This is a genomic window from Indibacter alkaliphilus LW1 (assembly GCF_000295935.2).
Lineage (GTDB): Bacteria > Bacteroidota > Bacteroidia > Cytophagales > Cyclobacteriaceae > Indibacter > Indibacter alkaliphilus.
This window is the reverse complement of record NZ_ALWO02000045.1, coordinates 115,344-173,014: the sequence shown is the minus strand read 5'-3', so window position 1 is coordinate 173,014 and position 57,671 is coordinate 115,344. Positions and strand designations below refer to the sequence as shown.

53 protein-coding genes (1 of these 53 only partly in view) are annotated in these 57,671 nt (G+C 39.5%); 26 read left to right on the top strand and 27 right to left on the bottom strand.

Going from position 1 to position 57,671, the window contains the following annotated elements; genetic code table 11:
* Positions 1-77: 77 nt before the first annotated feature.
* The 4 genes from A33Q_RS16560 to A33Q_RS16545 all read right to left on the bottom strand — a co-directional run bounded on the left by A33Q_RS16560 (position 78) and on the right by A33Q_RS16545 (position 3,767).
* Entirely contained in the window at positions 78-590 is a 513-nt protein-coding gene (locus A33Q_RS16560) for a hypothetical protein (protein WP_009033705.1), read from the bottom strand.
* A gap of 158 nt (positions 591-748) precedes the next feature.
* Positions 749-1,399, bottom strand: coding sequence for a ribulose-phosphate 3-epimerase (rpe, locus tag A33Q_RS16555; RefSeq protein ID WP_009033706.1), 651 nt, complete (start codon positions 1,397-1,399; stop codon positions 749-751).
* A gap of 54 nt (positions 1,400-1,453) precedes the next feature.
* Positions 1,454-3,103, bottom strand: coding sequence for a S8 family serine peptidase (locus A33Q_RS16550; protein ID WP_009033707.1), 1,650 nt, complete (start codon positions 3,101-3,103; stop codon positions 1,454-1,456).
* Positions 3,093-3,767 carry a hypothetical protein gene (locus A33Q_RS16545; protein WP_009033708.1) on the bottom strand — a complete coding sequence of 225 codons (675 nt, stop codon included), beginning with the start codon at positions 3,765-3,767 and terminating at the stop codon, positions 3,093-3,095. Before A33Q_RS16545 ends, A33Q_RS16550 begins: the two co-directional genes overlap by 11 nt.
* Before the next feature lie 83 nt (positions 3,768-3,850).
* On the opposite strand from A33Q_RS16545, the gene trpF reads away from it, so the two are divergent.
* From trpF to A33Q_RS16495, 10 genes are all read left to right on the top strand, one after another.
* On the top strand, positions 3,851-4,477 hold the full coding sequence (gene trpF / locus A33Q_RS16540; protein ID WP_009033709.1) for a phosphoribosylanthranilate isomerase: 627 nt from the start codon (positions 3,851-3,853) through the stop codon (positions 4,475-4,477).
* Positions 4,478-4,519: 42 nt separating this feature from the next.
* The gene (hemF, locus tag A33Q_RS16535; RefSeq protein WP_009033710.1) at positions 4,520-5,416 is read left to right on the top strand and encodes an oxygen-dependent coproporphyrinogen oxidase; all 897 of its coding nucleotides are present in this window, start codon (positions 4,520-4,522) and stop codon (positions 5,414-5,416) included.
* A gap of 3 nt (positions 5,417-5,419) precedes the next feature.
* Entirely contained in the window at positions 5,420-5,986 is a 567-nt protein-coding gene (locus A33Q_RS16530; protein ID WP_009033711.1) for a phosphatase PAP2 family protein, read from the top strand.
* 329 nt (positions 5,987-6,315) lie between these two features.
* Positions 6,316-6,648: an arsenosugar biosynthesis-associated peroxidase-like protein gene (locus A33Q_RS16525; RefSeq protein WP_009033712.1), complete on the top strand. Its 333-nt coding sequence runs from the start codon at positions 6,316-6,318 to the stop codon at positions 6,646-6,648.
* Complete coding sequence (arsS, locus tag A33Q_RS16520) at positions 6,648-7,691, top strand: arsenosugar biosynthesis radical SAM (seleno)protein ArsS (protein ID WP_009033713.1); 1,044 nt, start codon at positions 6,648-6,650, stop codon at positions 7,689-7,691. The genes A33Q_RS16525 and arsS overlap by 1 nt, the downstream gene beginning before the upstream one ends.
* The gene (locus tag A33Q_RS16515; protein ID WP_235062813.1) at positions 7,642-8,322 is read left to right on the top strand and encodes a TIGR04282 family arsenosugar biosynthesis glycosyltransferase; all 681 of its coding nucleotides are present in this window, start codon (positions 7,642-7,644) and stop codon (positions 8,320-8,322) included. Before arsS ends, A33Q_RS16515 begins: the two co-directional genes overlap by 50 nt.
* The gene (gene arsM, locus A33Q_RS16510) at positions 8,306-9,277 is read left to right on the top strand and encodes an arsenosugar biosynthesis arsenite methyltransferase ArsM (protein ID WP_009033715.1); all 972 of its coding nucleotides are present in this window, start codon (positions 8,306-8,308) and stop codon (positions 9,275-9,277) included. Before A33Q_RS16515 ends, arsM begins: the two co-directional genes overlap by 17 nt.
* Before the next feature lie 11 nt (positions 9,278-9,288).
* The gene (locus A33Q_RS16505; protein ID WP_009033716.1) at positions 9,289-9,879 is read left to right on the top strand and encodes a DUF6134 family protein; all 591 of its coding nucleotides are present in this window, start codon (positions 9,289-9,291) and stop codon (positions 9,877-9,879) included.
* A 6-nt stretch (positions 9,880-9,885) separates the two neighbouring features.
* Positions 9,886-10,575 carry a TIGR04283 family arsenosugar biosynthesis glycosyltransferase gene (locus A33Q_RS16500; protein WP_009033717.1) on the top strand — a complete coding sequence of 230 codons (690 nt, stop codon included), beginning with the start codon at positions 9,886-9,888 and terminating at the stop codon, positions 10,573-10,575.
* Positions 10,576-10,581: 6 nt separating this feature from the next.
* Positions 10,582-11,673 carry a VOC family protein gene (locus tag A33Q_RS16495; RefSeq protein WP_009033718.1) on the top strand — a complete coding sequence of 364 codons (1,092 nt, stop codon included), beginning with the start codon at positions 10,582-10,584 and terminating at the stop codon, positions 11,671-11,673.
* An 85-nt stretch (positions 11,674-11,758) separates the two neighbouring features.
* Here the strand turns inward: A33Q_RS16495 and A33Q_RS16490 are convergent, their stop codons facing one another.
* From A33Q_RS16490 to A33Q_RS16470, 5 genes are all read right to left on the bottom strand, one after another.
* A complete protein-coding gene (locus A33Q_RS16490) occupies positions 11,759-13,027 on the bottom strand; it encodes a transcriptional regulator (RefSeq protein ID WP_152527425.1) in 1,269 nt (422 codons plus the stop codon).
* A gap of 492 nt (positions 13,028-13,519) precedes the next feature.
* Complete coding sequence (locus A33Q_RS16485) at positions 13,520-16,297, bottom strand: CHAT domain-containing protein (protein ID WP_009033720.1); 2,778 nt, start codon at positions 16,295-16,297, stop codon at positions 13,520-13,522.
* A gap of 236 nt (positions 16,298-16,533) precedes the next feature.
* Positions 16,534-17,022, bottom strand: coding sequence for a hypothetical protein (locus A33Q_RS16480; protein ID WP_040490579.1), 489 nt, complete (start codon positions 17,020-17,022; stop codon positions 16,534-16,536).
* A gap of 460 nt (positions 17,023-17,482) precedes the next feature.
* Complete coding sequence (locus A33Q_RS16475) at positions 17,483-18,271, bottom strand: tetratricopeptide repeat protein (protein ID WP_009033722.1); 789 nt, start codon at positions 18,269-18,271, stop codon at positions 17,483-17,485.
* A gap of 4 nt (positions 18,272-18,275) precedes the next feature.
* On the bottom strand, positions 18,276-18,848 hold the full coding sequence (locus tag A33Q_RS16470; RefSeq protein ID WP_009033723.1) for an RNA polymerase sigma factor: 573 nt from the start codon (positions 18,846-18,848) through the stop codon (positions 18,276-18,278).
* Positions 18,849-19,076: 228 nt separating this feature from the next.
* Here A33Q_RS16470 and A33Q_RS16465 point away from each other — a divergent pair, with 228 nt between their 5' ends.
* Positions 19,077-19,466, top strand: coding sequence for a DUF302 domain-containing protein (locus A33Q_RS16465; protein WP_009033724.1), 390 nt, complete (start codon positions 19,077-19,079; stop codon positions 19,464-19,466).
* A 188-nt stretch (positions 19,467-19,654) separates the two neighbouring features.
* Positions 19,655-21,013, top strand: coding sequence for a hypothetical protein (locus tag A33Q_RS16460; RefSeq protein WP_009033725.1), 1,359 nt, complete (start codon positions 19,655-19,657; stop codon positions 21,011-21,013).
* A gap of 14 nt (positions 21,014-21,027) precedes the next feature.
* Here the strand turns inward: A33Q_RS16460 and A33Q_RS16455 are convergent, their stop codons facing one another.
* The 4 genes from A33Q_RS16455 to A33Q_RS16440 form a co-directional block, all read right to left on the bottom strand.
* A complete protein-coding gene (locus tag A33Q_RS16455; protein ID WP_009033726.1) occupies positions 21,028-21,450 on the bottom strand; it encodes a D-alanyl-D-alanine carboxypeptidase in 423 nt (140 codons plus the stop codon).
* A 63-nt stretch (positions 21,451-21,513) separates the two neighbouring features.
* Positions 21,514-23,607: a S9 family peptidase gene (locus A33Q_RS16450; RefSeq protein ID WP_009033727.1), complete on the bottom strand. Its 2,094-nt coding sequence runs from the start codon at positions 23,605-23,607 to the stop codon at positions 21,514-21,516.
* Between the two features lie 170 nt (positions 23,608-23,777).
* Complete coding sequence (locus A33Q_RS16445; protein WP_009033728.1) at positions 23,778-25,487, bottom strand: GMC oxidoreductase; 1,710 nt, start codon at positions 25,485-25,487, stop codon at positions 23,778-23,780.
* 3 nt (positions 25,488-25,490) lie between these two features.
* Entirely contained in the window at positions 25,491-26,030 is a 540-nt protein-coding gene (locus tag A33Q_RS16440) for a gluconate 2-dehydrogenase subunit 3 family protein (RefSeq protein ID WP_009033729.1), read from the bottom strand.
* Positions 26,031-26,372: 342 nt separating this feature from the next.
* Here A33Q_RS16440 and nrfH point away from each other — a divergent pair, with 342 nt between their 5' ends.
* The 8 genes from nrfH (at position 26,373) to A33Q_RS16400 (ending at position 37,813) form a co-directional block, all read left to right on the top strand.
* Positions 26,373-26,984 (top strand): cytochrome c nitrite reductase small subunit, encoded by a 612-nt coding sequence (gene nrfH / locus A33Q_RS16435; RefSeq protein WP_316929419.1) that lies wholly within the window; start codon positions 26,373-26,375, stop codon positions 26,982-26,984.
* A 26-nt stretch (positions 26,985-27,010) separates the two neighbouring features.
* Positions 27,011-28,504, top strand: a complete 1,494-nt coding sequence (gene nrfA / locus A33Q_RS16430) for an ammonia-forming cytochrome c nitrite reductase (RefSeq protein WP_009033731.1) — start codon at positions 27,011-27,013, stop codon at positions 28,502-28,504.
* Between the two features lie 11 nt (positions 28,505-28,515).
* A complete protein-coding gene (locus tag A33Q_RS16425) occupies positions 28,516-29,847 on the top strand; it encodes an alginate export family protein (RefSeq protein WP_009033732.1) in 1,332 nt (443 codons plus the stop codon).
* 2 nt (positions 29,848-29,849) lie between these two features.
* Positions 29,850-33,029 carry a cytochrome c biogenesis protein gene (ccsA, locus tag A33Q_RS16420; protein WP_009033733.1) on the top strand — a complete coding sequence of 1,060 codons (3,180 nt, stop codon included), beginning with the start codon at positions 29,850-29,852 and terminating at the stop codon, positions 33,027-33,029.
* 256 nt (positions 33,030-33,285) lie between these two features.
* A complete protein-coding gene (locus A33Q_RS16415; RefSeq protein WP_009033734.1) occupies positions 33,286-34,659 on the top strand; it encodes a hypothetical protein in 1,374 nt (457 codons plus the stop codon).
* A gap of 232 nt (positions 34,660-34,891) precedes the next feature.
* Complete coding sequence (locus tag A33Q_RS16410) at positions 34,892-36,184, top strand: CitMHS family transporter (protein ID WP_009033735.1); 1,293 nt, start codon at positions 34,892-34,894, stop codon at positions 36,182-36,184.
* A gap of 1 nt (position 36,185) precedes the next feature.
* Entirely contained in the window at positions 36,186-37,511 is a 1,326-nt protein-coding gene (locus A33Q_RS16405) for an acyclic terpene utilization AtuA family protein (protein WP_009033736.1), read from the top strand.
* Positions 37,508-37,813, top strand: coding sequence for an AtuA-related protein (locus A33Q_RS16400; protein WP_009033737.1), 306 nt, complete (start codon positions 37,508-37,510; stop codon positions 37,811-37,813). Before A33Q_RS16405 ends, A33Q_RS16400 begins: the two co-directional genes overlap by 4 nt.
* Before the next feature lie 11 nt (positions 37,814-37,824).
* On the opposite strand, the gene A33Q_RS16395 is transcribed toward A33Q_RS16400, so the two are convergent.
* Entirely contained in the window at positions 37,825-38,733 is a 909-nt protein-coding gene (locus A33Q_RS16395) for a carbon-nitrogen hydrolase family protein (protein WP_009033738.1), read from the bottom strand.
* Between the two features lie 312 nt (positions 38,734-39,045).
* Between A33Q_RS16395 and A33Q_RS16390 the strand changes: the two genes are divergently transcribed.
* Positions 39,046-40,425 (top strand): MBL fold metallo-hydrolase, encoded by a 1,380-nt coding sequence (locus tag A33Q_RS16390; RefSeq protein ID WP_009033739.1) that lies wholly within the window; start codon positions 39,046-39,048, stop codon positions 40,423-40,425.
* A 44-nt stretch (positions 40,426-40,469) separates the two neighbouring features.
* On the opposite strand, the gene A33Q_RS16385 is transcribed toward A33Q_RS16390, so the two are convergent.
* From A33Q_RS16385 to A33Q_RS16365, 5 genes are all read right to left on the bottom strand, one after another.
* Positions 40,470-41,513, bottom strand: coding sequence for a maleylacetate reductase (locus A33Q_RS16385; protein ID WP_009033740.1), 1,044 nt, complete (start codon positions 41,511-41,513; stop codon positions 40,470-40,472).
* Between the two features lie 79 nt (positions 41,514-41,592).
* Positions 41,593-42,570, bottom strand: coding sequence for a VOC family protein (locus A33Q_RS16380; protein ID WP_009033741.1), 978 nt, complete (start codon positions 42,568-42,570; stop codon positions 41,593-41,595).
* Between the two features lie 119 nt (positions 42,571-42,689).
* Complete coding sequence (locus tag A33Q_RS16375) at positions 42,690-43,310, bottom strand: Crp/Fnr family transcriptional regulator (protein ID WP_009033742.1); 621 nt, start codon at positions 43,308-43,310, stop codon at positions 42,690-42,692.
* Positions 43,311-43,352: 42 nt separating this feature from the next.
* Complete coding sequence (locus tag A33Q_RS16370; protein ID WP_009033743.1) at positions 43,353-44,744, bottom strand: MATE family efflux transporter; 1,392 nt, start codon at positions 44,742-44,744, stop codon at positions 43,353-43,355.
* A 174-nt stretch (positions 44,745-44,918) separates the two neighbouring features.
* Positions 44,919-45,512: a riboflavin synthase gene (locus A33Q_RS16365; RefSeq protein WP_009033744.1), complete on the bottom strand. Its 594-nt coding sequence runs from the start codon at positions 45,510-45,512 to the stop codon at positions 44,919-44,921.
* A 125-nt stretch (positions 45,513-45,637) separates the two neighbouring features.
* On the opposite strand from A33Q_RS16365, the gene A33Q_RS16360 reads away from it, so the two are divergent.
* From A33Q_RS16360 to A33Q_RS16340, 5 genes are all read left to right on the top strand, one after another.
* Positions 45,638-46,294 carry a protein-L-isoaspartate(D-aspartate) O-methyltransferase gene (locus A33Q_RS16360; RefSeq protein WP_009033745.1) on the top strand — a complete coding sequence of 219 codons (657 nt, stop codon included), beginning with the start codon at positions 45,638-45,640 and terminating at the stop codon, positions 46,292-46,294.
* A gap of 81 nt (positions 46,295-46,375) precedes the next feature.
* Positions 46,376-46,912 (top strand): acyl-CoA thioesterase, encoded by a 537-nt coding sequence (locus A33Q_RS16355; RefSeq protein ID WP_009033746.1) that lies wholly within the window; start codon positions 46,376-46,378, stop codon positions 46,910-46,912.
* A gap of 102 nt (positions 46,913-47,014) precedes the next feature.
* Entirely contained in the window at positions 47,015-47,557 is a 543-nt protein-coding gene (locus tag A33Q_RS16350) for a hypothetical protein (RefSeq protein WP_009033747.1), read from the top strand.
* Between the two features lies 1 nt (position 47,558).
* On the top strand, positions 47,559-47,882 hold the full coding sequence (locus A33Q_RS16345; protein ID WP_009033748.1) for a DUF3817 domain-containing protein: 324 nt from the start codon (positions 47,559-47,561) through the stop codon (positions 47,880-47,882).
* A 4-nt stretch (positions 47,883-47,886) separates the two neighbouring features.
* Positions 47,887-48,909 carry a hypothetical protein gene (locus A33Q_RS16340; protein ID WP_009033749.1) on the top strand — a complete coding sequence of 341 codons (1,023 nt, stop codon included), beginning with the start codon at positions 47,887-47,889 and terminating at the stop codon, positions 48,907-48,909.
* A 4-nt stretch (positions 48,910-48,913) separates the two neighbouring features.
* On the opposite strand, the gene A33Q_RS22225 is transcribed toward A33Q_RS16340, so the two are convergent.
* The 8 genes from A33Q_RS22225 to alaS all read right to left on the bottom strand — a co-directional run.
* Positions 48,914-49,618: a hypothetical protein gene (locus A33Q_RS22225; protein ID WP_160169355.1), complete on the bottom strand. Its 705-nt coding sequence runs from the start codon at positions 49,616-49,618 to the stop codon at positions 48,914-48,916.
* 421 nt (positions 49,619-50,039) lie between these two features.
* Positions 50,040-52,493 (bottom strand): leucine-rich repeat domain-containing protein, encoded by a 2,454-nt coding sequence (locus A33Q_RS16330; protein WP_009033751.1) that lies wholly within the window; start codon positions 52,491-52,493, stop codon positions 50,040-50,042.
* On the bottom strand, positions 52,480-53,319 hold the full coding sequence (locus tag A33Q_RS16325) for a hypothetical protein (RefSeq protein ID WP_009033752.1): 840 nt from the start codon (positions 53,317-53,319) through the stop codon (positions 52,480-52,482). Before A33Q_RS16325 ends, A33Q_RS16330 begins: the two co-directional genes overlap by 14 nt.
* Entirely contained in the window at positions 53,316-53,894 is a 579-nt protein-coding gene (locus A33Q_RS16320) for a hypothetical protein (RefSeq protein WP_009033753.1), read from the bottom strand. Before A33Q_RS16320 ends, A33Q_RS16325 begins: the two co-directional genes overlap by 4 nt.
* A gap of 22 nt (positions 53,895-53,916) precedes the next feature.
* Positions 53,917-54,387 (bottom strand): hypothetical protein, encoded by a 471-nt coding sequence (locus tag A33Q_RS16315; protein ID WP_040490596.1) that lies wholly within the window; start codon positions 54,385-54,387, stop codon positions 53,917-53,919.
* A gap of 275 nt (positions 54,388-54,662) precedes the next feature.
* On the bottom strand, positions 54,663-55,778 hold the full coding sequence (locus A33Q_RS16310; protein WP_009033755.1) for a redoxin domain-containing protein: 1,116 nt from the start codon (positions 55,776-55,778) through the stop codon (positions 54,663-54,665).
* A gap of 4 nt (positions 55,779-55,782) precedes the next feature.
* Positions 55,783-57,243, bottom strand: a complete 1,461-nt coding sequence (gene gatB, locus A33Q_RS16305) for an Asp-tRNA(Asn)/Glu-tRNA(Gln) amidotransferase subunit GatB (RefSeq protein WP_009033756.1) — start codon at positions 57,241-57,243, stop codon at positions 55,783-55,785.
* 93 nt (positions 57,244-57,336) lie between these two features.
* Positions 57,337-57,671 carry the final stretch of an alanine--tRNA ligase gene (gene alaS / locus A33Q_RS16300; protein ID WP_009033757.1) on the bottom strand. The gene runs 2,293 nt beyond the window's last position, so the window shows 335 of its 2,628 coding nt (coding positions 2,294-2,628); its start codon lies off the right edge, out of view; its stop codon occupies positions 57,337-57,339.

Below are 57,671 nucleotides of genomic sequence, written 5' to 3'. Positions count from 1 at the left end.
TAAAAATTATATAGGTACAAAAAACAAAATGGCTGCCAAAATTGACAGCCATCTTTATAAATAAAATATTTTATTGCTTAGTCGGTTTCGTCACCTTCACTGCTATCTTCTTCTTCACCGTTTTCTTTGAGTTCGGCAATAAGGTTGTCGATTTGCTCTTTCACTGATGGATCAGCACTCATGGCTCTTCTTACTTTATTATAAGTAGCAGCACCCAATACTTCAGCATCCATAATCAGGCCTGTCATATATTCTTTTACTTCATCTCCAATGGAATCAATATATTCCTGAATTTCGGCAAAAGCTTCTTTCTCTTCTTCAGTAGCTTCGATTTCAGCCAACTTTTCTTCGTTGCCCCAAGCACCTTTCAACTCATTGTATCTAGCACCTCCGCCCAAGGTTTCATTTTCCTTGATCATTGTTTCCATGGTAGTTTGTTTCTCCTGAATGTAATTCTGGACTTTTACCTCCATAGCGGCATACTTTTTCATTTCTTCTTCAGTTACTTCATCTTCGCTCTCTTCTTGAGCAAAGGTTTGAACACTGAAAACTCCGAACATTAGAAGCGCCAAAAGGAATATTCTTTTCATTGCAATAATTGGTTTTAATTGATAATGTGAATCTTGATTAATTTACAATAAAGTAATTTAAGCCCAATATCACAAGAAACTCAATAATAAAAAGGGCTTAAAATTTGTTAAATGGCAAATACTACACACCAAAGGAATACAGTCTATCTACCTGATTTCTAAAGCTTTTTAAGGTCTTGGATAGTCTTATGAGGATTTGAAGAAGAAAACACAAAGCTTCCTGCAACCAGAATATCCGCACCTGCATCCATCAAAAGTGACGCATTGTTTTTATTTACACCACCGTCAATTTCTATGAGTGTATCGGCTCCCTTGTGCGATATCAGTTTCTTAAGCTTCTCTACCTTTTGATAAGTATTTTCTATAAATTTTTGACCTCCAAAACCGGGGTTAACTGACATGATGCATACCAAGTCTATATCTTTGATCACATCTTCCAATAAGTCTACAGAAGTATGTGGATTGATGGCAACTCCTGCTTTGGCTCCAAGCTGTTTGATTGCTTGTAAAGTTCTATGCAAGTGGTCACAGGCCTCATAATGTACGGAAATAATTTCTGCACCCGCATTTCTAAATGCCTCCAGGTAATTATCAGGATTGACTATCATCAAATGTACATCCAGTGGTTTTCGGGCATGCTTGTGAATAGCTTGTGTCACTGGAATACCAAATGAAATATTTGGAACAAAAACACCATCCATAATATCCACATGAATATAATCGGCTTCAGAGGTATTGAGCATTTCAACTTCTCTTTGAATATTGGCAAAGTCACAGGCCAATACAGAGGGGGCAATTTGAACGGGCATAATCTGGGCTTTTAAAAGATAATCTGCAAAACAAGCAAAAAACAGCTTCCCTAACTATTTTTTCAACAATTTTGTCCTCCTCACATCCTTTCCAGAGTGCATCTCTACTATATACATGCCATTATTCAAAGTGGGAATCTGAATTTGAAAGGGTTCTTGAAGCGAATCCCTGCTAACGGTCAATTGCTGAAGAACTTTTCCATGCATATCAAACAAGGAAAATTCCCCTTGGTATAGGTCTCCAAAGTTGACAAATAATGAATTGCCGCTGATTGGATTAGGGAAAATTTTCCAGGATTTTTCCTCTTCTACAGTAATGATATTGAGTATTTCTCCCAAATAGGCTTTGGTAAAATTAGGAATGCCATAACCCAAGAAGTTATCAGGGTCTTCAAAATTACTTGCACTTCTATATAGGGCTTCTAAGAGTTGATCCTTGTTCCAATCCGGCTTTGCTTCCCATAGGCCTGCTGCCAATGCCGCAATTTGCGGTGCTGAGAAAGATGTCCCATTTGCTCTTCCTAGATTTCCATTAGACCTCATCAGCCAGACTTGTTCACCATTTGTAGTCAATTCGGGCTTGAACCGACCATCTGAGGTAGGTCCCTGTGAACTGAATCCTGAACGGTCAAGATTGCCATTAACAGAGCCTATAGACAACACTCCTTTGCCATCTGCCGGTGCGGTCAAAGAAGAGAGGCCTCTACTCCCATAGTTTCCTACAGAAGTCACAACCAAAATACCTTTTTCAGAAGCAATATTAGCGCCTTTTGTAATCAAGGCTGTTTCCCCATCCAAGTCTTCAAAGGTGTAATCCATCTCTTTGTCATCGAAGTCCAGATAACCCAAAGAACTATTGATGATGTCTACACCTAGACTATCTGCATATTCGGCAGCTTTCACCCAATTATATTCCTCAATCCTATATTCGGTAGGAACTTCCTCTGTGATACAAAGGATGAAATTGGCATCAGGAGCACCTGCCACTAAGGTCTCTGGATCATTTGAGGCAATCAATGACAAAACATTTGATCCATGCTGGTTATACTTGAAAATATCTTTATCCCAAGGATGAACAAAGTTTTTGCCTCCAAGCAATTTCCCATTTTCTACAATATGGGATAAAGTGGGAATAGTATTGACCCCTGGAAAGCCTGCATCAAAAACAGCTACGGTAACCCCTTTCCCTCTAAAGCCTTCCTCATGCATTTCTTGTATTCCAAGAAGCTGGTTTTGAAATTCAAACGGAGCCTCTGTAGACTTTGAATTTTTGGTTTTCAGGTGAATGTTGAAACCTGCTTTTTCATTGCTTTTTGAACCTACCCTACCTTGAGGGACAAAGCCAGGGGCCGCCAAAATCACATCTTCGACGATATCAAGGTCCATCACCTGCTCTATCATCTCAGGGTTAGCAATAACCAAGGAGGCATTTAGCCAATGAGAATGATAAAGAATTTCCACAACAAAAGGCTTGATCGTTTCTATATACTTTTCTGATACGGGAAGATCCAAACTATCCAATTCTACTGAAAACCGGGCTTTTCTCTCTACAGCCATCGGACTTAAAAAATCCGCAGGATTAGCCAAAGAAAATTTTTCCTGTGGTTTGTATTTAAAATGTACAGCATATCTGTTTTGAGCTTGTCCCCAAAGCCCAAAGCACAATAAAAATAAAAAAGTCATGTAAAGTTTTTTAACCTCCATATTCTATAATTTTTAGGTGGGTTTGCCTACCTGAATTCAATATCATTTCTCCAAGACAATCATTCCTTGAACAATAGGTAAAAACCTCAGAATATTGCTCAATCATACCAACTCCTCTTGAATATACTTCATAACGCTTGTCTCTAAAGGTAATTTCATCATCTTCCATTTCCTGAAGAACCCTTACGGATCTTTGAAAAGTCTGTTCTCCCAAAGTAACATTCCCCCTGAAGTCTACCTCATACATATCTGTAACTGAAGCATTATAGGCCATTGCGTCCCAAGTTCTACCAAGCTCCGGAGGAAAAACCAAAGGCACGGTAATTTGGTTTTCAAATTGACGAACTAATGTATTTCTGCGAATTAGTAAAGAGTAATTCCCTTCACCCATCCAAGAGTTTAAATCAGTGGAAGTTTCTCTTTTTAAAACGAAAACCACTTCATCTTCAGCATTCCTGTAACTGTATTGGACTACATCCCTTATAAAAAAATCGCGTTCCTCTGCATCTCCTTCACCAAAAACTATTGTCTCGCTTACTTGGTAAACCCAAAACTTACCTACTGCCAATGGCTGATAGTCCTGACCAAAGTCTGTAAGCGGATTCTCCGTTTCCACACAGGAAATCAAAGCAAAAATAAAGAGTATATAAACCTTCTTCAACATAGGGAGCTTTAAGCACGTGCTAAAAATACATTTTTCGCATGAAATCTTTTACCTTAGCGTCACAATTAACAAGATAATTAGAAATGGCATTAAAAACTTTTGTGAAAATATCCTCAGTCAATAACCTTTCAGACGCACGCTATTGTGCAGGAATGCAGGTCAACCTGATGGGTTTCAACTTGGAAGAAAACAGTAAAAATTTTATCTCGCCCGAAAAATTCAAAGAAATCACCGACTGGCTTTCAGGTCTGGAATATGTGGCTGAGTTTGAACATACGCATCCAGAAAGAATTCTCACCCATCTCAAAGAATACCAAGGCATTCATCATATTCAAATCCAGGAAGAAATTCACCTCAAAATGCTGGTAAATACTGGCTTTGGGATTATTCTTCATCAAAAACTCGAAGACATAACAGATTTAGATGAGCTGATCAAAAAATCTCGTTCCTATGACGAACATCATGTAACGCTCCTATTGACCTCTGAGCAATTGGCTCTCAATGCATCTGTAATCGAAAAAATCAGAATTTTAGCAGAAGGATGTCAGGTATTGTTGGGCTTTGGTTTGGAGGCCTCCAACATTGAAAAAACGGTAGATCAAACAAATATCAAAGGCATCTCCTTAGAAGGCGGAGATGAAATCAAACCTGGGCTCAAAGATTTTGACGAGCTTGCTGAGATTTTGGAAACACTTGAAATAGAGGATTGATTTTTTGAATTTCAGTATCCAAAATTACATCAAACCAAGACAATGGATAAATTGAGCATAACAGAAGATTTCAGAAATATTCAGGACCATATCTGCCAGGAATTGGAACTGGAAGATGGCCAAGGAAAATTCAAGGAAGACCTTTGGAAAAGACCTGAAGGAGGTGGTGGAAGGACAAGAATATTCCAAGGTGGCAAAATCATAGAAAAAGGCGGTGTTGCATTTTCGGCGGTGGAAGGCCCTACTCCGGAAAAAATCCTCAAGAAGCTAAAACTTGATAAATCTGATTTTTATGCAACAGGTGTATCTATAGTGCTTCACCCGGAAAACCCAATGGTCCCCATCATTCACATGAACATCAGATACTTCGAAATGAGCAATGGCGTGAAATGGTTTGGTGGTGGTATAGACCTTACCCCACATTATGTGGATAAAGATGACGCAAGGTTTTTTCATCAAGAAGTAAAGAACACCTGCGACCGATTCAATCCGGATTATTACCCCAAGTTCAAAAAATGGGCAGATGATTATTTTTTCATCAAACACAGAAATGAAACCCGTGGAATTGGTGGAATTTTCTTCGATAGATTAAGCAGCTCTAAGCCTGAGGAAATGGAGGGAATCTTTTCATTTGTAAAGGAAGTAGGGTACCTTTTCCCTAATGTCTATCGGTATTTTATGGGTAAAAATCATCAAATGGCTTTTGGCCCTGAGCACAAGAAATGGCAGGCTTTAAGAAGAGGGCGGTATGTTGAATTCAACTTGGTTTGGGATGCCGGAACCAAATTTGGATTAGACACCAACGGCAGGACTGAAAGTATCTTGATGAGTATGCCTCCTGCTGCCAATTGGGAGTATATGCACCAAGCTAAACCCGGATCGGCAGAAATGGAAACACTATCATTGCTGAAAAAGGATATTGACTGGATAAATATATAATAGATGCTGGAATTACTTTTGGAGTTGGATCATCAACTGTTTATTTACCTAAATGGATTTCATACTGATTTTTTAGATCCTATCATGTATTTCCTGACCCAGACGAAGCCATGGATTCCTATGTATGCATTTCTCTGTTTTTTGATCTGGAAAGCTCATGGAAAATCCGGGTGGTGGATAGCTATAGCCATTGGTCTGACAATTTTATTTGCAGATCAGTTTACTTCATCCTTTATGAAACCATTTTTTGAAAGGATGCGCCCTTGTTACGATCCCGAATTCAAGGATATTATTCATCATTATGGCAATTGCAGCAGTAAATATGGTTTCGCTTCTTCCCATGCCGCAAATAGTTTTGCTATCGCAACTATAATGAGTTTGACCCTAAGTTTTAGGTACCCAGCCATAAACTGGCTATTCCTCTGGGCAGCGATATTTTCATACACCAGGATTTATTTAGGTGTTCATTTTCCAGGAGATGTTTTAGTCGGAGCCGTTGTGGGTGTTGTCAGTGCCCTTTTAGCATATATGATCTCCAAAAAAACCAAAACCTTAATTTCAGGGGTGTGAGGAAAAACCATTACAAGAAATTCAAAATCCCCTCTTTGATGGTTTTGTGAAGTTTCTTTATAGATTGGTCAATGAATATATTTTTCTAAACTTTATCCAATCAAATATACTTTTACCCAAAAGATTAATAAATTGTCTGTACCATGACATTTTAAAATCTAATAAATCCATTTATTCTAACTTGTTCGTAATTATTTAGGATCAACTTTAATTCATTTGAAGCTCAATCAAAAATCACACTTATGGTTTTTAACATACGCTAATTGTGATCCTATTGAAAACCAGCTTCTTTCAGATAAAACCACGTAAAAATCTAATTTAAAAATCGCATGAAAACTTACTACAATCCTGAAGACCTTAAAAAATTTGGTAACATTGGAGATTTTCAAAAATCCATGGCTGACAAATTTTTCGATTATTACGGAGAAGTGTTCAAAGAAGGAGCACTTACTGCAAGAGAAAAATCACTCATTGCCCTGGCCGTAGCCCATGCTGTACAGTGCCCTTATTGCATTGATGCTTATACTGTAGACAGTATGGAAAAAGGCTGCGACGAGGAGCAAATGATGGAAGCTGTACACGTTGCTGCAGCCATAAGAGGAGGCGCATCTCTCGTGCACAGCACCCAAATGATGAATAAAGTCAAAGAAATATCCATGTAATGAAGTCACTCAAAGCACAGAATCATCCATTATCCAGCTCCAAATATGAAATTGAATTACTCGAGTCCACTGATTTCGGAGGAACCTTCGAAAGCAAACTGGAAGAGTCAGGGCTTTTTCCCTTAAAACCCACCCAGATCGAAATTCTTCAAATTAACATGGGTAAAATGTGCAATCAGGTATGTAAGCATTGCCATGTGGACGCAGGCCCTGACCGAAAGGAAATCATGGAAAGGGAGGTCATGAACCATTGCCTGAAAGTGATCCGGGAAAACAAAATCAGAACGGTAGACTTGACCGGAGGAGCACCTGAAATGAATCCTCATTTCCGCTGGTTCGTATCCGAAATCCGGGCTATAGATTCCGAGATCAATATCATTGTAAGGTGTAACCTGACTATTATACTTGCCAACCCCAAGTACCATGACCTTCCTGAGTTTTACAAAGAAAACAAAATTGAAGTAGTGTCCTCACTGCCTTATTTCAATGCAGCCAAGACAGATGCTCAAAGAGGTGACGGGGTTTTTGAAAAGTCAATCAAGGCCTTACGCATGCTCAATGAAATCGGTTATGGAATTCCTGGGACAGGTTTGGTCCTAAATCTTGTTTATAATCCTTCCGGTGCATTTTTACCGGGTTCACAAGAAGGACTTGAGGCGGAATTCAAAAAGAAATTGAGTAACCAGTATGCTGTAGAATTCAATTCACTGTTTACTATTACCAATATTCCCATTAGCAGATTTTTGGAGTATCTACAGAGAAGCGGCAATTATGAAGCTTACATGGAAAAATTGATTTCGTCCTATAACCCTTCCGCAGCTTCCAATGTCATGTGCAGAAGTACAGTTTCCGTTGGTTGGGATGGCTATCTTTATGATTGTGACTTTAATCAAATGCTTGAACTGAAAGTAAACAGCCCCGGTTCCCAACACATCAAAGATTGGAAACAAAATGCTTTGAAAGAGAGGGAAATTGTTGTGAACCAACATTGTTTTGGCTGCACTGCCGGAGCAGGGTCCAGTTGTGGAGGAGCTACAGCATAATATGATTACAAAAACCAAAAATGCAGTCATTGTTTTTCAAAAAAACCTTGTCGCGGGAAGAGTTAAAACCCGTCTAGCCAAGACTTTGGGAAATGATGAAGCTCTGGAAATATACAAAAGTCTTATCAAGACTACTTACCTGGAAATTGGTCAGTTAAAAGATGTGGATATTTTTATTTATCTCTCAGACTATGTTGAAGAACTGCCTTTTGACATCAAAGGAAAAAGTTATCAGATCCTTGCACAAGAAGGAAAAGATTTGGGAGAAAGAATGAAAAATGCGTTTAGGGACTGTTTTGGAAAAGGATACCAAAAATGTATCATCATAGGAACCGATTGTCCTGAAATATCCACAAAGGACATGCAACTGGCCTTCGATAAGCTTTCTTATAAGGATATTATCATTGGACCTGCAGAAGATGGAGGATATTACCTCCTGGGGCTAAAAAAGGAGACCCCTGCCCTATTTGAATCTATCAATTGGTCCACAGCGGAAGTTTTGTCCAGCACAACTCATAGAGCTGAAGGACAAAATTTAAGTTTTGAAAAACTCAGAACACTCAATGATATTGATACGGAAAAAGATTGGAAACTTTATAATTTAAAAATTAAGAATGAGCAATTACCTTGATACCACAGCGAATGTATACAAAGAAGCCGCACTAAAACCCGATGTGGGTCTTTGTTGTACTACTACTCCGATCTGGCAATTGCCTGGACTGAGCATTCCTAAAATCATGCAGGAAATGAACTATGGCTGTGGCAGTACTGTACACCCTAGAGACTTGGTCAACAATCCTAAAATACTCTATGTAGGTGTTGGGGGCGGAATGGAAGTTTTGCAGTTTGCATATTTTTCCAGACAGGCAGAGGGAGTAATCGGTATCGATATCGTTGATGAAATGCTCAAAGCTTGTGATGACAACCTTGTAACTGCGGAGGAGCAAAACCCTTGGTTCAGCAAAGACTTTGTTTCCTTGAGAAAAGGAACCGCTCTTAGCCTACCTGTAGCCGATAGCTCAATAGACGTAGCCGCCCAAAACTGTCTTTTCAATATATTTACCAAAGAGGACTTGAAAATGGCTTTGGCAGAAATGTACCGAGTACTCAAGCCTCATGGTAGATTGGTCCTTAGCGACCCCATTACAGAGCATGAAATGCCTGATTCCTTGAAAAACGACCAAAGGCTGAGAGCCCTATGCCTGAGTGGATCTCTCCCGCTACAGGAATATTTGGATATGATCACAGAAGCTGGTTTTGGAACTGTAGAAGTCCGGGCCAAAAGGCCATACAGAATTCTAGCTCCAGGGCAGTATGACACCAAAGAGTTGATTATGCTCGAAAGCGTGGAAGTCTGTGCCATCAAAGACCCTATGCCCGAAGATGGACCTTGTATTTTCACTGGTAAAGCCGCTATTTATTATGGAAATGAAGCATTCTTTGATGATAAAAAGGGACATGTTTTGATGCCAAATCAACCATTGTCTGTTTGTGATAAAACAGCAAAAGCACTGGCTCAATTGCGTGGAGAAGATATCTTTATTTCAGAATCTACCTATTTCTATGATGGAGGAGGTTGTTGCTAAGACATAAAATCATGTTGGGTAAACCTTTTTTGTTTTTGCTTCTGGGGGTTTTATGGATGAATAAGGCATTAGCCCAAGAAACTATCAGCTTTGATATCACGGTAGCAGGCATTAAAATAGGTGAAATGGAAGCTGAAAAGAAGGTTTATCCTACCATTGAAAACTACGAGATTAAAAGCAAGGTTAAATTCTGGTTTTTTACATGGGTAGAAGTGGTGTTTGAAGCATATACGCAATATGACAAGGGAATTTTACTGGAAGCAAAATCCCATACTACATCCAACAAAGGTGATTTTTCCAGTCAGATTCTATTGGTCAATCAGCAATATCTTGTAAATGCTAACAGCTATAAATTTGAGAATACTAATTCAGTAAAAGCTCCGATCTATTTGAGTACTTCTAAATTATATTTTGAAGAGCCTATTGACAATTCTCTCTTCTTAGCTGAAAATTTTGGGCTTTTAAGTCATGTCAGAAAGAAAGGGGTTTATTATGAAGTTGAGGTCAACGGGAATAAGAACAGGTTCTATTATGAAAATGGCAAATTTGTTAAAGCTGTGATGCAAAGTCCAATCAAAAACTACGTGGTTAGCAGAAAGTAAAATTCTATGGTCAGTATCATCATACCCGTACTCAATGAAGCAGAAAACCTCAAAGAGCTCCTCCCCTTCTTTTCCACACATCAGCGCAGGTGTGAATTTGAGCTGATTATTGTTGATGGTGGAAGCAGCGATCAAACGGAAAAAATTCTAAGCAATTCCAATTTCACATTCTTAAAATCCCCCAAAAAAGGACGTGCTTGCCAAATGAATTACGGGGCATCACATGCCAAAGGAGATATTTTTTATTTTGTCCATGCGGACACTAGAATACCTGTTTCCTTTCTTGAGGATATTCAGGAGGTATTGAAAAAGGGAGGCCATGCTGGTTGCTATGCCTATACTTTTGATTCAGACTCAAAGTTACTGCGTATCAATTCGTGGTTTACGAAGTTTGACGGTCTCCTTTCAGGAGGAGGAGATCAGACTTTATTTATCAAAAAAAGTGCATTTCAAGAATTGGAAGGTTTTGATGAATACTACTGTATTATGGAAGACTTTGATATTGTCAGAAGAATCAGAAAAAAATTCAAATTCAAAGTTATTCCTAGACAGATCAAGGTGTCAGCAAGAAAATATGAAACCAATTCCTGGCTTAGAGTACAGTTGGTAAATCTCTTGGTATTCCTCTTGTTTTTCATGAAAATTTCGCCTGAAAAGCTCAAAAATATTTATTGTAATCTTTTGGACTATAGATAAGGAAATATGGATCAACAGTCGAGTCATGGCAAAAAGGTCCCCATCATCAGCGGGATTCAGCAAGTAGGTATAGGAGTCGCGGATGCAAAAGCTGCTTGGAAATGGTACAGGAAATATTTTGGAATGGATGTTCCTATTTTCGAAGATGCGGCCCAAGCCAAGCTGATGACAAAGTATACCGCTGGCAAAGTAGAAGAGCGCTATGCTATTTTAGCCATGAATATGCAAGGTGGCGGCGGATTTGAAATCTGGCAATACACCAGTAAATCACCCTTAGCACCAAAAGATTTGCCAAAACTCGGAGATTTAGGAATATTTTGTGTAAAAATCCGCACGAGAAATATCGAAAAGACCTATCAATATTTCAAATCTGAAAACCTGGTAATTCTTGGTGATATCAAAAAGTCTCCTGACGGACGGGACCATTTCTTTGTAAGAGATCCTTATGGCAATCTTTTTCAAATGGTAGAAAGTGAGTCTTGGTTTCTTGAAAACGATGGATATACAGGGGGGGTAGCCGGATGCATCATCGGCGTGACTAATCTAAAGAGAGCAAGTGCACTGTATGGAGATCTGTTGGAATACACAGAGCAATACCAAACGCAACCAAAACAGCAAGACGACCTGAAAGCTCTTCCAGGAGGGGAAGGAGATTTTGCCAGAAAATTACTGCTTTCATCACCTTTCCGCTACGGCGCATTCAGTGAGCTGCTTTGTCAAACAGAAATTGAACTCATACAAAGATTAGACATTTTTCCTTCCAAAATATTCCAGGACAGGTATTGGGGTGATTTGGGTTTTATTCATATCTGCTTTGATATTAGAGGAATGAAAGCGTTGGAAATTAAAGCCAAAGCATTAGGGTTTCAATTCACCGTCAACAGTGCTGACAGTTTTGATATGGGGAAGGCTGCTGGTCAATTTGCCTACTGTGAAGATCCTGATGGTACTCTGATTGAATTCGTAGAAACGCATAAGATTCCAATTTTTGAAAAACTGGGGCTATTCCTAAACCTAAGAAATAGAAACCCACATAAAGCACTTCCGAAATGGATGCTCAGAATGCTTTCATTAAATAGAAAAAAGGACAAAGCTTGAGCATCATAACATTCTGTATAAAAAAACCCGCCGGAACCACTCGGCGGGCAATAAAAAATTAGCCTGAGATTTTAACTAGGTCAGATTAAAACCGCTCCTCTCCTGAGATCATTCTTCCTGAAAACACCCCTGCCAACTCTGAGAAAATACAGGAAGACACAATGTTTAAGACATATTTATCTTCAAGATCAAAAACTTTGGTTGCATCCATTTGAAGTAAAATAACAAACAATAAATGATCTGATTTTCTTCCGCAAATACCTAAAATTGATTTTCCGAATCCAGAAACAGAGCTTTCCAACATTCCTATATTAGCTAGGGCATTTGACCTGAGGCTAAAGGGCTCATTGCGAATAGGCTGCTGATCCTGATCAAAAAGATACTGTAAATTCAATCTATGCGCATGGAAACCCTGATCGTATAAGAATTCACTTTGATGCCCTAATTTTTCATCTAAGGAAAGATCCTTTACCCAAATAAGTCCGTTGTGCGCATCAGAATGGCTCAGCATAAAGGAGAGACTTTTCTTGAGAATTTCTCTCACCTCCAACAATTCAAAATTCTGTTTTTGAAATTTCAGGCAATCCTCCATTAACATGGACTTTTTGACCAGATCCTTTCTCATCTTTTTCACTTCTGTGGTAGAAGAGAATATTGCCATTACGTGGTTTTTGATTGAAATCAAGCTGGCAGTATAATAAACAGTTTCATTATCCCTGATCAGTTTGAGGTCCAATGAATTTTCCTTTCCCCGAAGCACTTGTGCCATGACTTCTGAGACATTAATTTCTGAAAAAACCTCAAAAACTTCAGTGATCAGTTTATTTTTCTTATGTAATGGAAACACAGAATTTACAAAAGCTTCATTGATGGCTTTAATTTTACCCTCTTGGTTTAGGACAGCCACGGGCAATGGGTGATTTTCAAATAAATATTCTGCATCAGTTCCTTCAAAAATACCGGAAGCATTCCTTCTTTCTGATGAAACTAGGCCGCCTTGATTGACAAAAGAAACCTGATGAAGAATATGTTCGACTTCCCCGGATTCTCCTAACAAGGGCGTATTGATTATCCCGACTTGATTCTCATTGAGGTCAACATATTCCAAAACTTCTTTGACAGTATTTTTTTCATGAACCACTTTCAAAAGAGCGGCTTTAATATCATTCCCCTTTAAATAAGGTAATTTCTTAAGCTTGATTACCTGATTCAGGGAAAGGCCTAAAAGTTCTTCATTTTGAATTTCAAAATTTCTTCCGCCCCATTCCAAAAATTCACGGGAGACAAACAAAATCTTAAATCCGTTCTGTTTGACTTTAAACAAAAGCGAAACTCCAGTGAGTTCGCTACACATTTGAGTCAATAAATTTTTTGTCAGCATTACCTTCTAGGGCTTAAAATATTGAGATCCTGATGGGAAAACCTTCCATATCAGACACCAAGACAAGTACAAATAATCAAAAAAAATTCTATTTTTTTGATCTGTTTAACGTAATATTTTTACTTCAAATATTACAATACAAAAAATGAATAAGGAATAACTTTTTTTAGTATTTAAAAATAAAAAGTATCCATCTCAAATTAATTATGGGCTCTAATTTCAAAATTTCTATCATTGAAACAGGAATTACCAAAAAAGAAATATGAATTGCTAAAATAGACAGACAAAATTTTAAGAAAAAAATGGCACTTGAAATAATCCTATTTTAGTATTTTTCATTAAAAAGGATGAAATTCAATTTATCTACAATTAACAACACAATAATTTAGTTTTGTTTATAAGCATCCTCATTTTAGGAAGTTTTTTTCATGAAAATGAAATCAGTGTGATTTTTCTAAATATAATTCAACTTGGCCACTTAATTTTTCTCCTGTCAATCAAAATGTAGAGAATGAAAAATATCACCAGCGCAATAATCAAATTCGGCCATGTAAACCAATACTCGGCGGGATTGAAAGTATTGGATTTGCCAATCAAAACCGGTCCCGCCCAATAAAAAGGATGGGCTTTTTCTGCTTGGAATTTGTTAAGAAAGCTGATCTTGGCTTGCTGCAATGCTTCATCAGTGGTATAGCCTTGGCTGAGGTACTTATAAAACTCCTCCAATACTTCAACCGAATAGTCTTCATTGACATCCCAAAGATCAACAATACTACTTGGAATACTGGAAGATGCCAGAGCACGTGCCAAACTAAAAGCGGCTTTTCCCCTCTTTTGATTATTGCCTGTAGATCCACCCCCTGTCAAAACCAACAATTGAGTGTATACTTTAGGCATCTTTTGTAATTCTGAAATTAAAATTGGCTCATCTGCAAAGAATATTGACAGCTCATCATCCGCTTCTCCCAGTGTATGGTGTGCGTATATATGGACCAGTGAATAATCTGAAATATTATTCACAAAAGTTCTTTTTGTTGCTTTTGTAAATGTATAAGTACTGGTCTTTGGATAATACTTTTCAAGCTTTTTTAAAGATTGATCCGAACCTTCCAGGGTTCTCAATCCACAATTATCTTCAAATTCTACTGGAGCAAAACTTAAAATCCCATGCTCTTCCATAAAATTGACCTTGCTTACCCTAGATAAGAAGCTGGCCGAGTACGTATAGCTAAAAGCGTGTTTTTTGACCAAAAGTGACTTTGCATCATTGGGATCTTCAATCAATACCTCGAATGGCAAAATTTCAGTCCCAGGAGAAATCATAATCCTTTTGGTCTGGATTTCGAGCGGAGCAAAAACCAACTGATAAAACTCATGGGAAAATGAAACTAATGCGGCCTCTTCTTCCTGACTTGAAGGTTTTGTGTTTACTGATTCGAGAAGTTTTTGATAGACTGGGACAATCTTGTCGATTTCAACCTTTTTCAAAGAACTTTGGTCTCTTTCAGTTTTGAAAATATATACTTCCTCTTCTCCAAAAAAGAAGGAAACAAAGGTCTGATCTTCATTCAAATAAGCTCTTTTAAAATCATCCAATCTCAGAACTCCAGTATCAAACTTGTATTGATAATAGAGTGGATATTTTTCTTCCAACACCCTAATAAAACCTTCATACCCACGCCAAGATTCGGAATAAGCTCTACTGACATTCCTGTACTCACTCTCTCCTTCATTCAAGGAAGCTAATTTCCTCTCCATCTCGATCAGGTCTCTTTTATATTTTCTTTCTTTTTCGAGATCACCCCTTTCAATGTATTCCAACTTTCCCAGTTCAGAAATTTTGTCATTCAAAAAAACAGCCCTACTCTTTTCAAAAAAGTAAAAAACATCATCTAAATTTTCTCTCTGTCTTGCCACCTCTATTCCAAGGCTATAAAGAGGAGCTGTCATTCTTTCCCAAGAATGACCGGAAAGTCCTTCAATCTGCACCCAGCGCATATGATCTATCATCCTATCGGCTAATTTGACCGTTTCCAATGCCAAACCCAATGCAACTGCATCATCTACTTTATTTGCCCTGCCAAGCAGAGATCTAGCTTTATGGCTGAGTAGGAAAAAAAGTGATTTTTCATTGATAGAACGTCTCAGTTGATAAACTGCGGGATTCAATTCCCAGTTGAATTCCTCAAATCCGCTAATCAAATGGATAATCCCCTGCTGATACTGTTTAAGGGCAGATTCAAAATCTCCCCTTCTGAAGTAAAATTGTCCAGTTTCCAGAAGGGCGGACACTTGGACTTCTTTTTTCTGAGATCTTTCGGCTATCAGGTTTGCCTGCAAAAACATTTCCTCTGCTTTACCCATTTCATCCAGCCTTTCGAATGTTTCAGCCAACTGAATATAAGTCATTGCAGAGGTTACAAAGTCTCTTTGATTGATAGTTGTTGAAATAGCTGTTTGAAAATAGTTGACTGCCAACTCACTATTTCCGGTCTCCAAGGAAACCTTAGCAAGCGTGATATATAGCTTGCCTCTGGTTTTTGCCTCAATCCTAAAATCCTTTGCAAAATTCAGCAAAGCCGGAATCTGTTTTTGGGCATCATCTATTTCTTTCAAAAAAAGTAAAGCTTCAGTTTTTGCACTCAGGGCCTCGGCCAACATTCCGGATGGCAGAGCCGTTCCCATTGCCAAAACATTCTCTGACAATTCCAGGCTTTTTGAATATTTTTCTAAAACAGAATTTAAAATAGCCCTTTCTACATTTACTTTGGCGAGAATCAATTCATTTTTTCCTTCAAAAGCAGCTCTTGCTGCTGAATCCAAGTAGCTTAGAGCTTTACGGTTTTCTTCGAGGAATTGGTAGTAGGTTCCTTGCCTAAAATAGTACTCCGCGAGCTTGGGTCTTCTTCCGACTTCCTTTTTTTTGATTGCAATGGCTTCTGCATTGAGCAATATAGCCCTTTCATACTTTAAATCATCCGCATAAGCAATCGCAAGCCTGTGAGTGATATTGGCGAAAATAGTGTCTCTTTTGCCAACTGATCTTCTGTAATCGGCCCTGAGCATTTCAAGATTTCTCGTTCTGTTCTCCACTGTCCTTGTTGGATCCTGTATGATCTCCGCCAATTCTTTGGTCCAATCCCTACTCGGAAGGATATCACTAAAGGACTGTGCAAACAAGGGGCAATATGACAGGAAGATGAAAATCAAAAAAATCAACCTGTTTATTCTTATTGGAATCATTGATGCTTTGGATTAATTTGAATGTGGGTTTTCTGCCTGATTGTCAAAAGTCCATCCCTACATCTCCGGCCTAAAAGATTATCAGTTCCTTCGGCCTGCTTACAAGCTATTGCAAATCTATACACAATTACGCAAAAGCATGCTGTAATGGGAAGTCTTTGGGTGAATTTCACAAAAAAAAATAAACCGTCAGCCCTTGACGGTTTATATTATAAGTCTATATGGGATGAAATTGTTCAGTTCCTGACCATGACAATCACTTTGTCATATTTCTCTCCCTGACCACCGCTAACAGAAATTTCAAACCCGGCATCTGGCTCACCACCACCTGGAAGCAACCAGAACACATTGTATGAAGATTCATCATTGTAACCTCTTCCCGGAATTTTGTACATCACTTCTTCACCTCTCTCCATTCTGACAAGGACTACTTCAAGTCTGTCGCCACTCTGCTGGGTATAACCCCGCAGCCTGTAGGTTTTATTTCTCTCTACTGAAAAATCATGGCCGTCCATTTCAAAGAATGTTCTAACAGGTAAGTCCGGTACGACTTCATCCGTTTCTTCTTCATCTACTGCTGTTTCTTCCGTTACTTCAGTCTGAGCTGGTGGAGTCCTGTCGATTGGAGTAAAATCTTCTTCTGGACCAGTACAGGCCGCGCTTAATACGACCATCATGACCAATAACATGATCAATTTGCTGACGTTAATTGTTTGTTTTTTCATGATAATAAAAATTTGGTTAAACTTGATTTTAAAATGATTTGCAGCCAATCTGCTTTTTTGCCTGCTTCAACCCTATATCCTTATAGCTATAATCTTGTTACCACTTGACTAGAAAAAAATATCTAAATGAGCATTTTACCAGACTAAGGCTGGATCAATCACAGGGTTTGAAAATAAAGACAGGATAACATTTTTCTGAAGAAGATAGAGGAAGACAAAAAAATATCAGCCCAGAAAGCTGATGGAAGATTAAGGTGAATATTTTATATGTATATCCGCAATTACACCAGTAACCAATTTAAAGTGGGTATTGATTCAACCCGATATTCATTGATAACTTGTCCTGGTTTATCGGGATTGGCTTGAAATCGTTGGTTTATTCTACTGAAAAAGGCCAACTGGAGAATAAATTCTTTGTATTTTGATGAATTCCCAATTTAACATGTACTTTTTGCTCTACTCACAATTTATCAAGCCACTCTTTTGCTTGACGGCTACCTTCAGCATTCTCATCAATTATCTGCCGCAAAATCTCCTTTGCTCTTGAGATATCGTCAGACTCGCTCCGGAGCATCAAAGTAAAGGCCTGATAAAAAAGTCCTGGATTACTGTAAAGGTTCTCCAGCGCTGCAAGCTCTTCAAAATAGGCAAGCGCTCTCTCATAGTTTCTTTGAGCCAAGTAGGTCAACCCAAGAAATTTTAATGCCTCCCAGTTTTGTGACTCCTCTTGCAAAACTTCTTCAAAGTATGTCCTAGCCAAATCGTAATCTTTCATATTGTAGGCCACTATTCCCAGTTGCACCTTGTCTTCATTACCTCCCATGGTCTGACTCAAAACAGTCAGGTTTTCAGAATAATATCTTTCTGCCATTTCCTGGGCACTTTGACTGGATTTGAACAATAAAAAATAGGCAGCCAGAATCATGACAAAAATGGCTGCAATTGCTGAAAATAGTCTGAAGTAGTTGGGATTTTCAATGTTTCGGATAGGGGTCTCTTCCTCTCCACCTCCTTTTTCAAGAGGTCCTTCTTTCATATATTTTTTCCCCAGGTTGCTCAAAGATTCTTTCAACTGCCTTTCTTCTTGAGAAAAAAGCATGGCCATAGACTGTTCTATTTCCTGATACTGTTGAAATTGCTGGCTCAGCTTTGTATTGGAAGCCAGCTCTTCCTCAAATTGCCGGAGCTCTTCTTCCGACATTTCATGCCGTAAGTATGCCTCAAACTTTTCTATGACCTTTATATCCATCTTATTACCATTTTAAAGTTTTAAAAATCGGAGAAGCCTGAATCAGTTTAGTAAGCTTTGCCATGCACTCAGATTTCTTTTTGCGTGCATACCCATAAGTAAATCCAAGGATGCCGGCTACCTCCTCCATGGACTTATCTCCCCAACTAAGATTTAAAAGTTCTTGACAGGATTCTCCAAGTTCGGAAAATTTTGACTTCATCAATTCTAAGCGCTCATCCTGTATGTGACATTCTTCGGCCAACTTAAAGCTATCCTCTCCAAGGCTATATTCATGATCTTCCAGATTTGTTACCCCATGGTTTTTCCTTTTTGCCAGCACATTCAACCACTTTTTTTTACATACCATGTAAATAAATGCATCAAATGGACAGGTAAGCTCAAAACCATTCAATCTAGCCTTGTGATAGATACTCATCAAGGCATCCTGAAAAATATCTGCTGCGTCATCCTCGGACCCATTGTTTTTGAGAACCATCCATTTGATCTTACCGGAATATTTCCTGTAAAGTTCGTCCAGGACGGCTTTATCATTATTTAATAATGCAACAATGTATTTTTGATCAGGGTGTGGCATGACATACCAAAATAATTTTTAAATATTCAAAAAAAAGTTTATTCCTATTTTATTGAATTTGATGATAAAAAATTTCCTGAGAGACAGCTTTGGCAATTAATTTTTGTAAAAAGCGCTGTAACAACTGTCACAATGATTGGGAAAATAATTTCCTAAATTGAAATCCATAAAAGGTTGAACTATTTGACCTTTGTAAATCAAATCTTCAGAAATCTAAACGAATAAACTATGAGCTATCACATCAATAAAATCATTGAAGCAAAAGATATACAAACTGCCAAAACAAATGTCACTGAAGCTTTGAAGTCAGAAGGCTTTGGAATTCTTACTGAAATCGATATCCAGGCCACCATGAAAAATAAACTGGATAAAGACTATCCTCCATTTTTGATTTTGGGAGCCTGCAATCCTCAATTTGCAGATCAAATCCTCAGTATAGACCCCAATATGAGCGCTTTGCTTCCCTGCAATGTCACTTTGAGAGGAAAGGAAAATGGTGAAATTGAAGTATCAGCAATTGATCCTGTTGCTGCCATCGCCTCCATCGGTGGTAATAAGATTGAATCTCTGGCCAAAGAAGTCAAGGAAAAGCTTGAAAGGGCTCTTGCAACGCTTTAGAAAAATAAATTTAATAATCAGGGGCTTCAAAGCCCCTGATTTTTTATCAAAACCGACCTTACATCTTTTGAACATTTGATAAAAACTTCCTTTTATCCACTCAGAAATTCAGTTTACTTTGAATCCATAATATGATTTTTCTTCGTTTTCTATCAAGGGATACAACAAGCAACCGAAAGAGGAATAAAATGAAACAGGTTTTAGCTTTACTTTTTACAGTTCTGACATTGCCGAGTCTGGCCCAACAAAATTATTATGGCATTCAGGGAAGCCAAAGAAAAGGCATACAGGCTGCGATCATGAATCCTGCGGACCTGAATAATTTATATAGGCCAGTAGAATTACATTTTTTCTCCAGTCAATTTGCCCTGAGCAACAATACGCTCAGCTTTAGGGATTTCACCAATTCAGAAGATGCTTATTTTCTCGAAGGTTTTCGAAACTCAGAAAGGCCTTTCAATGGCAGGACTGTTGGCTCGATTTTAGGCCCTTCCCTAGGACTTAATTTTGGTAAATTTGCGCTTGGATTTAGCACTGAGTTCAAAGCTGCTGCCCATTTTATCAATGTAGACCCCGGGCTTGGCAGATACCTTTTGGAAAACAGTTTTGAATCATCCTTTTCGTCTTTAAGCCTCAATAGTTCTAACAATCAAAGGGTGAACCAGGTGAACTGGATGGAATTGGGGCTAATGGCTGCCTATACCTTATTTGAAAATGAAAGACAAAAATTATCTGCCGGTACAAATATCAAATTCTTATTACCTGGAAATTATACCAATATTTCCATAGATCAATTTATCGGAAGCATTGTGCAAGAAAGTAGTGTAATCTCACTGACCGGAGCCCGCTCAGATATTGAATTGTCCTATAATGAAAGCATACTGGATGAGGGACTATTCAATTTCAACCTCAATAACAGTATATTTTCCAACCCGGTAAGTGTAGGGTTTGACCTTGGCCTGAGCTATCAGATTAAGAACCAAATGCAGCGAACGCTTTTCAATTCAGGACTGACTGTCCGAAACTTAGGTAACCTGAACTTTGGAAATGGACAGATCACCAGAACCTATGGCATGAACATCCCCGAAAACACAAGCTTCAGACTAGATGAATTACCCGCTGATTTTCAACAGATTGAAACGCTTTTTATAGAAAGCGCTTTATTTACCAATACATCTGAAAAAAGTGTTAATAGGCTAAGCTTACCCACGGTGATTGCCTTCAATGCCGATATGGCACTGATCAAAAATCTGCAACTTTCCTTTTATGGGCAAAAGGCATTCGGCAATTCAGAGAACAATTCACAAGTACCTGTTCAGGAATTTTATGCTATCATCCCCAGATTGGTTTTGGGTAACTTTGAAATCTATTCTCCCTGGACTTTATTTGATTTCTCAGGCTTCAACGGAGGTATTGGACTCAGGTACGGTGGCTTCTTTGTAGGAAGTTATTCTGCCTTGACCAGTTTTACCTTAGACACCAAACAAGCTGATTTTCATTTGGGATTTAGTTGGGGGTTTGGTAAAAAAGAAAGAGATTCAAATTAGGACAAAGCTGACTTTTAAAAATTTTCGTGAATCACCGTCATGATCCTGACCATTTCTTTCCTTACCTCGGCAGTGGGCCTCACAAAATTATTGTTCATAAATACAAACCTGTAGGTCTTCCCTTTTCTTGTATCAATCCATCTACTTTGAAGGTGCATATTTCTTAATGTACCGGTTTTTGCCCGTACAAAAGCCTGCCCACCATCAAGTTCATAAGCTGATTTGAACGTACCGGAAAGACCTCCAGTCGGGAAGAAGCCCCTGAGTTTTTCCTGATCACTGATCAAGACCTCCACACGGTTAAGAATTTCCAAAACTGTCCTTGGCGTAAAAAGATTGTATCTGGACAAACCGGAACCGTCCTCCCAGATTGGCTTGTGTTTTAAGCATTCAAATAGATTTTCATGGGCATATTTGATCGTTACAGCAGGGTTCAATGTATCTCCTAAAATTGATGAACAAAGAAAAAGCTATGAATAAAAAAATAGATAGACGTTTCATCATGGTTCCAAATGCTTTTTCAAAAATTCGACCGTCGCCTTATTGACTTTGACCAGATTTTCATATTTCATCCAGTGATGGGAATCATCTGGAATGATCAGAGACTCATAAGGCATACCCTTTTCATCAAACCTCCTGATGATATCAGTAGTATGAGAAACCTGAACGTTTCTATCATCATCTCCATGGATAAAAAGCACTGGGGATCTCCAAGAATCCAAATATGCCAAAGGAGATGACAGCCAGGCTATGCGCAGGGCTTTTTCAAAATCAGGTGCTTTCTCATAGCCTTCTGGCATTTCCAACCTACTGGAAAGCTCATGCACGCCATGAATGTCAACTCCTGCAGCAAACAGATCGGAATCTTTACCCAAGGCAAGTGCGGTCAAAAATCCACCATAGGAGCCCCCGTAGATCCCTATCCTTTTTGAATCTACCTGTGGCAATGCCGCTAGGTACTCACCCGCTTTTTTCACATCTATATATTCTTCAGCCCCCTGCCAATAAGTACGAGCGGGTTTGTGGAATTCATAGCCATAGCCAATCCCTAATCTGAAATTGACAGAAAGCACCACAAACCCCATCTCTGCCAGCTTTTGATTGATCGCGTAGGTATTGGAATAATAATCTCCATAATGCCAACCTAGAAGCATTTGCCGCTGTGGACCTCCATGTACAAAAAGCACGGCAGGTTTCTTTTCATTGCCACCTTCTTTTTCAAATAACTGGGCATGCACAGTCACCAAATCAGGAGTCACAAAAGTAACTTGACGGGGTCTGATCATGCTTTCCATCGGAAAATTTTGAGGAATGAGTTCTTCCGCCAATAACTTGGTCTCTCCCGTAAGCTTATGGGTAACTGTCGGCAATAGAGGCCTGGAAAAGGTCGATGAAACATAAGCAACATGCTCATTGTCCGAAAGAACAACAGGAATCGCTTCTATGCCATCTCCCTGGCTAAGCAGCTCCATTTCTCCCTCATGCACATTGACCATCCCTATATGTCTCCTGTCTATATCTTCTTCCCTTGGACCGGCATTCGCCGAAAATACCAGATAGCTTCCGTCTTTGCTCAAACTGACATGTTCAACCATATATTTACCTTGGGTCAACTGTCTGGGGCGACCCTGCTCGATATGCATGGCATACATATGAGGCCAACCATCTTCATAAGAAAGATAGACCAAGGTTTCATCATCTGCCCAATTCAGGTTAGCACTGCCATGAGTAGAAGGAAGTGAACCTCTGAGGGTCTCAGGCGCTTTCCAGCGCATCTTTCCTTCTCCTGTAGTCACATCTGCAACCCAAATCTCCCAAGGAGAATGCCTTTGTTCAAGAATTGGCAATGGTTCTCCTTTTCCTCCAGGCCTTCTTACAAATGCTATCTTTTGACCATTGGGAGACCAGCGCAGCATCCAGTCCCTTTGGAAGGAAGGAGCTATATACCTGACCTTTTTTTTCTCCAAATCAAAAATTCCTACCAAAGAGTGTGTCCCTCTGTTCACAGCAAACAAAAGCTGACTTCCATCCGGAGACCAATGAATTTCTCCTACATTACCTTTGATTTCAAAAAGCTGATTGGGCTCAGCTCCTTCCATCATCACAGTCCAAACCTGGCCACCTTTAAGAAAAGCAATGGACTTGCCATCCGGAGAAACAGTAGGGTCATCTCCCTCTGCAAGCATGGAAGCGCCACTTCCATCAAAAGCCGCCTTCCAGATTTCAACTTTTGGAATTTTTGCCCCATGAGCCGGGTTCATTCCCTGATTCCTTTGCCAATTGCTTCCGTGCTCTCCACCTCTTACAAAGACCAGCCAATTTCCATCTGCTGTAAATTGAAGTGAAGTAATTTCTTGGCCATCATCTTGACTGAAATCGGTGATTTTCTTGTACGAAAATTCAGGTGCTTTGCTTACATAGATATTCCTTAACCCCTGTTCATTCATGGCCCAAGCCAACTTGTTGTCCACATCAGCAGCAATAAGTTCCGAAGGAAAGGAATAAAGTGTAACTTCTTCAATGGAAAATGATTGTGCGAAAGCTCCCAGACAAACGGCACATTGTAGGAAGATACTTAGAAGATATTTTTTCATGTAAAGGCGTTTATTTCAAAGCATTGATTTAAAACTGACTTGGTTCAAAAGGCTGATAGATTATATCTTAACCATTTATTTGATAAATATAGATCAATCAAGCAATCTAAAAAGATAGCCAATAAAAGCCCTCATTACAAGCACCTTTGATTCTTTGCCACTACAATGGATCAAAGATTGCCTTTTTTCAATTCTTCCACAGCATAATTGGCTGCCCGGGCTGTGAAGGCCATATAGGTCAAAGATGGGTTTTGGGTAGCAGTGGAAGTCATGCATGCCCCATCAGTTACAAATACATTTTTACAATGATGCAATTGATTCCATTTGTTCAGTAAAGAGGTTTTGGGGTCATGGCCCATTCTTACCCCTCCCATTTCATGGATATCTGATCCAGGAGCTGCACCGGAATCCCGGGCATTGATTTGGGTAAATCCGGCTTTCTCAAACATTTCAGTCATCTGTTCCATGTAATCTGCTACCATTTTATCATCATTCTCCGTCCAATCACAGGAAAGAACCAGCTGTGGAATGCCATATTTGTCTTTGAGGCTTTCATGTAAGCGTACATGATTTTGCTCTATTGGAATCACCTCTCCCTGCATCCAGCCTGATACCCACCAAGGCCCAAGCTTTCTGTCAAAGAGATTTGCCTTCAACTCCGCACCAACACCCTCTCTTGAAAATTGCACTGCCCTGGAGGATGAACCAAAACCAACTGCATAGCCTCTGAGAAAATCAGTTTCTTGTTTGTAGAGATTTCTGAACCTTGGAATATAGGAGTGAGAAGGGTTTTTTCCGGTACTCATGGTATCCTGAAAATCCTCACTCCTGCCCGAAATCTGCCCCCTGTAATTGTGCCAGGAAATATATTTTCCCAAAAGGCCATTGTCATTTCCTAAACCGTTTGGAAATCGGTCTGATATAGAATTGAGGAGAATTAGGTTTGAGTTCAATGCTGAAGCATTGACAAAAATTACATCTGCATAATATTCGTAAAACTGCATGTCATTGGCATCTATGATTCTCACCCCCGTAGCTTTACCTTTTGCTTCATCATAAATAATAGAATGAACTACTGAATGTGGTCTGAGTGTCATGTTGCCTGTTCTTTCAGCCCAGGGCAAGGTAGATGCATTGGCCGAAAAATACCCTCCAAAAGGACAACCTCTGTTGCAAAGATTTCTATGCTGACACTTTGCTCTTCCTTGTTGAGTATGGATATCCTGTGGCTCAGTAACATGAGCGCATCTTCCATGGATGAGGTGCCTGTTTTCGTAATTTTGTGCAATTACCTTCTGGAAATGCCTTTCCACACAGCTTAAATCAAATGGTTTAAGGAATTCCCCATCCGGCAGTTGAGCTAAGCCATCCTTATTGCCAGCAATTCCGGAAAACTTTTCTACATGACTGTACCAGGGTGCCATATCCTTATAACGCACCGGCCAATCGACTGCATAACCGTCTCTTGCGGGACCTTCAAAATCCAAATCGGACCATCGTTGGGTCTGTCTCGCCCAAAGCAGAGACTTACCTCCTACTTGGTAGCCTCTTGTCCATTGAAAGGGTTTTTCCTGAACAGTCTCCTGTTCCCCTTCTTTCATCCAAAAGTGAGCTGTGGACTCATGAACCCTAGCTCCTCTCCTACCAAACTCCTGTTGTTTTTCCAAAGGCAACTTCCCTCCAAACTCAAACTCCCACGGATGTTTACTTGCTGTCGGATAATCTTTGATGTGCTTAACGTCCCGGCCTCTTTCCAGCACAAGGGTCTTTAGGCCATTTTCGCAGAGCTCCTTGGCAGCCCAGCCCCCACTGATACCAGAGCCAATCACTATGGCATCATAAGTCATTTCTTCTTTTGCTTTTATATTGAGATGAGGCATGGTTTATATTTTAAAAGGTTCTTCGGGTACAGGTACACAGCCGTCATATCCTCCAGGGATCATTTCGTAATTGGTGAAATTGGTCAGAAAATATTCCGAACTGGTGTAAGCTAATACTGCAAGCTCTTTGGAGAGATCAAAAAAGGCCTTCTCTTCAATTTTTTCTTCATCATTCATTTTAAGTAGAACTTTCTCACGGCTATTTCTATCGGCTTCAAAAAATGACAGCTCAAAAGATGATTTGGCGCTGTGTTCTAAACTGTCCAGTCCTTTGATGAAAGACTCCTGTGTTTCTACATCGTAACAATTGGCCAGTAACTTATCCAAAAACCTGTCGACACCAAGTTCCAAACCACCTTTGGTATCAGTTTCAGGTAATAAGGTATCTACCAGACTTTTTAAAGTTTGCTTTTGGGAATTGTCCAATGCAAGATTTTTATACAAATGACCAACTTCCTGATCTTCCTCCGGACCACAGCCAGGCAACACCATCATTCCCCAAACGGTTATTGCCAAAGATTTTATTGCAGTTCTTCTATCCATGCTAAAATCAAAGAAGATTTGGGAGAAATAACTATGCTAAATTGGATGGTCGGCAATAAAATTGGCTAAACGTCTTCAATCATCCGAACTAAGCCTCTCATTATTAATTTTTGTATATTTCTAAGATATTCTCCAAAATACTATAAAAACTTTATCCTTATAAAATTTCGGAATTATACAATAAAGACAAATAGTCAATCTATTTACCTCTGTAAAAAGAAATAATTCATCTATTCTAAAAAATAATACATTTTACATGACATTGGTCATAGTTTGTGTTATTTTTAAACTATAGTATTGTTTCGTTTAAGGATTGAAAATGATATGAGCCAAACCCACAACTTGAAGAAAAAGCTTTTTAAACTCAGTCTTATTCCTCCGAAGAAGTGGCGCCCAGCAGCCACAGTTTTAATCGGAGCCATATTTGGGCTGGGTATTTATATGGTACGTTTGAGCAATGCCACCTCCTACATATCGGATGATCCTCAGGCATGTGTCAACTGCCACATCATGACCCCACAATACATTACTTGGACCAGAAGTTCACATAGGGAGGTAGCTCATTGCAATGATTGTCACGTCCCTCATGATAACATCGCCAACAAATACTTTTTCAAAGCCAAGGATGGGTTGTACCACTCTACCATCTTTACCTTGAGGGCTGAGCCCCAGGTTATCCGAGCTTTGGAGCCATCCATCAATGTGATTCAGAATAATTGTATCCGTTGCCATGAAAATCAGGTCACCGATGCCAAACTATTGGATGTAGTGGAAAACCATCATCCTCATCGTACAGACAGAATTTGCTGGGAATGCCATAGGGAAGTTCCACATGGCAAAATCCGGTCACTGGCATCCGTTGGCCATCAAATAGAACCGATACGGGCACATGCGCCACCTGACCTGGAAATCATTCCTAAGTGGCTCAAAGAGTCAATGCAATCAAAAAAATAACACATCTTCTATAAAACCACAGCAACATGAAAAATTGGATTCTTTTCGGATTGACAGCAGTCATTGTTTTTCTATTGGCCATGTTGGCCTATACCATCATGGACAGAAAGACTGAAGCAAGGTTTGCATACCAGCCAAAGGTAATATTAGAAGGTATTGAGCCCAGAGATTCTGTCTGGGGGCTGAATTACCCCCGTCAATACCAGTCCTATATGAAAACAAAGGATACTACTTTCCAAAGTATGTACAATACAAGTGGCTTTAAAGATGTCCTGGAAGATCAGCCAGAGTTGGTCATCCTTTGGGCAGGTTATGCTTTTAGTAAAGATTACAATCACCCCCGTGGACATGCATGGGCAGTGACAGATGTACACAATACACTTAGAATTGGGTCTCCGACCGAACCAGGAGACGGTCCTCAGCCTTCCACTTGTTGGACTTGTAAAAGTACAGATGTACCCAGACTGATGAGTGAAATGGGAGTCACTGAATATTACAGTCACAAACTTTCCCACCTTGCTACCGAAGTGATCAATCCAATAGGCTGTGCAGATTGCCACAACCCAAAAACCATGAACCTTACCATTACGCGACCTGCATTGGTCGAAGCTTTTGAAGCTATGGGCAAGGACATCAACCAGGCTTCACATCAACAAATGAGGTCATTGGTCTGCGCCCAGTGTCATGTGGAGTATTATTTTGACAAAACCAAGCTAGGTAAAGAAGATGCAGCCTACCTTACTTTTCCCTGGAAAGATGGTATGAGCGTGGAAGCAATTGAAAACTATTTCGATGACATTGATTTTGCTGACTGGACCCATCCTATCAGCAAAACCAAAATGTTGAAAGCCCAGCACCCTGATTATGAATTGTATGAAATGAGCGTCCATGCCAAAAGAGGTGTTTCATGTGCCGATTGCCATATGCCTTATAAAAATGAAGGTGGTCAAAAGTTCACAGACCATCATATAGGATCTCCTTTAAGCAATGTTGAAAACTCATGTTTTGTATGTCATAGGGAAAAACAAGAAGACCTTCTGACTGATGTTTATGAAAGACAGCGCAAAGTAAAAGAAGGATCTTCCAAACTTCAAAAAATGATTGCCATGGCCCACATAGAAGCCGGAAAGGCCTGGGAGCTTGGTGCATCTGATGCCCAAATGAAAGAAATTCTGGAAGGTATCAGGCACGCCCAATGGAGATGGGACTTTGTAGTGGCATCACATGGGGGAGCATTCCATGCACCTTTAGAGTCCAGCAGGATCATTACCTCAGCAACAGGAATAATCCAAGATACCAGAATCAAATTAACGAGGGTGTTAGCAGACTTGGGACATAATAAGCCTGTTGAAATGCCGGATTTCAATGACAAAGACAAATTGCAGGCCTACATTGGATTAGACATCCCAAAAGAAAAAGCAGCCAAAGAAACATTTCTTGAGCAGGTAGTTCCACAATGGCTCAAGGAAGGTAAAGCCAGGGAAGCTAAGAAAGAAGTAAAAACGGTCAGCAGCAGATAATCCTTAAGATCATGAAAAAGCTGAAACTTTTGATCGGGATGTTCCTTGTGGGGATGCCCCTCATGGATGCATACGCCCAATTCAGTATTGACGGACAATACATCATGCGCACAGAATACAGAAATGGATTCAGCAGGATGATTGACCGTTCTGAAGATCCTTTTGCTTTTTTGGCACATAGGGCCAGGATCCAAGCCAGGTATGATACAGAGCACATCAGTTTCTACATGTCTGTTCAGGATATCAGGGTTTGGGGAAGCACTCCCCAAATCAAAGCCACAGATAACTTTCTTTCCGTACACGAAGCATGGGCTACTGCCAACTTCTCAGATACCTGGAAGGTGAAAGTCGGGAGACAGGAACTGAATTACGACAATTTCAGGTTTCTGGGCAACCTTGATTGGGCCCTTCAAGCCAGAGCTCATGACTTTCTCCTTTTCCAACATGAAAAAGAGAACATGAAATTTCATTTTGGTGGAGGCTTTAATCAAACTACACTCGCTCTGACTGATCAGCCATTCTTTACACCCAATCAATATAAAATAGCCCAAATGGCCCGCTATGAAAATAAATGGGGTAAAATTTCCTTTTCAGCGCTATTTTGGAATGATGGAAGGGAATGGCAGACTACAGATCAACAAACAGGAGCAATCATTGACAAGGGAGTTAGATACAGAAGCACCCTAGGCGTCCCCACTTTGCGTTACAATTCCGGCAATTCCCAAATCTCCACATTTTATTATCACCAATTTGGAGAAGGTCTCTCCGGAAGAAGTATCAATGCTTACAATTTCAGTGTGGCCTATAATCATACATTCCCAATCAACAAAGAAGAAGGGCGAATTTGGACGCTGTCTGCCGGTTTGGAGCATATCAGCGGAGATAATTCAGGGACTTTGGAAAATGAGGCATATAGTCCTCTATATGGTACAAATCATCTATTCAACGGGTACATGGACCTCTTTTATGTGGGAGGAACTCATGAAAACACCGTCGGGTTGCAGGATTATTTTGTCAAGTCACGCTATGCTTTCAACAAGAATTTCTTCCTACAGGCTGATTACCATTTGTTTTACTCAGATGTAGAATTATTTTTCTTAAGAAATGATTTCTCCCCTCCCCCACCTGAAGGCCGATATTTTGGTTCAGAATTGGACTTGAGCTTAGGCTGGATAGTCAATGATGCATTTTCCATACAGGGAGGTTACAGTCAGTTTTTTGCAACCGATGTTTTCCAGGCCATCCAGGGCGTCGGAAACCCCAAAAACACTCAAAACTGGGCTTATATGATGTTGATTTTCAGACCAACTATGAAAAATAAATTTATCGGAATACTCCTTTGATTATGAATATTTTAAAACACCTTTTCTCAACCAAAATCACCCTAGCCTTATTGCTGGCCTTTGCCACGGCTATGGGGGTGGCTACTTTTATTGAAAATGATCATGGAACTGCAGTAGCAAGAGGCTTGGTATACGAGGCTTGGTGGTTTGAAGTAATCATGGTATGGATGGCAGTAAATTTTATTGCGCACATTGGCCAATATAAATTATTCCACAAGAACAGATGGCCAATAGGGCTTTTTCACATAGCTTTTGTCATGATCATCATTGGTGCTGGAGTCACCCGATACCTCAGTGAAGAGGGTATAATGCATATCCGTCAAGGAAATGAGGAGAACACCTTTTTTACCACTGCTCATTATTTCCAACTCAAACAGACTGGAAGTGAGCATTCAGCCCAATACGAAAAAGCACTTCAGCTTTTACCGAAAAATTTCAGTCCTAAGACTATTCAGGCTAAGATTGACGGGAAAAGATTTTTGGTTGAATTTGAAGATTATATCAAAGGTGCCAAGGAAGATTTTTTACCTGGAAAAGAAACATTTCTCAGCATCGCTGTCGCTATGGGGGGTGGAAGAGAGGATTTTCTCATAGAACAGGGAAAATATATCCGCTTGGGGAGTCTCAGCCTCACAACGCTTAACGACCCGGACCATCCTATCAGAATCTACAAAGAAGGTGATAATTGGGTGATCGGTTCAGACGAAGACCTCCAGGTCATGTCCATGCAAACTCAGCAAATGAGCAGCCTTAGTGCCGGTGATGTAAAAACGCTTCAGTTGATGACACTTTATCAGTGGGGCGAAGGGGCCTTTTTGGTCAGAGATATTCAGGAAAATGTCAGTCTTGCTTATGTTGCTGAACCGGACGAAAACCAAGCCAAAAACCTACCGGATGTGATCAAATACCGCATCATGGATCAGAACAAGCAAACCATTTCGGAAGCTTATGTCAAAATGGTCAGCTTTCGTCCTGCCTGGACTTCTTTTCAATATGAGGGAAAGAATTATTCTATGACTTTTGGTCCCAAACCAATTGCGATTCCTTTTACGCTTTATCTCAATGCTTTTGAACTGGAAAGATACCCAGGAAGCCAAAGCCCTTCATCCTACGCCAGTGAAGTGATGGTCATGGAAGCCGGAAATGAATTTCCCTACAGAATATTCATGAATAATGTACTGGATCACAAAGGCTTTAGGTTTTACCAATCATCTTATGACAATGACGAGCGTGGTACAGTCCTCGCTGTGAATCAAGACCGGCCAGGAACGTACATTACCTATTTGGGGTATACCCTGTTGACAATTGGCATGCTACTTACACTCTTTACAAAAGGTAGCCGGTTCAGGATATTGAATTTCAAACTGAATAAAATCCAAAGAGAAAAAGTAGTTTCCAATTCACTTAAAGCAAGTACTGAAAAAATCAGCTATGCATCTGCTTTTGTTCTACTGTTGTTGGTCATTTGGGGCATGAATAGACCTCATAAGCAGATTGATCAAAGCCAAGAGACGGTGGTTCCTATTGAACATGCTGAGAATTATGGAAAGCTGATCGTGCAGGACCTTGATGGTAGGATGAAGCCATTGAATACACTGGCCAATGAAATTGTCAGAAAACTGACAGGCAAAAGTTATGTATCCCTTCCAGCGGACCAAAGAGAAATCCGCCTCAGTCCTGAACAATTCCTTCTGGCCGTTCAGATGAACCCATCAAGTTTCAGCGAGCTGCCCATGATCAAGGTAGATAAAGCAAAGTCGCTTGAATTATTCCAGAATTTGGAAGTAGAACCTACTGAAAAATTAGCCTTTCGAGACTTTTTAGATGAGGAGGGTAAATACCTGATTCAGGATTTGGTGGAGCATGCCAATAAACTCAAGCCATCTGAAAGAAACGAAGGCCACAATGAACTCCTCAAAACAGATGAGCGCTTCAATATATTTTACGGCTTGCTTACCGGTGATTTTCTAAGGCTCTTCCCAAATCGGCTTGATAGGAACAATACCTGGTATACCGGTCAGCAGTATATGCAGGGTTTTGAAGAAGACGATGGAATATTTGTTAAAAACATCACGCCCTTATACTTATCCTCTATCCAAGAATCTCTGGAGACGGGAGATTGGTCAGGTGCAGAAGAAACATTGAACTACATTGCTTTGTATCAAGAAAAGGCAGGTTCTGAAGTTTATCCCACTGATACAGAAGTCAAAGCTGAACTTTTATACAATAGGCTGAATCTGGGTACAAAGTTGTTTGGTCCATTCTGGCTTTTGGGATTCATCATGCTCATTCTGGCCATCTACATGCTTTTTAAAAGACCCAAAATATTGGATGCTGCATGGAAAGCAGGAATAATCTTAGCTTGGATAGGTTTTGCCACATTTACATTTCATTTGGCCTTGCGTTGGTATATCGCGAAACATCCGCCTTGGAGCGATGGATTCGAAATGCTTGTTTTTGTCGCCTGGGGGGTATTGCTGATAGGATTGGCGTTCGGGAATAAATCCAAGTTTACCATTCCATTAGGGCTGATTTTCTCAGGAACGCTATTGTTTGTAGGCTTTTTGGATTGGCTGAATCCTGAGATCACCAACTTGATGCCTGTCTTACATTCCTATTGGCTAAAAATTCATGTGGCTGTCATTGTCAGCGGATATGCACCATTAGCATTGGCCGCTGTCATTGCGCTTTTGAGTCTACTTTTGGTCATATTTAAACCAAAAAGTCCAAAAAAATCATGGTGGAATAGCCTAAGAGAATTACAGATGGTCAATGAGATGTCTATTACCATAGGTTTATTTTTATTGACCATAGGAACCTTTTTGGGTGGGGTCTGGGCCAATGAAAGCTGGGGTAGATACTGGGCTTGGGACCCAAAAGAAACTTGGGCATTGATTTCGGTAATTGTTTATGCCATGGTTCTTCACCTTAGGTTGATCCCTTCCTTCAAAAATGGAATGATTTACAATCTAGCCAGTTTGTGGGCATTTGGGGCAATCATCATGACTTCTTTCGGTGTGAATTATTATCTATCAGGCCTGCATTCATACGCCAAAGGTGATCCTGTACCCTTACCGATTTGGGTTTACTGGCTGGTTTTGATCCTGATTGTGATATCAGCCTTAGCCATTTGGAAATATAAACAACTGGATGAAAGTGAAAATGACAGGTTGGCTGTTTAAAAATTGGGAAACTGAAATTTTTAGAATTGATTCTACCGAATCTCAAGTTGTTTTGCATGCCTAAATGGCAGTTTTTTTTTCTGCTTCCGTGCCAAACGACTTGTTTTTCGACAGGAAATTAATTCCATGTGTAGCAACTTTTTAAAGCAAAGATTTCCATACTTTTGAACTGGAAGAACCATTAATTAAAAAAGCCGTTGAATCAAGGAGTTTCACCTTACTCTCTGAGAATTTTTCCATTAAAAGACATAGCGTTATGAACAAAAAAATCAATTTACTAGTCCTGGTTTGCTCCTTAATTTTTATACAGCATTTTCATGCCGATGCGCAAAGTCTTTACAATGCCAGAGGGTATTGGGAAGAAAGCAACAAGCCTACATACAGGGAGATTATCAATAAGCAAAGCTTTGGAGAACCACTTACCGCAGAAGAATTGGAATATCTTAATGACTATGAGGTTTATCTAAATAGGTATTTTGAGCGAATGTCTGATTCAGAAAAAGAAAGGTACTACCAAATGAAAGATGAATGGGACAGGGAACTTAGCAACATAAAGTCCAGCGACAGAAATACAGGTGAATTTGAATGGAGGGGCAGAGATAGGTTTGTTAGTATAGCCTATGGCTTTTCCTATGGCTTAGCTGCTGTTTCTGTTTTCGAAATAGATAATGTAGGTGCAGCAGGTGTCCCTTTGGTCATGGGAGGATTATGGGCTTTAGGTCCTGTATTCAATCCCAAGAAATTTGAGGACATCACAAGACCTGTACTGAGAGCAAATAACTCAGGAAGACTTCTTGGTTGGATTTATGGTGGATCTTTAGGACTACTGCTTTCAGGAAACTCTGATTCTGGCGGCCAGGTGTTTGCAGGAATGGGTGCTGTCGGAAGTATTGCCTTAGGAGAATGGGCATTCCAAAAGCAAAAAAGAGAAAATTATTCGGAAGGCCATATTGAAACACTCAGGCATTATGGCATACTGGGTTCTTGGGTAGGCGCGTCTTCTCTTGGTGCTTTTCAGGTAGAAAATATCAATGCTTATGGTGCTGGGATTTTGGCAGGTGGAGTATTGGGGCTTGCTTTGGGCAATCAACAATCCAAAAAATACCCTTACACCATAGGAGATGCAGAAAACACCACTGTTTTGAGTTTGATTGGTACTGGGTTGGGTTTTGCCATTGCGGCAGAATCCTTAAACAACAGTGAAAGCTCCGCAATCATCCTGATTCCCGCTGCTGGTTCAGTTTTGGGAACTGCATTCGGGCATAAGTCAGCAAAAGGCGTGTATTTGACCAAAAAACAAGGTAGTACTATCGGTTATTCTACAGCTGGAGCTGCTTTATTGGGTTTAGGCTTGATGGCCATTGTTGAAGCAGAATCAGGTGTTGCGGTCATCGGAGTACCCTCCGCATTGGCTTTGATTACCCAACAGATACTTTTCCAAAATTTCAAAAAAGAGAATCAGAGGAAAACGTTTGGGCAAGAGCTTAATTCCAAAACCGGTTTGGATTTTTCTTTGGATATCAAACCGGAAAATTACTTTGTCAATCAGCGCATGCCCATGTTTTCAGCTACACAAGGAATCAACATAAATCCAAGCCAGCCCATCGTGAATTTAAGCCTGAAATTCTAAATGCTATTACAATTCCAAAGGAATTTAAGGACAAACCCCAAAAAGGTATGTCCTTTTTTTTTCGAGGAAATTTTGATTTTCATTCCAATTAAACCGTATTCTTTGCTATGTTTGAATCCTATTGTCTCATATATGAGATAATAGGCCTAGTGACTCATTTCCCTATTTCTTTCAAAAAATATAAAATCAAGCTAAATCAAGCTTAAACTCGAACCTAAAACAACCCTTTGGTATGCTTGCACTTTTGGGCTTACTGACTATAATTCTACTGCTTGTATTGGTGATTTCCAAAAAAGTATCTCCTGTAGTAGCACTGATCTTAGTACCAGTGTTTACTGGAATTCTTGCGGGATCTTTCTCAGAACTCCCCCATATCATCGGTACTGGACTAATCCACATAGCCCCTACGGGCATTATGTTTGTTTTTGCTATTCTGTTTTTTGGAATCTTGATGGATGCCGGCACATTCAAGCCTATCATTTCCGGACTTTTGAATTTTGCAGGCAAAGATCCCGTCAAAATCTGTATTGCTACTGCATTGCTGGCCATGTTGATCCACTTAGATGGTTCCGGAGCAGTGACTTTTCTTGTTGTCATTCCTGCCATGGTTCCTATCTACGACAAGATGGGAATGTCCAGACTTACATTAGCAAGTATAGTCGCCCTTGCTGCAGGCACCATGAATATCCTACCCTGGGGAGGGCCCACCATCCGAGCTGCTAGTGCACTTCAGCTTCAAGTGACCGATTTGTTTAACCCGATCCTGATTCCTGTTTTGGTTGGACTGGTTACAGTGCTTACCATATCCATTTATTTTGGAAGAAAAGAAAAGGCAAATTTATCCAATGCAACAGCCTTTGAACAAGAAAAATCAAAAACAGATGAGGTCATGGAGCAGATAGAGCGTCCAAAACTGTTTTGGGTAAATATCCTTTTGATTCTGCTAGCTATTGGTACATTGATTTCTGGTTTGGCTGCTCCCTATGTGATTTTTATGATAGCATTTGCCATAGCACTGACCATCAATTACCCTAAACTCAGCGATCAAAAAACTAGGATAGATGCACACGCAAAAGAAGCGATGTTAATGGCCTCTATCCTATTTGCAGCAGGCTGCTTTACAGGTATTCTTCAAGGAAGCGGCATGATGGCCGCAATGGCTGAGGCTGTTCAAAATTTTGTTCCAAATCAGGTAGGAAAACAGATTCCTCTTCTAACTGGAATTGTTGGGATGCCAGCAAGCCTTTTGTTTGACCCAGACTCCTTTTACTTCGGTATTCTTCCACTTCTAGCAAATACTGCGGAGTCCTTCGGGGCATCAGGTTTGGAAGTAGGTCAGGCAGCTATAATGGGGCAAATGACCACAGGCTTTGCTGTGAGCCCTTTGACTGGATCCACTTATCTATTGATTGGATTGGCAGGTGTGGACTTGGCAGAGCATCAGTTGAAGACCATACCTTGGGCTTTCTTAGTCAGTTTGATAATTCTGGCTACTGCAATATTGATGGGTATTATTACTATATGACATGGCAAGAGAAAAAATCAGAATAGGCTGCGGAGCGGGATTTTCAGGAGATAGATTTGAACCCTCAAGAATTCTTTTGGAAAATGGTAAACTTGACTATCTGGTTCTGGAATGTTTGGCTGAAAGAACAATAGCGCTAGCTCAAAAACGAAAAAAGGGGGATCCAAGCAAAGGGTATGACCCTTTGTTGGAAAGAAGAATAGAGGATTTATTGCCCTTGTTGATTACATCCAACACCAAACTCATCAGCAATATGGGGGCCGCTAATCCAGAGGCAGGAGCCCGTAAAATTATAGAAATCGCAAAAAAGCTACAGTTGGATGTCAAAGTCGCTGTGGTCTTGGGAGATGATGTCCTGGACAAAATCCAACCTGATCACAGGTCAATGGAAAGTGGAGAGTTACTTCCTTCCTATGGCAATATAATATCAGCCAATGCTTATCTGGGAATCGAATCGATTTTACCGGCACTGGAATCCAATGCCCAAATAATCCTAACAGGTCGCGTAGCTGACCCATCTTTGTTTTTGGCTCCGATGGTTCATGAGTTTGACTGGAGTCCTATGGATTATAATTTGCTTGGAAAAGGAACTGTTTTGGGACATTTACTGGAATGTGCAGGACAAATCACTGGAGGCTATTTTGCAGACCCTATTTCCAAACCCATCCCTAACATGGAAAATTTGGGACATCCTTTTGTGGAATTGAGCAGGAAAGGAGAAGGATTTATCAGCAAAGTGAAGGGCACGGGCGGACAGGTTACAGTCAGGACAGCCAAAGAACAGCTACTTTATGAGGTGATAGATCCTCAGCATTACATAACTCCTGATGTAGTAGCCGATTTTAGCTCCGTTTCTTTTGAGGAGCTTGAGAAAGATCAAATTCTTGTACTTGGCGGAAGTGGAAAAACCAAACCAGAGGAGTTAAAAGTCAGTGTTGGCTACGAAGCCGGTTGGTTGGGGGAGGGAGAAATCTCCTATGCAGGTGCTCATGCTCTAGAAAGAGCCAAACTTGCCGGTGAGATTATTCAAAAGAGAATCGGCCATCTTTACTCTGAATTCAGAATTGATTATATAGGATTGAGTGCTATGCACGGTGAGGTTTTATCCTCAAAATCAAACCCATATGAAGTACGGCTTAGAGTAGCCGGGAAAACCAAAAATAAGGAACTCGCTAACCTGATCGGAGAGGAAGTTGAGGCCTTATACACCAATGGACCTGCTGGAGGCGGAGGTGCAAGAAAAAACACATCTGAGATTATAGGAGTCGTTTCTATACTTATGGATAGAAACAAGATAAAGCCTGAAATTAAAATTTTTGAAATATGAGAAAACTCGCAAATATTGCACATTCAAGAGCCGGTGATAAGGGAAATATACTCATACTTTCTTTGATTCCATTTGAGGAAGAAGATTTCCAATATTTGGTCAATGAAATAACTGCTGAAAAAGTAAAAAAACATTTGGGTGTACAAATAAAGGGTGAAGTAGTCAGATATGTCCTACCCGAAATTAATGCGCTCCAATTCACTTGTTTTGATTCCCTTGGAACAGGAGTTACTACTTCTTTAGCACAAGATGCTCATGGAAAATCAATGAGCTACGCACTTCTGGAAATGAAAATTAAGTAATCTACTAAGGCTCAGCTCTTATTGACTCTAAAATCAAAAACATCAGGTCTGTTGTAATGACCAGCAGGATCAAAATCCATCCTAGCCTGTATCAACTCCGCCAAATCCACTTCTGCTGTCAACAAACCCTCTTGGTCAAACAATGGCCCTGCCAATACTTTCCCCAAGGGAGAAACAATGACTGAGCCTCCTCTACTGAGCACTTCCGGCCTGTCATTGGCCAATTTATCTTTAAGATTTTCAGGAAAATCAGACTTTGTGAAAAATTGATTGCACCCTATCACAAAGCACCTTCCTTCTAAAGCTAGGTGGACCATTGTGGATTGCCAAGTATCTCTTGAGTCTGCTGTTGGAGCTAAATAGATTTCTACCCCTCGCTCATACATTGACATCCTGGCCAAGGGCATATAATTCTCCCAACAGATCAATCCACCTACATTCCCAAATATCGAGTCAAAACTCACCAATGTACTTCCATCTCCCTCACCCCATATGATACGTTCGGCAGCTGTAGGTTTTAATTTCCTATGTTTTCCTAAAAATTCACCTTGAGGACTAAAATACAGTAGTGTACAATAGAGGGTTTTTGTAGTAAGGTCTCTTTCTGTCACCCCTATGGCCAAAAACATTTCATATTTCCCGGCTGCTTCAGCAAGTATGGCCGTTTCATTTCCCGGTACTTCCACACTGTTTTCCCAATACTGTTGGAACTGCCTTCTCCCCTCTTCAGTTCTGCTACCTACTACAGTTCCAAAATCCATACCCGCAGGATAGGCCGGGATAAAGCTTTCTGGAAATAAAAGTACATCTACATTTTTTTCAGCTGCCTTTTCTATCCAAGTCAAGACTTTTTGTAAAGTTTTCTCCTTATCCATAAGGACTGGAGTAGCCTGTACGCAGGCCAAAGTGATTTTTTTCATTGGTCTTGATTATTTAAATTGAAAATCTGTGGCTTAATTCTATAAAAATTTAAGGTACTATTACTGGTTTAAAGATCGAAATTATTCTGAAAATGAAATTCAAAGCCCTTCAAAAGAATTGGATTTATTTGAAAAGCGGCCTGAAAAATTGAAGTAAAGGATTTTCAATTAGGCAATTTTTAAAATGCAAAAATTGGATCTAAGTAATGATTATCACAAAAAGACAAATGACTAAAGCTTAATTTTGTTTTTGTAAAGTAAAATGAATGCTTTTCAAATCAATTGAATTAAAATAATTAAAAAGAAATAACTATGTTTTTCGAATTAGTATATGATAAAAGTCTGGCTCAAGCCAGTTATGTAATCGGATGTCAGGCAGGAGGAATCGCAGCAGTCATCGACCCCAAAAGAGATGTGGACACCTATCTCAAAGTTGCAGAAGCAAACAACCTAAAAATCACTCATATTCTTGAAACTCATATTCATGCTGATTTTCTCAGCGGCTCAAGAGAATTGGCCGCCCTAACAGGAGCCGAATTGTATCTATCAGATGAGGGAGATGAAAATTGGAAGTACGAATTCCCTCACAAAAAATTGAAACATGGTGATATTATCAAATTGGGGAATATCACATTCGAAGCTCTGCATACCCCGGGACATACCCCAGAACATTTAAGTTTTCTGTTGACAGATAAACCTGCAAGTAAGGAGCCTGTAATGCTGTTTACGGGTGATTTTGTTTTCGTAGGAGATGTTGGAAGACCGGACTTATTGGAACAAGCAGCAGGAATCAAGGGAACACAGGAATTGGGGGCCGGCCAGATGTTTGATTCCCTTCAGGATTTTAACAAAATGCCGGAATTCATTCAGGTATGGCCAGGACATGGTGCCGGTTCGGCATGTGGCAAGGCCCTCGGAGCTGTTCCAATGACTACAGTGGGTTATGAAAAAATCAGAAATTGGGCCTTACAAATGTTGAATGATAAGGCAGCATTCAGCAAAGAGCTTCTTGCTGACCAGCCAGAACCGCCCAAATATTTCGCCATGATGAAGAAACTGAATAAGGTGGAGAGAAATCTCCTTACGGAAGTCCCTTCTATTCCTAACTTATCTGAGAGTGAGTTTCTTAAAGCCAAAGAAAATGGACTTGCTATCATAGATACCAGACCTTGGAAGCAATATGCTGATGGGTTTTTGAAAGGAACACTCAATATCACTAATAACAATTCCTTTTCTACTTGGATGGGATGGTATATGGATTATGAATCTGACTTCATTTTAATTGCAGAGGAAAACGAGGTGGAGGACCTGACCAGAAAATTGATACGAATAGGTTTAGATAACTTCATAGGATATCTTACCCCTGCTCAATTAATCCATTTTGAAGGAGAGAATTTACAGACATATTCTCCGGTGGACAAAGAAACAGTAAAAGCCAAACTAGCAAATGAGGACGTTCAACTGATCGACGTCAGAGGAAAGTCAGAATTTAAAAATGGTCACATTGATGGGGCAGAGAACTTGTTTGTAGGCAAGCTGAATCAAAATCTGGATAAAATCTCCAAAGAGAAAGAAGTGATTATCCATTGTCAAAGTGGGGCAAGAGCGGCTATCGCTTACTCCCTTTTGGTAGCCAATGGTTTTGATAATATAGTCAACTATTCAGGAGGCTGGGCTGACTGGACAAGTTAACATAAAATTTCAACGAGCTTGAAGGAATTTCAAGCTCGTTGTTTTTACATCATTTTCTCAAGCATCATTATCAATCTTTTCTTATCCAAAGGTGCTGGATTGGCATAGCTCATTTCCATTAAATAATCCACAGCTTTGTTTATATTCTTTTCTTCAAAACCTAGCTTTTTCAGGGAGTAGCCTACATTGAGATTTTCCTGTAATTTCCTGATTTCATAATAAGGCTTCTCTCCAAAAACCCCTTCGAAAATATCTCTTTCCTCTTTTTGGAGAAAACTCCACTGATACTCCAATACAAAAGGCAAGAGCAAAGTGTGTATGTGTGAATGTTCCAGACCAAAATTTCCTCCAAGAACATGGGCTGTCTTATGATGTAAGCCCATATTGACTTCACATAAAACTTTCCCACCAAGGTAAGCACCAAATAAAAGGGCTTCATTGATTTCGCTTGTCAATACACCCTTTTGTAATAAATCTTCAAAAGCAGTCATAAAAGAGTTAAGTCCTGACTGAGCCAAAACCTGTGTAATTGGATTTCCTTCAGAAGCATAAACTGCCTCTACCAAGTGTGCCATTGCATTGAAAGCGGATGGAATTGCTAATTCCAATGGCAAGTTCAAAGAAAGGAAAGGGTCAAAAATAACCAACCTGGGATGCACACGGTCATCTCTTTTTACTGTCTTGACTCCATCATTACTGATTCCGTAGATATTTGTCATTTCTGAACCTGAGTATGTGCTAGGTGCAGCCCATAGTTCGGTATCTATTTCCAGTGCCAAAGCCTTTCCTAATCCAATTGCTGACCCACCACCAAGACAAAAAAGGATATCAGGTTTTTTATTTGTAAAAAAAGTTTTTGCTTCGTCTACCAAAGTTCTGGGAACATGCTGGATAACTTTTTCAAAGTGAAAAACCTCCTCGACATGCTCGAGTTTGCCTATTTCATCAACCAATTCAGCATTTCTATTACTGGCGATCACACCCATCCTCACTTTTTTGTCTTTGGGAAGACTTTCCTTGATGGCGACTAAGGTTCTTTTTCCAAAGACCACTGTCACTGCATGTGTTTTATAGCTAAAGGGGTTCATATAGCGGTGATGTTTAGGTAAATTTCAAAATAGAAAACACTTCTTGTGGAAGTGCTTTCTACGAATATCTAGGAAATAATTAAACCCTCAAATACTTAGGAAGCACAATCTCTTCCAATGGCTTCACAATCTCCTCTCTTCTGTGTTCAAAAACAGGAGGTAGTAGCAATTGGTGTCCAAGTAAATTCTCTTCTTCATCTATGGCAAACCCAATATCCGAAGTAGCAAACTCAAACAAAGCTCCGGAAGGAGTCCTATTGTAAATTGAGTGGAAATAGTTTCTGTCCTTAAGCTCAGTCACATCTGTGTAGCCAAATCCCTCAATATAAGCTTTCAGCTCAAGGTTGTGCTCATCTTTGGCAGTAGCAAAAGCAATGTGATGTGGAATTCCAACAGCAAAAGTCCAAGAACCTTGCTCCATATTAGGCACATGGTGTAGTTCTATGGTTTTCTGAGCGCCTCCATCTTTGATGTGGTACCTATGGAAGTCCCCATCCTGCCCTACTTTGCTGAATTTGAGTACTTTGGTTAGGTAAAAATCCATTTCTATGATATCTCTTGAGCGGATGGTCGCACCAAATAGCCCCCTAATGCCATTTACTTTGGAAATCTCCTCAGTTTCCCAAGCATTTCTGTTATCATTATCACAACCTACCACAGCCATACCAATACCGGATCTGTCTTCGAAAGTGATCATTTTATCTCCGAATCTTTCGATGATACCAGAGTGAGGGACATTGTGTTTGTTGAGATGCTTTACCCAAAACTCAAGTGAAGCGGTGGGTACAGAGAAGGAAGATGTTTCGATTTGTCCAGAGCCTTTTCTGCCATAGACACCGGCTTTTTTGAATGGAAAAGTAGTCCATACAGAGCCTACTTCAGCGTCTGCATTGGCATAATACAAGTGATAAATACTGGCTGCTCCGTCAAACAGTACCGTTTGCTTGATCATGCGCATGCCCAATACTTGGGTCACAAAGTCAATATCTTCTTGGGCAGAACCTACACTCACAGTCAAATGATGTAGCCCTGTAATGTAATCAGCAGGATTATTCATGGTTTTTTGGGTTTTGATTATTGTTAAGTTTAATTTTCAAACCCAAATTACATAGCTAGGTTTAACTTCATTCTGCTAAATACAGCTTTTACACTGATTTATTAAACTAGCTTAAGAAATCACTTCCTTTTAGCAAGTTTTCTTCTGAGCATACTCAAAAATTCCGGAGTAATACCCAAATATGACGCTATATACTTCTGAGGAATAAGCAGTTCTAATTTCGGATGATTTTTGGCAAAAGTCAGGTATTTTTCCTCTGCTGTAAATGAAATATTTCTGATGATTCTTTTCTGATGACTGACCAAGGAATTTTGAAATAACACTCTAAAATAACCTTCAAAAGCATGGTGTCTTTGGCACAATTGCTCAAAGGATTTTTTTTCCAGCATCAGCACCTCTGTATCAGCCATTGCTTTGATGGTATAAATGGATGGTTCCCCATTCATAAAACTGTTTAGGTCACCAGTCCACCATTTGTCCATTCCAAATTGGATGACATGTTTGAAATCCTTTTCATCGGTAAAAAAAGTCATTAGACACCCCTTTCTGATAAAAATAAACGGACTGTTTAACTGCCCCCTTTCGACAAGGACTTTGTTTTTTCTAAATCTGCATACAGTAACGGATTCGAAAAAATATTTGATCTCCTCTTGACTGAGGGATACATACTGTCTGAGATTATCTATTACATCATCTAAAACCATCAGCGAAATATAAAGCCTTCCTAAGGCTAATTCCAAAAAAAGTGATCAATGGCAATTATTTCAGATCATTTCCAAACTTCAGACCTGTACCAATTTCCAACTTCCCCTATTGAATACCCAAGTACTTACCACTGCATGCAAAGAGTGACTGACAGCTATGGCAATGAATACACCCGTAGCACCCATGCCTAAATATTTGGCCATCAGGTAAGCAAATGGAATCTGGAAACCCCACAGCACAGCAAGATTAATGATTGTAGGTGTTTTTGTATCTCCAGCTCCATTGAGAGACTGGCTCATAACCATCCCATATCCAAAAAACACATATCCGAGACAAATGATGATCAAACCATTTCTACCGACTTCAATCACATCTGACTCTTGATTGAAAATCCCGATAAAAAAGCCCGCCCCCGCTATAAATACAATAGCACATACACCTAGAAAAATTGCGGTCAGGTGTGCACTAAACCAGGCAGACTTTTCAGCACGTGCCGGTTCCAAAGCACCAAGATTTTGCCCGACCAGTGTAGCAGAGGCATTCGCAAGTCCGAATGCAGGCAAAATGGCAAATATAATCAACCTGATAGCTATGGTATAACCCGCCAAAGCCGAAGAACCTGATTCAGAAACAATTCGCATCAGAAAAATCCAGGAAGCTGACTCTATCAAAAACTGTCCCATCCCCCCAGATGCTACTTTGAGAATTGTCAATACAGTTTTCCATTTTAGCTGAAAGCTTTCCCAATAAAATTTGATCACAGAGGAACCCTTAAAAAGAACATAAAGCTGAAACAAAACTCCGATTCCTCTACCTGTAGTAGTTGCCCAAGCAGCACCTTCCAATCCCATGGCAGGAACAGGCCCCAAGCCAAAAATCAATATTGGGTCTAATACAATATTGAATCCATTGGCTATCCATAACGCTTTCATCGCAATCGCTGCATTTCCTGCTCCACGGAATATTCCATTAATCAGGAAAAGCAACATGACACAGACATTCCCTCCAAAAATAATTTGTGTGTAGCGGTAGCCTGAGTTGATTACTTCTGTTTCTCCTCCCATCAAAGCCAACATATTCCGCGCTTGCCAAACACCTATAACAGCCACAGCAATTGCAAACAAAGAACAAACCATAATGGCCTGAAATGCAGCTTTAGATGCCTCCTTGGGTTTCTTCTCTCCTATTCTTCGGGCAACAATAGCAGTTGCAGCCATGCTTAGGCCAATAGCTATGGAATAAATGATTGTCAGTACAGACTCAGTCAATCCAACAGTAGCTACAGCAAAAACTCCCAGTTTGCCTACGAAAAAGATATCTACCACTGCAAATAGAGACTCCATTACCATTTCTAAAATCATAGGAATAGAAAGGTAAAACACAGCCTTTTTGATACTGATTTGTGTAAAGTCCTCCTCGAGGCCTTTGACAGCTTTCTTAAAATGAAATATAAAGGATCGGAATGTCATAATATGAAGGATTGAAATGCAACTAAATAGGTTGCATCCATAGGGTGCAGACCAGCTTAGAAATACCGAAAAATTGATTATGCCTTCATAATGACACAAATTTGAAATAAATTATCTAAAGTTGGAAATTAATTCTTTAAAAATGATATCAAATTTTCAAAGAATAGGAACAACTTAATTTTCGTAGCCCCTGATAATCCTCTGAATATATTTTCCTACAATATCAAACTCAAGATTTACTTCATCGCCCACCTTCAGTTCGTGGAAATTGGTATGTTCGTAGGTATAAGGAATGATAGCCACAGTAAAACTCCCGTTCTTTGAGTTGAAACAGGTCAAGCTTGTCCCATTAATGGTAATGGAACCTTTTTCTACTGTCACATTGCCAAAAGATCTATCGTAAGAAAAATTAAAAAGCCAAGAACCGTCCTGATTGACAATGCTTTCGACCCTACCTGTTTGATCTACGTGGCCTTGAACTATATGACCGTCAAACCTCCCATTTGCAGGCATACATCGCTCTAGATTAACTTTTTTTCCTGATTCCCATGCCTTCAGGTTTGTTTTTCTCAGCGTTTCATCGATAGCAGTCACTCTGTAAATATCAGCATCTATGGCTACTACTGTCAGGCAAACGCCATTATGAGATACCGATTGATCAATTTTCAATTCTCCCGTGATCGAAGACTTTATGTCGAAATGGACATTACTTCCCTCTATGGTGGTATTTACTACTGTACCAACAGTTTCAACTATTCCGGTAAACATTTTTTTTATCCTAAAATCCAATATTTCAGCCCTTAATCTTTAGGCACTGCATTTAGGCTCAAAATAAGCCAATTTATCCCTTAACTTAGCAATCCAATCAAAAGTTTCTAAAGCCATAAACCCGCATGTTGAAATTAGACGACAGCTATCGCCACAAAGGACAGCGCAAAGAATTAGTAAAGACGCTGAGCAAAAAGGGAATAAAAGATGAAGCTGTATTGAATGCTATCAATACCCTGCCCAGGCACTTTTTTTTTGATACAGCCTTAGGATCACATGCTTATGAAGACAAGGCCTTCCCTATAGGAGAAGGGCAGACCATATCCCAACCTTACACAGTGGCATTCCAAACTGAACTTTTGCAGGTCAAACCAGGGGATAAAGTATTGGAAATCGGAACCGGATCCGGATACCAAGGTTCAATTTTACACATTTTAGGTGCCGAAGTACATACCATTGAATATCAAAAAAAACTGTACGACCGAACGAGAAAATTCCTTACAAAATTGGGAATCAACCTTCATTTTTATTTCGGTGATGGATCCCAAGGACTTCCTTCCCAGGCTCCTTTCGATAAAATTCTCGTCACCGCTGGAGCTCCCATTGTTCCAAATTCACTGTTGAAGCAATTGAAAATAGGTGGAATTTTGGTAATCCCTGTAGGAGACAGGAAAACCCAAAAAATGCTCAGACTTACCAAAAAAACCACTACCAAGATCATTAAAGAAGAATTTGCCAACTTTGCTTTTGTTCCCTTACTGGGAGCAGACGGATGGAGATGACAGAATTTTATTTTGATATACTTCTCCCAAAACAAGAACTAAAAGGAATTATTTTGTATTTTTACAAAAAATAAAGTTTTTATGACCAAGAAAAAGCATGTCAGCCAATCTGAAGTAGTAATGACCGAAATGGTCCTGCCAAATGACACCAATACCCTCAATAATTTAATGGGTGGAAAATTGATGCATTGGATGGATATAGTAGCAGCTATCGCTGCTCAAAAACATTCCAACAGAATTGTTGTCACTGCAGCTGCTGACAGTATATCTTTCAAGCACCCTATAGCACTTGGCAATGTAGTAACACTTAAAGCACAAGTAACCAGGGCATTTAATTCATCGATGGAAGTATTCATTGAAGTATGGGCCGAGGATATTCCTGCCAACAAAAAGATCCAGACCCACAGGGCATTTTTCACTTTTGTAGCGGTAGATCAAAACGGAAGACCAATTGAAGTACCTGAAGTAATTCCTAGTAAGCCGGAAGAGGTAGAACTGTATGAAGGTGCTTTGAGAAGAAGGCAATTGAGGCTGGTATTGGCTAAGAGAATGGATCCAAAAGATGCCGTCGAGTTGAAATCTATATTTGATCTTGACAATAAGAAAGAAACGAAATGATAATCGAATCCCGATAAGAATTGCTTGGGCAATGATATCGGGATTTTTTTTTAAGCTTAGCTTTATATTGGAAAGCCACGATTTTTTAATGAATTTAGGCTCATGGAAAGTCAGAACTTACATTATTTAAGTCTATTCTTGGACCAGGAAATTTACCTTATGCCTGAGGACAGAGATTCTCTGAGCAAACAAGCAGATTCACAAGTTCTTACTGAAAGTTCTGTGGAACAAATCCCTGAAGAAGAAGTAGAAGAAAAATTAGAACTGGAGTATCAGGGTGGTTTTGAGAAAGGAATTCTTGTAGTATTTGAAGGAAAGGAATTGGAGAAGGAGCATCATGATCTCCTGTTCAACATTCTGAACGCTGTCAACTGTTCCTTGAAAGATGTAGCGCTCTGTAGTGATATGAGCCTAAACCTTGTTTCTCCAGACTACATTTCAAATATGGCCCCCAATAAAGTCATCATATTTGGAAACATTCACCATGACATCATCAGTTTAAAAAAGAAAGATTACAGTATACTTCAGGAGGAAGGAACTGAATATCTTTTTGCCGATGGATTAAAAACAATTTCTGAAGATAAAAATTTAAAAAGAGCACTATGGACTGCTCTTCAGGTCCTTTTCAATATTACAGGTAAATAAAATGACGCAGCAAACAGAAAAAGCCATTTGGTTAAAAAGATTTAAGATCATCAGCATAATAGAGGGAATTTCATTTTTGCTTTTATTATTTGTAGCCATGCCCATGAAGTACATGCTTGATATGCCACTTGCAGTCACTTATGTAGGCTGGGCTCATGGGGTTTTGTTTGTTATATATATTTACATAGTCTTTCCGACAGCCAAAAAAGTAGGATGGGACTTTACCAAGACCTTATTCGCTTTGATCGCTTCAGTGCTGCCATTTGGACCATTTATTTTTGACAGGTATTTGACTAAAAAAGAAAAAGAAATGGCTTCTTCTTGATATCATGGCGTTAATCAGCAAAAAAAAGGTCATTTATCCCATCAGTCTGGAGTTGAGAAGGTATCTCCAGAAATATGGAAGAGAGGTGGGTTTCCCCATTCATTACAATGACCTTTTGCGCTACAACAGTTCGATTCCACTTTACGATTACAAAGGCAATGATACGTTATGGGAGACTGTTTTTTATTCCGAAACTGATCGCGAGGAAATCCATTACAATGTAAAAAACATTTATGCATTGCTAAAAGCTGAAGGTGATATGTCTGTGATGGAGCACCTATATGTAGACAGGATTGACCTTTGTATCTATGGAAATACCCAACCTTTTAGAGTTCGTATTGTCAACAGAATCAATGATAACTTCGATTATTTTTATGTAAAAAATGCAGATGCATCAAGGGTTTATGGTCTGGAATTAGAACATTTGCTTTCACCGAACAGGATAAGCTATTTGGTTCATGAAAATACCCTGATAGAAGAGCATATTGCGGGGATACCAGGAGAGCAATTTATGCGACAACAGATCAATGATCCATTGCTCAATCCCATCAGACTCGCCAAAGAATTTGTCAAATTCAATGAGCGCTGTTTCGTAAGGCTCTTGGGAGATATGCATTCCTCCAATTTTGTAATCGATGTAACTCCTGATTTTGAAGAAACCCATTACAGGATCAGGGCAATTGACTTTGACCAACAATCCTACGAGGGAAAGAAGTCTATATACCTCCCCCAATACTTCAAACAAAACAATGCACTGATACAGCTGGGAGTCAAGCATATCACTCCTGAATCCATGTTGCAATATCAACGTGAGGAAAGAGCGCTGATTGCAACAAGACTCAAAAGCTCCCCCATGGAAATTGAAGACATCCTCGAAAGCATGGAAAGGGATATTATTTCTCTACCTGAAAATATTGACAGTCTTAAAACCGACTTGGCTAGGCACTACAAGAATGATAATTTTTTCAAGTGCCGTAATATGGGCGAAATCCTTAGAATGAGTTTGGAACAAGTTTTTAAAAGATAGAACTTTAGTCTACCAAAGGAATTAAAACAGGAGTCCAGCCTGCCCTAGGTTCAATGTCTTTGGGTACTGAGATCGTGGCACTAAATCGTTCGGTATCACTTTTATTATTGTAGTGGGTCAGCAATGTATTGTTGAAATGAAAGGTTATCCTATCCTCCAATACATTCACATAAAGATAGTCTTCTTCCCTGTTATCACGGGTGTATGAATCATATTCCCGTGAGCCTTTGGTCTCCTCATCAATAAATTTTATCACCATACCATACCCCCCAGTAGCACTTATAGCACCGCTTATTTTGTATTTACCGGATTCTTTGGGAATCTCACCGTTGACCTTCAAAGCTACCATACTTCTTTGATTTGAGCTGTATATCATAAACCAATGCTCATTGACGGCTGGAGAATGGATCAAATCAACATAAGCCATCACAATGGGGCTTTGCCCTGCTGCAATCAAGGTATTGTGCTCAGCTACAGTGTCAGGAAACTCAGCATTCTCTTCATCCTGTTCTTCTTGCTCTTCTTCCGGCTGTTCTTCTTCATTTTCCTCTTCTTGTTCCTCTGGCTCCTCTTCATCAACTTCCTGCTCATCAGGTTTTTCCTGAACAGGATCTTCTACTTTAGGATCTTCCACCAAGGGCTCATCGCCTTCTACGCAGGCAAAGCACATTATTCCGGCAAGCAGATAAATAAAAATTTTGTTTTTCATGTGTCTATAACTGTTTTTTAATGGTTTTAACTTTTCCCGATTTACAAGAATGGAATCCTTGACTACCGGCAGGTAGGTTGCATGATTGATAGTCATACTGGTTTATGTGGACTACACCATGCTCTATGACATAAGTGTTTAGATAGTTTTACAAAGTTCACTTGATACACCAAAGGAAAGACAGGAAAGGGACCTAAAATCACAGATCCTCCTTTTGGTATATAAAGTATGATCATACTCGATTACAGAAATTTGATTTTCAAAACTAGAGGAATGAACGCTTTGATATAATACCCTGAGCACTGTAAAAAACAATCAGTGCTAGCACGGATAAAAAAAGACAGCACCTCTGGTTGGGATGCTGTCAATATTATTTCAAAAGAATTGTTGTTTTTTGATAAAGGTATTCCAAGCTAGTCCTTTAATAGTAAAGCACTTCACAACCTGGGTTTTGCTTACGGAAATTATCTACTGTTCTTCTATTAATGCGGGTATTAAAGCAAGTTAGCTTTTCCAAGCTGCCAAGACTTTGTACTTGCTTCAGTGACCTAACATTGGTATTAGAAATATCCAAAACTTTTAAATTTCTAAAACTTTCCAGCCCTCTTAAGACCTTAATGTTGGTTCCTGCAAGATGGAGCTCTTCCAATTCGTTCAATTCTGACATCCCCCTTAGATCATCTACACCAGTACTACTTAGGTCCAAAACACGAAGATTTCGCAATGATTTCAATACAGAAGGATCTGTAAAAGGTGATTGGGTGATGGAAAGTGTTCTTAGCAATTCCAATTCACCTAATGTGGAGAAATCTGTTACAGGTACATTATGAATTCTTAACTCCCTTAAATTAACAAATACAAGAATTGGTCTCAGCGTGGAAATGGCGGCTCTTTCAATCGCGAATTCGGAACTTGAAGTCCATCTGTGTAAAGTTTCTGTATCAGGCTCTTCTGAAGCATTGAAATAGGATTGCATCAAGGATTTCCACCTATCTTCCAGATTTTCCCACCAACTTGAAAGAATGGATGTTCTGTAAATCAAATGGAGATCTGGCATCAACTCTAAAATTTCCGGCACTTCATTTTCCTCTATCGGAGCTGTATCCACATTCAAATATTCCAACTTTTTCAATCCAAATAGATCAGTCAATGTAGCAACTTCAGCTTTGGAGAAATCCAGATAAACTAGCTCTGACAAGTTAGCCAAAGGTTGTAAATTTTTTACTTTAGTATTTTTACCGGATATACTAACAAGGGTTCTGATATCAGTTAGAGGTGCCAAATCCTGAATTTCAGTATCATCAAAATTGAGATGATTGATTTTTCTGAACTTCAAAACAGGCCCCAAGGTCATGATTGCTGAACCTGAAATATCCAAAGAATCAACTCCAATGGCATAAGTCAGACTTTCTACAGTGGGTGTGCTTTTCTTGAGTTCAGGATTGATTTCCCCCAAGACCAAACGCCAAGCTTCAGGCAATCCTTCCCACCATGTCTGTAGGTTTTCTACATGATGCATCAAGAGCACCCTCCTGTTTCTTCTGGAAAAAATATCCGCACTTGCCTCAGAGATCCGGGTTCTATCAGCATAAACTCGCTGAAGAGCATTTTTGTCATTCAATGGACTGATATCGGAAATCTCAGTTTGATTGATATTGATCACCTTTAAGTTAGGTAACTCCGCCAATGGACTTATGTCAACAATATTAGTTTCCTGAAGGTTGATCTCTTCAAGGCTTTCCAAAGTGTTGAGCATTTCAAAGTTAATCAGGTAATTATTACTAATATCCAAATACTTCAAGTCCTTCAATTCATTGATATTTTCGATGTTATTGAAGCCACTTTCTTTCAAATACAAGTATCTCAGTGATTCGAAAGAATTCAAAATGCCAAAGCTCATGATTGGTGTTTTCTCAGCTTTCAAGGTATGCAATTGCTTGAGGCTTCCCAGTTCGCTAAGATCTTGGATTTCTGTGTTTGAAATATCCAGAATAGTGAGTTTATCGGAGTATTTGATAAACTGTATATCCTTTGTTGAGGTATTGGCTATATTCAGATAAGTCAAAAAAGTCACATTACTGATGGGGTTAAGTTCTGTGATTCTTGTGTTGCTGATATCAATATATTTCAAGTCCCTCAATGCCTCTATGGGCTCTAGATCTACTACATACTGATTTCCAGCCAGATTGATACTATCAATTGAACTGATTTTGTACAAATGGTCTAATGTCACAGAATCTTCTTCACTGAGTCCGATTTTTGAACGGAAATATGATTCCCAAGTATATGAAAGTGAGCCCCACCATTCACTCAACTCTTCGTCTCTGCTGAGCTTAGTAGTGTACATGCTGGCAATTTTCAATTCATTGGACTTTTTGTCCACATTGACTTCGACAAACCTTTGCTTGGTATTGGATATTTTCTCCTTATTGAGCCCTACTGCTTCCAAGGTCCGGTCCATGGAAACCAAAAAAGAAAGTTCCCCATTATCTCTTTCAAAAGGCTTTACTTCCCTGATTTTGAATTTGAAATTGGCATCTTTGAAAAAAAACTCAATATCCTTCAGGTAAGCTGTAATGTCTTTGTTGGTAATTACTTTTCGATCGAGCAACAGGTCATCTTCAACCTGAACTTTCCCATCTCTGAAAATTTTCATGTAGCTCTCCCTGATAATCACGTCTTTGTCTCTGGCGGGCGTATCCTTACTCCCTACAGTATTGAAGAAGTATTCCAGAAATTTGATCTGGTCCTCAACTTTTTGGCCAAGGTCTTTGACCTCCGACTTGGAATAGCCGGCAATATCCTGGGCAAACGTATGCACAGCACTTCCCAAGAAAATAAGGGAAAGTAAGAAAAGTGTCCTATTTCTGATCATAGATATACTTTTGAATAGATTCTTTGTCACCTGGCTTTAATCTGACCAAGTTACTGATCAACCATCCGGTATTGAATCCAGGTCTATTGAACTGATTGAGTTCAAAATACCAATTGTTGACTTGAAAGAAATGAAATTTCACATCTTGTATTGTTTCAAATTTGATGCTACCTTTTTTCATTTCATAAAGAAAAAGTGTCAAATAATCAGGTGTGTACTCTTTGGAAGTATAGGCTTCCGGAGTATCTGAATCCTGAAAAGCTTTTCTCAGATTCATAAACCCAAGTTCATGACTCAATGGATGGAGGAATCCTTTTCCATCTCCCTGAGGTTTTTTGAAAATATCTTTAAAAGGCTGAAAAACAACCTTATCTATCACCCATTCATAGCCCAACCCTTCCGGTTGAATTTTCATAAACAAAGTGACGTTTTCTCTTTTTCCTTTGTACATGAAAACGGCGCTAACTTCTGCAAACCAGTCTTCTCTGTGAAAGTGGATGTATTGAGGGTATTGTTCAGAAAGTACTTCGTTGAGGAACTGCTTTTTGGTGTCAGCATCTACTGAAGAGGTTTCATTATCGAAAAGGATACTGATAAATTTTCCTCGAAGCTCTCTGTCTCGATAGAGGGGATCTCCTTCGTAATAGCGCTTATCACCTTCTATAGATTCTTCAGCATTAAAGCGCCTGAAAAATTGATTTACTTGTTTGGTGGAAGCTGCAAACCTTCCATCATCTTTGGGTTGGCCGGGGCTGTATAAACCTTGCCCCGACGCCAACTCAAATGATAATATACTAACTAATGTAATTAGGATTAATTTTCTCATGCGGAGGTTTCAGTCACTCTGATATCACCAAGCATCACATCCCAGAATTCGATGGTTCTACCTGCAATCTGAGTTTGCTTTTTCTCGACATAAATAGTGATGTCCTTTTTGGTGGTATCTCTGTAGTTTAGGCCACTTTCCAAAGAAGTACCTTCAAATCTTTGATATACGGTAACTACACCAACATATCTTCCGTCAGGTTGTCTTTCCAGATCAGAAATATAATGGATATCATACCAGGTAATGTTTACTCTGTCGTAGTTCAAGGCCATCAATCTCTCGAAGTACCTTCTTACTTTGTAATAAGCGATGTCTCTTCTGCTCAAAGAGGAAACGCCCATTTCAGCATCTGGAGCAAAAAGCTCTTCTGCCCTATCCATTACTCTATTAGCTTCAGAAAACTGTGTTTCTTTGCTACCGATGATGGAGATATATTTAGAAAGATCTTTTACTTTCTCCAAAGCAAGGGAGTCAATTGCCTGCTTTCTTGCAGGGCTGATATTGTCAGACTGTGCTAGGGATACAGCTGAAGTTGCCAAAAACAACAACAGAAATAGAGGGATATATTTTTTCATGATAATTTATGATTTCAGGATTTTATTTTTTACGACGTAGTTCAAGCTCAGAAACTCTCCCATTGTTATCTAATCGAATATCGGAGATAAAGTTTAAGTTCTTTTTGGTGTCTTTAAGATAGTTGAGGTATTTGTTGATGGTGGTAGGCTCATCGTAATCCTTGATACCGTTTTCTTCATAAATCACAATCAAAACAGGAGTATCCTGATTTGAAAACATTCCCATAGCTTCAGTAATGGTTCTGTTTGCTGTGTCAGTGTTAGAAGAGTTGGCAACACTGTTGAAATAATTCTCAAGCTTTCCAACTGCTACTTCTTCTGCTGAAGGTTGTGGTGCTGCAGGTGCTGGCGCAGGTGCAGCTTCCTCAACAGGTGCTGGCTCGGGTGCAGCAGCTACCTTTTTCTTACTTTTACAAGCGCCCATGGCTAACATGCCAAACAAGGCCAAGGTCAACAACCTGCTAAGGGATGATTGGGTGGATCTTTTTTTCATTTTTGATTTAATTGTTTTTTGGTTTTCTTTTTGGTAACCGGTTCCACTTCTAGCAAAAAGCATTCCATAGAACTTTAGGTTATTGAGCGATTAAGGATTTTTAAGAACTTCTTTTAATACTCAGGGATTTACCTGCTCCTCCGATCAATGGCGCAAATGTAAATGAAAATTCCAATTATTTTCACAAAGAAATTTTGAGGAAATTAAAATTATTTTTTCACTTAAAAAAGTCATGCTGGCTTCAACATGACTTGATCAAACAATAACTTTAAATATCAATTGAAAATCTCCTTTAATTTATTTTCAAGCGATGGGCCTCTCAAATCTTTTGCAATTATTTTACCTTCAGGATCAAGCATATAAGTCGCTGGTATCGCATTGATCTGATAAATAGAGGCAGCTTCTGAATTGAAATACTTCAAATCGGAAACATGCGTCCAGGTAAGGTTATCATCTGCAATGGCTTTTACCCAAGCATCCTTGGTTCTGTCCAAAGAAACTCCGAATACTTCAAATCCCTGATCTTTATATTCATTGTAAAGTCTTACTACATTTGGATTTTCTTCCCTACAGGGTCTGCACCATGCAGCCCAAAAATCAATCAACACATATTTTCCTCTCAAGTCTGAAAGATTGATCATTTCCCCATCCGGGTTGGGTAAGGAAATCTCCGGAGCAGGTTGCCCTACCGCCAATATTCGCATATCCTCAAGTTGAGCAGCCAAATTTTGAACGGCTTTGAAGTCAGGGTATTTTTCAGATAACTTGGTAACCGTTTCATCCAAAAATTCAAAATCAGATTTAGGGTTGATCATCGCAAACGACTGCAGAGCAGCAAAACTTCCATCCATGGACCGGACCAATTCTTTCACCCTATTGGCATGATCCTCCTCCAGTTGCATAGCATCTTGTTGAACTCTTTTGATTTTTTCCTGATCCCTTTCCTTCATCGCTTCCATATACACATTGTTCAGGTAATTGATGGTTCCCTGATACTCTGACATAAGCGCATTGATTTGCTGAAGGTATTGTGAGTCTTCTGAGCCTTCTACTTTGAGACTGGTATCGTCAGCGAAATTATAATTGATATGAACATCCTGATCATAGAGGGCCAATTTCACTTCTTTATTTCCCATCAGATTCAGTAGGTAAAATCCCGGTCCATCTAAAATCAAGTTGTACTCAAACTTTCCATTGCTGCCCACAGGAATTTCTGCAATCTGTTGTGGAGTATCTTCATCGATGTATGCCAAGACTACGGGACCATCTTGATGATTTTCCAACTCTCCGGATATTTTGACCTTCCCGTCAAAACTTCTTTTGCTTTCTTGCTTACAGGCAAATACAGCCATACAAAAGAGCAGCAATAAGATATTTGCTATATTTTTCATGTTCTCAATTGTCTAAGATTTCTGCCAATAATTTTGTAGCTACTTTAGGGTCTGCTTTACCATGGGACTTTTTCATAACCTGGCCCATAAACATCCCCATCAAGCCTTTTTTACCAGAACGGTATTCTGCGACTTTTGCTTCATTTTCAGCCAAAACACTTTCAATAATAGGCAAAAGACTTCCTTCATCACTTTCCTGAATCAAATTGAGGTTCTGAGCAATCGTCAAAGGAGATTGCTCTCTTTCCTTTAGCATTACAGGATAAATTTTCTGTGTAGCAACAGAGAAATTGACTTTCCCTTCATCTATCAGTGAAATCAGTTGGGCCAGTCTCTCAGGACTGATAGGGAAATCAGAAATATGCAAAGTTAATTCATTCAGGTAGGATTTGACCGGACCCATCATCAGATTGGATGCTGCCTTGTAGTTTTTGGTAAGCTTACAAAGCCCTTCAAAATAAAGTGCTATTTCTTTAGAATCTGTCAATACTCCCGCATCATATTCAGGAAGTCCAAACTCATTCACGAATTTATGGTGCAGTTCTCTAGGCAAAGATGGCATAGACACTTTGATGCTTTCAAGCCATTCTTCAGATACGACAACCGGGCTTAAATCAGGCTCAGGGAAATACCTATAATCATTCAGATCCTCTTTTGTACGCATACTCGCTGTGGTACCTGTAGTTGCATCAAATGTTCTGGTCTCAGATATAATCTCCACTCCCTTTTCTATCAGCTCAATCTGCCTTTCATATTCGTATTCAATGGCACGGGATACATTCCGGAAAGAGTTCATATTTTTGACCTCTACTTTTTTCCCATATTCTTTTTCTCCTCTGATCCTGACAGAAATATTAGCATCACATCTCAGAGAACCTTCTTCCATATTTCCATCGCAGATATCAAGGTACCGGACGAGTTTTTTGATTTCTACCAAATAGGCATAAGCTTCTTCTGATGACCTGATATCAGGCTCAGAGACAATCTCAATCAGAGGTACACCTGCTCTATTGAAATCGACCAAAGTATCTACCTCACCGGCCAAGTGCATGGATTTCCCTGCATCTTCCTCCATATGTATTCTCGTCAGAGCTATTGATTTTTTGGTGCCATCGGATAAAGAAACAGGAACTTCGCCCCCAACACAAATAGGATCTTTGTCCTGTGTGATCTGATATCCTTTAGGAAGATCCGGATAAAAGTAATTTTTTCGGGCAAAGATATTTTTACGTGTGATTTGAGAATTACATGCTAATCCCATTTTAACTGCAAACTCTACAGCTTTTCTGTTGACTTTAGGTAAGGTTCCCGGGTGGCCTAAGGTAAGCACTGAAATATGTGTGTTGGGCAAGTTACCATACTCTGTTGAGTCAGTAGCGTACATTTTGGACTTGGTAAGCAACTGTGCGTGTACTTCCAAGCCCACTACTAATTCGTATTTATCTTTAATTTCTGCTGAAAGCATGTTTTTTATAATCTCGTGTTGTTCTATGAAATTTGTTTCAAAAATGGACGCTTCTAACGCTAAAAGCAAATTGAAATGTGTTTAATGGAATTTTTACTTTCCGAAAATCTCCTCTGCTTTCGCAATAACATTGGATAATCCTGATAGGTTCTTACCTCCAGCAGTTGCAAAGAAAGGCTGTCCACCTCCCCCACCTTGGATTTCTTTGGCAAGTTCCCTTACTGTATTACCTGCATTGAAGCCTTTTTCTTTAACCAATGCTTCATCGATGATTACTGCTATTTGAGGTTTCCCGTCAATATCTGCGGCAATAACTGCCAATAGGTTTTCCAATTCATTTTTTAATTCGAAAGCAAGTTTTTTCAATGCATCTGCTGAAGGAAGTGTCACGGAAGCTGCAATAAATTTGTACCCGTTCACTTCTTTCA

Coding starts and splice junctions, on each gene's coding strand:
- A33Q_RS16550 (WP_009033707.1), bottom strand. CDS start 3,103: ATGGAGGTTAAAAAACTTTACATGACTTTTTTATTTTTATTGTGCTTT.
- A33Q_RS16460 (WP_009033725.1), top strand. CDS start 19,655: ATGAAACAGGTTTTAGCTTTACTTTTTACAGTTCTGACATTGCCGAGT.
- A33Q_RS16440 (WP_009033729.1), bottom strand. CDS start 26,030: ATGGATAGAAGAACTGCAATAAAATCTTTGGCAATAACCGTTTGGGGA.
- A33Q_RS16505 (WP_009033716.1), top strand. CDS start 9,289: ATGTTGGGTAAACCTTTTTTGTTTTTGCTTCTGGGGGTTTTATGGATG.
- A33Q_RS16400 (WP_009033737.1), top strand. CDS start 37,508: ATGAGAAAACTCGCAAATATTGCACATTCAAGAGCCGGTGATAAGGGA.
- A33Q_RS16365 (WP_009033744.1), bottom strand. CDS start 45,512: ATGTTTACCGGAATAGTTGAAACTGTTGGTACAGTAGTAAATACCACC.
- A33Q_RS16395 (WP_009033738.1), bottom strand. CDS start 38,733: ATGAAAAAAATCACTTTGGCCTGCGTACAGGCTACTCCAGTCCTTATG.
- A33Q_RS16345 (WP_009033748.1), top strand. CDS start 47,559: ATGACGCAGCAAACAGAAAAAGCCATTTGGTTAAAAAGATTTAAGATC.
- A33Q_RS16330 (WP_009033751.1), bottom strand. CDS start 52,493: ATGATCAGAAATAGGACACTTTTCTTACTTTCCCTTATTTTCTTGGGA.
- A33Q_RS16450 (WP_009033727.1), bottom strand. CDS start 23,607: ATGAAAAAATATCTTCTAAGTATCTTCCTACAATGTGCCGTTTGTCTG.
- A33Q_RS16310 (WP_009033755.1), bottom strand. CDS start 55,778: ATGAAAAATATAGCAAATATCTTATTGCTGCTCTTTTGTATGGCTGTA.
- gatB (WP_009033756.1), bottom strand. CDS start 57,243: ATGCTTTCAGCAGAAATTAAAGATAAATACGAATTAGTAGTGGGCTTG.
- A33Q_RS16385 (WP_009033740.1), bottom strand. CDS start 41,513: ATGAACCCCTTTAGCTATAAAACACATGCAGTGACAGTGGTCTTTGGA.
- A33Q_RS22225 (WP_160169355.1), bottom strand. CDS start 49,618: ATGAAAAACAAAATTTTTATTTATCTGCTTGCCGGAATAATGTGCTTT.
- A33Q_RS16465 (WP_009033724.1), top strand. CDS start 19,077: ATGAGCTATCACATCAATAAAATCATTGAAGCAAAAGATATACAAACT.
- arsS (WP_009033713.1), top strand. CDS start 6,648: ATGAAGTCACTCAAAGCACAGAATCATCCATTATCCAGCTCCAAATAT.
- nrfA (WP_009033731.1), top strand. CDS start 27,011: ATGAAAAATTGGATTCTTTTCGGATTGACAGCAGTCATTGTTTTTCTA.
- A33Q_RS16370 (WP_009033743.1), bottom strand. CDS start 44,744: ATGACATTCCGATCCTTTATATTTCATTTTAAGAAAGCTGTCAAAGGC.
- hemF (WP_009033710.1), top strand. CDS start 4,520: ATGGATAAATTGAGCATAACAGAAGATTTCAGAAATATTCAGGACCAT.
- A33Q_RS16490 (WP_152527425.1), bottom strand. CDS start 13,027: ATGTGTAGCGAACTCACTGGAGTTTCGCTTTTGTTTAAAGTCAAACAG.
- A33Q_RS16475 (WP_009033722.1), bottom strand. CDS start 18,271: ATGGATATAAAGGTCATAGAAAAGTTTGAGGCATACTTACGGCATGAA.
- A33Q_RS16350 (WP_009033747.1), top strand. CDS start 47,015: ATGGAAAGTCAGAACTTACATTATTTAAGTCTATTCTTGGACCAGGAA.
- A33Q_RS16390 (WP_009033739.1), top strand. CDS start 39,046: ATGTTTTTCGAATTAGTATATGATAAAAGTCTGGCTCAAGCCAGTTAT.
- A33Q_RS16415 (WP_009033734.1), top strand. CDS start 33,286: ATGAACAAAAAAATCAATTTACTAGTCCTGGTTTGCTCCTTAATTTTT.
- A33Q_RS16405 (WP_009033736.1), top strand. CDS start 36,186: ATGGCAAGAGAAAAAATCAGAATAGGCTGCGGAGCGGGATTTTCAGGA.
- A33Q_RS16560 (WP_009033705.1), bottom strand. CDS start 590: ATGAAAAGAATATTCCTTTTGGCGCTTCTAATGTTCGGAGTTTTCAGT.
- A33Q_RS16445 (WP_009033728.1), bottom strand. CDS start 25,487: ATGCCTCATCTCAATATAAAAGCAAAAGAAGAAATGACTTATGATGCC.
- A33Q_RS16545 (WP_009033708.1), bottom strand. CDS start 3,767: ATGTTGAAGAAGGTTTATATACTCTTTATTTTTGCTTTGATTTCCTGT.
- A33Q_RS16410 (WP_009033735.1), top strand. CDS start 34,892: ATGCTTGCACTTTTGGGCTTACTGACTATAATTCTACTGCTTGTATTG.
- A33Q_RS16525 (WP_009033712.1), top strand. CDS start 6,316: ATGAAAACTTACTACAATCCTGAAGACCTTAAAAAATTTGGTAACATT.
- A33Q_RS16360 (WP_009033745.1), top strand. CDS start 45,638: ATGTTGAAATTAGACGACAGCTATCGCCACAAAGGACAGCGCAAAGAA.
- arsM (WP_009033715.1), top strand. CDS start 8,306: ATGAGCAATTACCTTGATACCACAGCGAATGTATACAAAGAAGCCGCA.
- A33Q_RS16480 (WP_040490579.1), bottom strand. CDS start 17,022: ATGAAAAAACAAACAATTAACGTCAGCAAATTGATCATGTTATTGGTC.
- A33Q_RS16355 (WP_009033746.1), top strand. CDS start 46,376: ATGACCAAGAAAAAGCATGTCAGCCAATCTGAAGTAGTAATGACCGAA.
- A33Q_RS16325 (WP_009033752.1), bottom strand. CDS start 53,319: ATGAGAAAATTAATCCTAATTACATTAGTTAGTATATTATCATTTGAG.
- A33Q_RS16340 (WP_009033749.1), top strand. CDS start 47,887: ATGGCGTTAATCAGCAAAAAAAAGGTCATTTATCCCATCAGTCTGGAG.
- ccsA (WP_009033733.1), top strand. CDS start 29,850: ATGAATATTTTAAAACACCTTTTCTCAACCAAAATCACCCTAGCCTTA.
- A33Q_RS16425 (WP_009033732.1), top strand. CDS start 28,516: ATGAAAAAGCTGAAACTTTTGATCGGGATGTTCCTTGTGGGGATGCCC.
- A33Q_RS16315 (WP_040490596.1), bottom strand. CDS start 54,387: ATGAAAAAAAGATCCACCCAATCATCCCTTAGCAGGTTGTTGACCTTG.
- A33Q_RS16470 (WP_009033723.1), bottom strand. CDS start 18,848: ATGCCACACCCTGATCAAAAATACATTGTTGCATTATTAAATAATGAT.
- A33Q_RS16320 (WP_009033753.1), bottom strand. CDS start 53,894: ATGAAAAAATATATCCCTCTATTTCTGTTGTTGTTTTTGGCAACTTCA.
- A33Q_RS16530 (WP_009033711.1), top strand. CDS start 5,420: ATGCTGGAATTACTTTTGGAGTTGGATCATCAACTGTTTATTTACCTA.
- A33Q_RS16485 (WP_009033720.1), bottom strand. CDS start 16,297: ATGATTCCAATAAGAATAAACAGGTTGATTTTTTTGATTTTCATCTTC.
- trpF (WP_009033709.1), top strand. CDS start 3,851: ATGGCATTAAAAACTTTTGTGAAAATATCCTCAGTCAATAACCTTTCA.
- A33Q_RS16380 (WP_009033741.1), bottom strand. CDS start 42,570: ATGAATAATCCTGCTGATTACATTACAGGGCTACATCATTTGACTGTG.
- A33Q_RS16495 (WP_009033718.1), top strand. CDS start 10,582: ATGGATCAACAGTCGAGTCATGGCAAAAAGGTCCCCATCATCAGCGGG.
- rpe (WP_009033706.1), bottom strand. CDS start 1,399: ATGCCCGTTCAAATTGCCCCCTCTGTATTGGCCTGTGACTTTGCCAAT.
- A33Q_RS16500 (WP_009033717.1), top strand. CDS start 9,886: ATGGTCAGTATCATCATACCCGTACTCAATGAAGCAGAAAACCTCAAA.